General features: G+C 70.3%; 50 protein-coding genes (1 of these 50 running past the window's edge). 15 read left to right on the top strand and 35 right to left on the bottom strand.

What is annotated here, in order from left to right; all coding sequences use genetic code 11:
* The 5 genes from ALI22I_RS10570 to ALI22I_RS10550 form a co-directional block, all read right to left on the bottom strand.
* Positions 1 to 325, bottom strand: the 5' portion of a protein-coding gene (locus tag ALI22I_RS10570; RefSeq protein ID WP_083751620.1) for a hypothetical protein. 206 nt of this gene lie to the left of the window's left edge; the window shows 325 of its 531 coding nt (coding positions 1-325); the start codon lies at positions 323 to 325; the stop codon falls past the left edge of the window.
* A gap of 174 nt (positions 326 to 499) precedes the next feature.
* Positions 500 to 1,741 carry a TniQ family protein gene (locus ALI22I_RS10565; protein WP_179118179.1) on the bottom strand — a complete coding sequence of 414 codons (1,242 nt, stop codon included), beginning with the start codon at positions 1,739 to 1,741 and terminating at the stop codon, positions 500 to 502.
* 11 nt (positions 1,742 to 1,752) lie between these two features.
* Positions 1,753 to 2,826, bottom strand: a complete 1,074-nt coding sequence (locus tag ALI22I_RS10560) for a TniB family NTP-binding protein (RefSeq protein ID WP_077005274.1) — start codon at positions 2,824 to 2,826, stop codon at positions 1,753 to 1,755.
* Positions 2,823 to 4,859, bottom strand: coding sequence for a Mu transposase C-terminal domain-containing protein (locus ALI22I_RS10555; protein ID WP_077005273.1), 2,037 nt, complete (start codon positions 4,857 to 4,859; stop codon positions 2,823 to 2,825). The genes ALI22I_RS10560 and ALI22I_RS10555 overlap by 4 nt, the downstream gene beginning before the upstream one ends.
* Entirely contained in the window at positions 4,856 to 5,605 is a 750-nt protein-coding gene (locus tag ALI22I_RS10550; RefSeq protein ID WP_077005272.1) for a TnsA-like heteromeric transposase endonuclease subunit, read from the bottom strand. The genes ALI22I_RS10555 and ALI22I_RS10550 overlap by 4 nt, the downstream gene beginning before the upstream one ends.
* 238 nt (positions 5,606 to 5,843) lie before the next feature.
* Between ALI22I_RS10550 and ALI22I_RS10545 the strand changes: the two genes are divergently transcribed.
* Positions 5,844 to 6,359, top strand: coding sequence for a lytic polysaccharide monooxygenase auxiliary activity family 9 protein (locus ALI22I_RS10545; protein WP_077005271.1), 516 nt, complete (start codon positions 5,844 to 5,846; stop codon positions 6,357 to 6,359).
* 199 nt (positions 6,360 to 6,558) lie between these two features.
* Here the strand turns inward: ALI22I_RS10545 and ALI22I_RS10540 are convergent, their stop codons facing one another.
* The 9 genes from ALI22I_RS10540 to ALI22I_RS10500 form a co-directional block, all read right to left on the bottom strand.
* The gene (locus tag ALI22I_RS10540; protein WP_077005270.1) at positions 6,559 to 7,287 is read right to left on the bottom strand and encodes an SDR family NAD(P)-dependent oxidoreductase; all 729 of its coding nucleotides are present in this window, start codon (positions 7,285 to 7,287) and stop codon (positions 6,559 to 6,561) included.
* Positions 7,288 to 7,628: 341 nt separating this feature from the next.
* On the bottom strand, positions 7,629 to 8,261 hold the full coding sequence (locus ALI22I_RS10535; protein ID WP_077005269.1) for a UdgX family uracil-DNA binding protein: 633 nt from the start codon (positions 8,259 to 8,261) through the stop codon (positions 7,629 to 7,631).
* Positions 8,245 to 8,427, bottom strand: a complete 183-nt coding sequence (locus ALI22I_RS10530; protein ID WP_077005268.1) for a CsbD family protein — start codon at positions 8,425 to 8,427, stop codon at positions 8,245 to 8,247. Before ALI22I_RS10530 ends, ALI22I_RS10535 begins: the two co-directional genes overlap by 17 nt.
* 179 nt (positions 8,428 to 8,606) lie before the next feature.
* On the bottom strand, positions 8,607 to 10,382 hold the full coding sequence (gene treZ / locus ALI22I_RS10525; RefSeq protein WP_083751619.1) for a malto-oligosyltrehalose trehalohydrolase: 1,776 nt from the start codon (positions 10,380 to 10,382) through the stop codon (positions 8,607 to 8,609).
* Positions 10,379 to 12,556: a malto-oligosyltrehalose synthase gene (gene treY, locus ALI22I_RS10520; protein ID WP_077005364.1), complete on the bottom strand. Its 2,178-nt coding sequence runs from the start codon at positions 12,554 to 12,556 to the stop codon at positions 10,379 to 10,381. The genes treZ and treY overlap by 4 nt, the downstream gene beginning before the upstream one ends.
* A gap of 152 nt (positions 12,557 to 12,708) precedes the next feature.
* Positions 12,709 to 14,832: a glycogen debranching protein GlgX gene (gene glgX / locus ALI22I_RS10515; RefSeq protein ID WP_077005267.1), complete on the bottom strand. Its 2,124-nt coding sequence runs from the start codon at positions 14,830 to 14,832 to the stop codon at positions 12,709 to 12,711.
* Between the two features lie 48 nt (positions 14,833 to 14,880).
* On the bottom strand, positions 14,881 to 15,219 hold the full coding sequence (locus tag ALI22I_RS10510) for a hypothetical protein (protein WP_077005266.1): 339 nt from the start codon (positions 15,217 to 15,219) through the stop codon (positions 14,881 to 14,883).
* A gap of 88 nt (positions 15,220 to 15,307) precedes the next feature.
* Positions 15,308 to 17,197 (bottom strand): 4-alpha-glucanotransferase, encoded by a 1,890-nt coding sequence (gene malQ / locus ALI22I_RS10505; protein WP_077005265.1) that lies wholly within the window; start codon positions 17,195 to 17,197, stop codon positions 15,308 to 15,310.
* A gap of 104 nt (positions 17,198 to 17,301) precedes the next feature.
* A complete protein-coding gene (locus ALI22I_RS10500; RefSeq protein WP_077005264.1) occupies positions 17,302 to 18,252 on the bottom strand; it encodes a LacI family DNA-binding transcriptional regulator in 951 nt (316 codons plus the stop codon).
* A gap of 109 nt (positions 18,253 to 18,361) precedes the next feature.
* Here ALI22I_RS10500 and ALI22I_RS10495 point away from each other — a divergent pair, with 109 nt between their 5' ends.
* The 5 genes from ALI22I_RS10495 (at position 18,362) to ALI22I_RS10475 (ending at position 23,776) form a co-directional block, all read left to right on the top strand.
* Positions 18,362 to 18,820: a peroxiredoxin gene (locus ALI22I_RS10495; protein WP_077005263.1), complete on the top strand. Its 459-nt coding sequence runs from the start codon at positions 18,362 to 18,364 to the stop codon at positions 18,818 to 18,820.
* Between the two features lie 212 nt (positions 18,821 to 19,032).
* Entirely contained in the window at positions 19,033 to 20,454 is a 1,422-nt protein-coding gene (locus ALI22I_RS10490) for a family 2B encapsulin nanocompartment shell protein (protein WP_077005262.1), read from the top strand.
* A 116-nt stretch (positions 20,455 to 20,570) separates the two neighbouring features.
* Positions 20,571 to 21,785 carry a family 2 encapsulin nanocompartment cargo protein terpene cyclase gene (locus ALI22I_RS10485; RefSeq protein ID WP_077005261.1) on the top strand — a complete coding sequence of 405 codons (1,215 nt, stop codon included), beginning with the start codon at positions 20,571 to 20,573 and terminating at the stop codon, positions 21,783 to 21,785.
* A gap of 26 nt (positions 21,786 to 21,811) precedes the next feature.
* A complete protein-coding gene (locus tag ALI22I_RS10480; protein ID WP_077005260.1) occupies positions 21,812 to 22,675 on the top strand; it encodes a geranyl diphosphate 2-C-methyltransferase in 864 nt (287 codons plus the stop codon).
* Positions 22,676 to 22,735: 60 nt separating this feature from the next.
* Positions 22,736 to 23,776 carry a family 2 encapsulin nanocompartment cargo protein polyprenyl transferase gene (locus ALI22I_RS10475; protein ID WP_077005259.1) on the top strand — a complete coding sequence of 347 codons (1,041 nt, stop codon included), beginning with the start codon at positions 22,736 to 22,738 and terminating at the stop codon, positions 23,774 to 23,776.
* Positions 23,777 to 23,820: 44 nt separating this feature from the next.
* Here the strand turns inward: ALI22I_RS10475 and ALI22I_RS10470 are convergent, their stop codons facing one another.
* The 6 genes from ALI22I_RS10470 to shbA all read right to left on the bottom strand — a co-directional run bounded on the left by ALI22I_RS10470 (position 23,821) and on the right by shbA (position 31,835).
* Positions 23,821 to 24,366, bottom strand: coding sequence for a TetR/AcrR family transcriptional regulator (locus ALI22I_RS10470; protein ID WP_238598290.1), 546 nt, complete (start codon positions 24,364 to 24,366; stop codon positions 23,821 to 23,823).
* 86 nt (positions 24,367 to 24,452) lie between these two features.
* Positions 24,453 to 25,403: an LLM class F420-dependent oxidoreductase gene (locus ALI22I_RS10465; protein ID WP_077005258.1), complete on the bottom strand. Its 951-nt coding sequence runs from the start codon at positions 25,401 to 25,403 to the stop codon at positions 24,453 to 24,455.
* A gap of 897 nt (positions 25,404 to 26,300) precedes the next feature.
* Positions 26,301 to 27,179, bottom strand: coding sequence for a M23 family metallopeptidase (locus ALI22I_RS10460; RefSeq protein WP_238598287.1), 879 nt, complete (start codon positions 27,177 to 27,179; stop codon positions 26,301 to 26,303).
* 307 nt (positions 27,180 to 27,486) lie between these two features.
* On the bottom strand, positions 27,487 to 29,604 hold the full coding sequence (locus ALI22I_RS10455) for a transglycosylase domain-containing protein (protein ID WP_238598286.1): 2,118 nt from the start codon (positions 29,602 to 29,604) through the stop codon (positions 27,487 to 27,489).
* A 418-nt stretch (positions 29,605 to 30,022) separates the two neighbouring features.
* The gene (locus ALI22I_RS10450; protein WP_083751617.1) at positions 30,023 to 31,114 is read right to left on the bottom strand and encodes a PfkB family carbohydrate kinase; all 1,092 of its coding nucleotides are present in this window, start codon (positions 31,112 to 31,114) and stop codon (positions 30,023 to 30,025) included.
* Between the two features lie 22 nt (positions 31,115 to 31,136).
* The gene (gene shbA, locus ALI22I_RS10445; protein ID WP_083751616.1) at positions 31,137 to 31,835 is read right to left on the bottom strand and encodes an RNA polymerase sigma factor ShbA; all 699 of its coding nucleotides are present in this window, start codon (positions 31,833 to 31,835) and stop codon (positions 31,137 to 31,139) included.
* A gap of 307 nt (positions 31,836 to 32,142) precedes the next feature.
* Here shbA and ALI22I_RS10440 point away from each other — a divergent pair, with 307 nt between their 5' ends.
* From ALI22I_RS10440 to ALI22I_RS10430, 3 genes are read left to right on the top strand one after another with little or no spacing between them, the layout of a single operon-like run.
* Entirely contained in the window at positions 32,143 to 32,988 is an 846-nt protein-coding gene (locus ALI22I_RS10440; RefSeq protein WP_443216922.1) for an alpha/beta fold hydrolase, read from the top strand.
* 36 nt (positions 32,989 to 33,024) lie between these two features.
* Positions 33,025 to 33,210, top strand: coding sequence for a helix-turn-helix domain-containing protein (locus ALI22I_RS10435; protein ID WP_077005256.1), 186 nt, complete (start codon positions 33,025 to 33,027; stop codon positions 33,208 to 33,210).
* A 4-nt stretch (positions 33,211 to 33,214) separates the two neighbouring features.
* A complete protein-coding gene (locus ALI22I_RS10430; RefSeq protein ID WP_077005255.1) occupies positions 33,215 to 33,838 on the top strand; it encodes a nucleotidyltransferase family protein in 624 nt (207 codons plus the stop codon).
* A gap of 3 nt (positions 33,839 to 33,841) precedes the next feature.
* Here the strand turns inward: ALI22I_RS10430 and ALI22I_RS10425 are convergent, their stop codons facing one another.
* Together ALI22I_RS10425 and ALI22I_RS10420 are read right to left on the bottom strand one after the other, a co-directional pair.
* Positions 33,842 to 34,486 carry a DivIVA domain-containing protein gene (locus tag ALI22I_RS10425; RefSeq protein ID WP_077005254.1) on the bottom strand — a complete coding sequence of 215 codons (645 nt, stop codon included), beginning with the start codon at positions 34,484 to 34,486 and terminating at the stop codon, positions 33,842 to 33,844.
* Between the two features lie 22 nt (positions 34,487 to 34,508).
* Positions 34,509 to 35,336: a lysozyme gene (locus ALI22I_RS10420; protein WP_083751615.1), complete on the bottom strand. Its 828-nt coding sequence runs from the start codon at positions 35,334 to 35,336 to the stop codon at positions 34,509 to 34,511.
* Between the two features lie 283 nt (positions 35,337 to 35,619).
* Between ALI22I_RS10420 and ALI22I_RS10415 the strand changes: the two genes are divergently transcribed.
* Positions 35,620 to 36,033: a hypothetical protein gene (locus ALI22I_RS10415; RefSeq protein ID WP_143532118.1), complete on the top strand. Its 414-nt coding sequence runs from the start codon at positions 35,620 to 35,622 to the stop codon at positions 36,031 to 36,033.
* Between the two features lie 120 nt (positions 36,034 to 36,153).
* On the top strand, positions 36,154 to 38,280 hold the full coding sequence (locus ALI22I_RS10410; RefSeq protein WP_077005252.1) for a transglycosylase domain-containing protein: 2,127 nt from the start codon (positions 36,154 to 36,156) through the stop codon (positions 38,278 to 38,280).
* A gap of 1 nt (position 38,281) precedes the next feature.
* On the opposite strand, the gene ALI22I_RS10405 is transcribed toward ALI22I_RS10410, so the two are convergent.
* Positions 38,282 to 39,442: an MFS transporter gene (locus tag ALI22I_RS10405; protein ID WP_143532117.1), complete on the bottom strand. Its 1,161-nt coding sequence runs from the start codon at positions 39,440 to 39,442 to the stop codon at positions 38,282 to 38,284.
* The gene (locus tag ALI22I_RS10400) at positions 39,435 to 40,199 is read right to left on the bottom strand and encodes a DeoR/GlpR family DNA-binding transcription regulator (RefSeq protein ID WP_143532116.1); all 765 of its coding nucleotides are present in this window, start codon (positions 40,197 to 40,199) and stop codon (positions 39,435 to 39,437) included. The genes ALI22I_RS10405 and ALI22I_RS10400 overlap by 8 nt, the downstream gene beginning before the upstream one ends.
* A 100-nt stretch (positions 40,200 to 40,299) precedes the next feature.
* Here ALI22I_RS10400 and ALI22I_RS10395 point away from each other — a divergent pair, with 100 nt between their 5' ends.
* A complete protein-coding gene (locus tag ALI22I_RS10395) occupies positions 40,300 to 41,040 on the top strand; it encodes an SIS domain-containing protein (protein WP_083751613.1) in 741 nt (246 codons plus the stop codon).
* Positions 41,041 to 41,115: 75 nt separating this feature from the next.
* Complete coding sequence (locus ALI22I_RS10390; RefSeq protein WP_143532115.1) at positions 41,116 to 42,684, top strand: penicillin-binding transpeptidase domain-containing protein; 1,569 nt, start codon at positions 41,116 to 41,118, stop codon at positions 42,682 to 42,684.
* Between the two features lie 13 nt (positions 42,685 to 42,697).
* Here the strand turns inward: ALI22I_RS10390 and ALI22I_RS10385 are convergent, their stop codons facing one another.
* The 4 genes from ALI22I_RS10385 to ALI22I_RS10370 form a co-directional block, all read right to left on the bottom strand.
* Positions 42,698 to 44,575, bottom strand: coding sequence for an ABC transporter ATP-binding protein (locus ALI22I_RS10385; RefSeq protein WP_077005250.1), 1,878 nt, complete (start codon positions 44,573 to 44,575; stop codon positions 42,698 to 42,700).
* 398 nt (positions 44,576 to 44,973) lie between these two features.
* Positions 44,974 to 45,789, bottom strand: coding sequence for an enoyl-CoA hydratase/isomerase family protein (locus tag ALI22I_RS10380; RefSeq protein ID WP_077005249.1), 816 nt, complete (start codon positions 45,787 to 45,789; stop codon positions 44,974 to 44,976).
* Between the two features lie 66 nt (positions 45,790 to 45,855).
* On the bottom strand, positions 45,856 to 46,065 hold the full coding sequence (locus ALI22I_RS10375; RefSeq protein WP_015103570.1) for a helix-turn-helix domain-containing protein: 210 nt from the start codon (positions 46,063 to 46,065) through the stop codon (positions 45,856 to 45,858).
* Positions 46,066 to 46,241: 176 nt separating this feature from the next.
* A complete protein-coding gene (locus ALI22I_RS10370; RefSeq protein WP_077005248.1) occupies positions 46,242 to 47,870 on the bottom strand; it encodes an ABC-F family ATP-binding cassette domain-containing protein in 1,629 nt (542 codons plus the stop codon).
* A gap of 142 nt (positions 47,871 to 48,012) precedes the next feature.
* Between ALI22I_RS10370 and ALI22I_RS10365 the strand changes: the two genes are divergently transcribed.
* On the top strand, positions 48,013 to 48,786 hold the full coding sequence (locus ALI22I_RS10365) for an SDR family oxidoreductase (RefSeq protein ID WP_077005247.1): 774 nt from the start codon (positions 48,013 to 48,015) through the stop codon (positions 48,784 to 48,786).
* Between the two features lie 12 nt (positions 48,787 to 48,798).
* Here ALI22I_RS10365 and ALI22I_RS49005 read toward each other — a convergent pair whose 3' ends face one another.
* The 5 genes from ALI22I_RS49005 to ALI22I_RS10340 form a co-directional block, all read right to left on the bottom strand.
* On the bottom strand, positions 48,799 to 49,290 hold the full coding sequence (locus ALI22I_RS49005) for a hypothetical protein (protein WP_143532114.1): 492 nt from the start codon (positions 49,288 to 49,290) through the stop codon (positions 48,799 to 48,801).
* Positions 49,283 to 49,798 carry a SigE family RNA polymerase sigma factor gene (locus ALI22I_RS10355; RefSeq protein WP_077005245.1) on the bottom strand — a complete coding sequence of 172 codons (516 nt, stop codon included), beginning with the start codon at positions 49,796 to 49,798 and terminating at the stop codon, positions 49,283 to 49,285. The genes ALI22I_RS49005 and ALI22I_RS10355 overlap by 8 nt, the downstream gene beginning before the upstream one ends.
* 4 nt (positions 49,799 to 49,802) lie before the next feature.
* A complete protein-coding gene (locus ALI22I_RS10350; RefSeq protein ID WP_077005244.1) occupies positions 49,803 to 50,222 on the bottom strand; it encodes a hypothetical protein in 420 nt (139 codons plus the stop codon).
* Between the two features lie 82 nt (positions 50,223 to 50,304).
* Positions 50,305 to 50,988 (bottom strand): acVLRF1 family peptidyl-tRNA hydrolase, encoded by a 684-nt coding sequence (locus tag ALI22I_RS10345; protein ID WP_077005243.1) that lies wholly within the window; start codon positions 50,986 to 50,988, stop codon positions 50,305 to 50,307.
* Between the two features lie 90 nt (positions 50,989 to 51,078).
* The gene (locus ALI22I_RS10340) at positions 51,079 to 51,654 is read right to left on the bottom strand and encodes a hypothetical protein (protein ID WP_238598282.1); all 576 of its coding nucleotides are present in this window, start codon (positions 51,652 to 51,654) and stop codon (positions 51,079 to 51,081) included.
* A 304-nt stretch (positions 51,655 to 51,958) separates the two neighbouring features.
* Here ALI22I_RS10340 and ALI22I_RS10335 point away from each other — a divergent pair, with 304 nt between their 5' ends.
* A complete protein-coding gene (locus ALI22I_RS10335; protein ID WP_077005242.1) occupies positions 51,959 to 52,936 on the top strand; it encodes a helix-turn-helix domain-containing protein in 978 nt (325 codons plus the stop codon).
* 64 nt (positions 52,937 to 53,000) lie between these two features.
* Here the strand turns inward: ALI22I_RS10335 and ALI22I_RS10330 are convergent, their stop codons facing one another.
* Positions 53,001 to 55,790, bottom strand: a complete 2,790-nt coding sequence (locus ALI22I_RS10330; protein ID WP_077005241.1) for a S8 family serine peptidase — start codon at positions 55,788 to 55,790, stop codon at positions 53,001 to 53,003.
* A gap of 145 nt (positions 55,791 to 55,935) precedes the next feature.
* Positions 55,936 to 57,504, bottom strand: a complete 1,569-nt coding sequence (locus ALI22I_RS10325; protein WP_077005240.1) for a deoxyguanosinetriphosphate triphosphohydrolase family protein — start codon at positions 57,502 to 57,504, stop codon at positions 55,936 to 55,938.
* Positions 57,505 to 57,671: the final 167 nt, after the last annotated feature.

Here is a 57,671-nt window from a genome sequence, read left to right as displayed (position 1 = left end):
TGTCGCCAGCTTCCACACCCGCTTGCAGTAGGAAGAACTGGTTGCGGTACCCCGCGGGGGTACGGCGCATGATTGCCAAGCCGTATGCCTCAAGATGAGCGAAAGCGTCGTCGAGTGGTTCGTAGGCGCCGAAGAGCCACCGGGGCATCGGGTAGTGCCGCAGCGTCGGCTCTGGGTCGGTCAACAGCCTGGACGCCACTTCGAGATACGACGGGTCGAGCTGGCCCGTCTCCACTTCGGTTACCAGTTCGTCGGCCAGGTAGTCGGGGTTGCGCAGCCAGAAGTCCAGCGCCTGTAGCCGTAGTTCGCTGCGTACGGCAAGCACTGCTCCTGGTGGATCTCCAGGTGTCCCGACGTCTTCTCCAGCCTGCCGGAGAAGAGCCAGCAGCCGAATCGCATGCTGCACGCGACTAGCGGAACCCGGCACTCGCGCCCTCCTATCTGTCTGGGACACCGCGGTAGTGGTCTAACCAGTAGTCGGTGCAAGTGGGCTGAAAGGTTACTTGCGAGGGGACGGCTGCCCGCCAGTCGACGGGCGCGGTCCGGTCCGTCGCTGCCAGTCGAGAGGTTCGGTGGCGGTGTTCAGCCATGTCGACGAGATCGGATCAGGCCTAACCCAGTCGGTGGTCGCTAGTGCGGTGAGGTCCTTGACGGTTCGGTGTCTGCGTGGGTCCACGTAGGTGTGCGCGGTCCGTTCCACCGCGACGTTGAAGACTTCGGTCTTGTGTGACCAGTCTCGGACGACGACTGGGTTGAGAGTGCGGTGGCGCAGGATGGCATCACCGCCGCGGCGGTGGCGACTGAACCAGAGGGCGCTCTCGCGGCGTTTGGTGTCGCTGTCCTGGCTGGGTTTACGGAAGGTGGGTCCGCCGAAGGTTCTGAGGCTGCGGTAGTCGGTGTTGGGTGGGCTGGGTGGTCGCCAGCAGTCCTGTTCCATCCAGTGGGCGACGGCGTCTTTGATCACGGCCGGGCGGTAGTCCTGCACGCCAAGGCGACGACCGATCTCGATGGCGAACGCACGCTGGCCGTCGGGACCGGCCGCAACGAGACGTCGCCAAGGCAGCGAGCCGATCAGTTCGGCGAGGGCGACTGCTTCGGGGTAGGTGCAGGCGAACAGTCGTGAGGTGCTGAAGGTGTCGCTTTCGGTGCCGGGTGGGATGAGTAGTTCGGCGCGGCGGCGCCATTCGATCCAGGCGTCGCCGGGGAAGGCGAGGTCGGCGAAGTTCCAGCGGTGCGCGCAGATGAGAAAGCCGGTGAGCACCGCGTCGAAGGTCGCGGCGAAGCCGAGGCGGCGGATCAGCCGTAGGTGTCGGTGCTGGGCTGTGACAATCTCGGGCAACGTGTGCAGGTCAGGTTGGCGGTGGTCTTCCTGGTCGGGTGGGCCGATCCAGGCCCTGTGACGGGTGCACACCCAGCGATGGTGCGGCAGCAGTTGCAGGACCGGGCCGCCGGGATGACGGGCGGTGCAGCGGCGGCAGCCGCGCTGGGGTTCGTGTCGGAAGGCAAGCCAGTCCGGTTCCGGGTCACGCAGTTCGACGACCGTGCGGGCCAGTTGGGCGCGGGATTGGTCGGCGACAGTGGCCAGCAGGTCGCCATCCAGGCGACGGGTGGGGCTGCCTTTGCTGCGTGGCCTGCTGACCTGTGCCCAGAGTTCGTCGAAGGGCATGTCGTGCAGGGTGGCGAGCCTGGCGAGGTAGGACACGGCGATCTCATCGCTGGCGGGCGGAACGTTGATCGGCAACCGAGAGACCATCAGGCACCAGCCTGCGTCGTGGGCGCGGGCCGGGTGCGCTTGCGGCGTTGCGGACGGGACAGGACTGCAGCGTGGTCGACCGGGACACGGTCCAGCAGGTCGCGGGTGATGTACTCGCCGCCGTCGTCAATGGCCAGGACCGCGCTACCGCGGACGAGTTGGGAGAGGCTGCCGATCATGCCGCCAGTGCGCTCGAACAGGTAGTCGGCCAGGCCGACCAGCGTGCCGGGCTTGTGGTGGTGCAGCCGCAGCGTGGATTCCAGGGTTCCAATGAGCGCCTTCCAGGCGGTGCGCTGCTGGTCGGTGCCGTAGTCAAACGGCGTGGAGCGGATCAGGCTGAACCGTCCGGCGATCTGGCGCCCGCGGGCTCCGGCGAACATGCCGCGTTCCTCGACCTCGATCCCGGCGTAGGCGAAGGTCGCGGGCAGCCGTTCGGCGAAGTATTTGAGTTGGTCGGAGACTTCCGCGCCGGAGCGGGTGGCCAGGTCGAGATTGTGGATCTCGTCGACCAGTACCAGTTCGACGTGGGTGCGGGCGGCGACAGCGCAGACGGTGTTGACGATCTCGGGCATGGTCGCCCGAGAGTTGAAGGCCAGGCCGTAGAAGCGTGCTAGTTCGACCGCCAGCATCTTTGGCGTCGCCGCGGTCGGTACGGTGACATAGACGACCGGGATCCGATGTTGCCCGGCCGGGCCGGGGTGACGGCGGCGGACGACGTGTTCGTGGGTGCGGCCGAACTGGGTCAGCGCGGTGGTCTTCCCAGTCCCCGAATCACCGGAGACGATCAGGCCGCGGCGGGCGGAGATCTGGCGGCGGTTGAGCTGGATCAGCAGCCGGCCGGTGGACAGTACCTGCCGGATGGTTGGGGTGTTGGCCAGCGGCAGATCCGAGTGGTAATCGCGGCGTGCTTGCTCCAACTCTGTCCGACCGCGCTCGGACAGAGTTGTCGAGTCCGGTTCGGCAGGTGGTTCGGTGCGGTGGTCGGTGAACCGACGCCAGCCTTCCTTAGTGGTCAGCGGCTCGTCCGGGACCAGCTCATCGTCGGAGTCGGGCGAGGTCGGCTGGCTGGTCATGTCCACCTTTCTGCTTCGGCTTCGGCGTCGAACACGCCAAACTCGATCACCTGCCCGCCCGCGAACTCGGCCGTCGACGGCGTGGGTTGTTCCGGGGTGGTAACCGGGTCGGGCAGTGTCGGCCGGTGGGATGTCCCTGCGGCGCGGGTGCGGGCGATGATCCGCGCGCCGGTCCGGTCCGGGCCATGTTCGGCGCGAGTGAGCAGCGCATCCAGTGCACGGGCGATCTCGGTCTCGGTGACGTCCCGCCCGGATTCAGCGGTCAAGCGGCGGGCGTGTCGCCAGGTGAAGTCGGCGAACGGCGCGGTGATCATCGACCGGTGTGTCCAGGGCGCGGTGATCCAGCCGCCGGGAGTGCGGATGAACACCTGTGACAGGTCGTAGGGGTCGTAGTGGACTTCCCAGAGGCCGCGCTTGCCGGTGAGGCCGGAGTGTTGGCGGCGGTAAGCGCCCAGTTCAGGGCTGTTGTAGGTGCGGTAGTCGATGCGGATGCCGTAGTCGTTGATCGCCCGCCACTTCACCGGTAGCAGCTCCAGGTAGTCGTTGCCGGTCAGCGTGATGGGCAAGTAACCGGCGATGGCGACCAGGGCGGCATAGCGCTCGTTGGGGGTGAGCATCCGGCGCGGGGCGTGTGGGTCGCGCAGCGCGTCATGCGGGCGGTGTTGCCAGCCGACGATCAGCCACTCGTCCAGCAGGTCTTGCAGCTCGTCGACGGTCCAGACGGCAGTGACGTCGCGTCCGCGTTGGGTGGTGTTCGCTCCCTTGAAGCCAGCGACGTGCTGGGCAAACAGTGTTTTGATCGCCTTGAACGTCGCCTCGACCACGGCCTTGTCGGTCGGGGTGTCCTTGCGCGCGGGCTGGATGGAAATGCCCAGGCGTTCGCAGGCACGGGTGAAGGTTTCGGAGACGAACACCCGTCCGTGGTCGATCACGACCTGGTCGGGGACGATGACCGGCCGTGCTGCGGCCTCGCGCATCCGTGCGTCGATGTCGAGCAGCCGCTGGAACGGCAGCCGGGATGCCGACATCCGCAGCGCGGCGGTCCAGCCGGGTCTCATCGGCTCCGGGACGAGCATCTTGGCCAGCAGCAGCGACGCGTCGACGGCCTTGGTGCCGACCGGGCGCAGCACCGCCGCGGCGATGGTGCGGGTGGCGACGTCGACCGCGATCGTCAGATCGGCGCGGACCGGGACGCCGTCGGCGGCCAGGACCATCACGTCGATCGGGGTGGAGTCGATCTGGACCTGCTCACCGGGGCGCGAGGCGTCCGTCGCGGTGAACGCGCCGGACGGCCGGTTCGCCGTCTGGCGTCGAGTAATCGCCGAGCCGAAGGTGTGCCGTCCAACGCTGAGCCGGTCGATCAGCGCGTAGAAGGAGGTCTTGCCCGGCAGCGGGATCGTCCCAGGCCCATGCAGCTCTTCCACTTGCTTGACCGCGCGGCGGATTAGGCGCGATCGGGTGCCGGTAGAGGCGTCGGTCTCCGCCGCGATCAACTCCCGCAACACCTCGACCAGCCGGGGATCGGCCTGCCCGGCGACGTCGAATGTGCGGGCCGCGCGTTGGTCGATCAACCCCCACAACCCTTGCGCGGTATAGCGGGCCCGCTTGAGTTCGATCGTGCGGAACCCGATTCCCAACTCGGCGGCCTTGGCCCGCTGTCGATCCGCCAGGCTGGTGGTCTGAGGGTCATAACCCGGGCGCGGCTGGGAGCCCGGAGCGGTGCCGGGTAGCAGGCCGGTCTCGACCTCGACCAGGTGGTCCCGCCAGCGCTCGGCTTCGACGACGACCTCTTCCGGGAGCGCCGCCAGTAGCCCGAATGGCTCAGCCACCGGCACGGCTACTGGTTCTCCGCCAGCGTTGAGGACCGCGAAGTCCGGTGCTGCCATCAGATGCCCAGCCAACATCACTTGCTGTGTGCCGGAGTCCGCGTGCAACCGCACCGATGTGCCCGCCAACCCGATGACGAGGTGCTCTTCACCGTCGAAGGCCACCCGGTCGCCCACCCTCAGTGCCGGTCGCGCCGTGCCTGTCACGGGATCACCACCGTCTCCGTGTGCAGCGGCACCGACAGTTCGACGTGCAACTCTTGGCGCCACAGCAGGTGGAACAGCACCGGCAGCACGGCTATCGGGTCACCGACCGTCTCCGCCCCTTCCAGTAGTGCACGCGGTTCGGCGAAGATCACGCGCAATGCTGCGGCAACTTCTGGCAGCAGGTGACGTGGATGCCGGTAACCGGCCAGCCAGCGCACGTTCCCGATCAGTGGCGGCGGTGGCGCGTCCACCACCCTGTAGCGCCAGCCCATCGTCGCGCACGCCGCCAAGGTGGCCTCGAAGGCCACTTGATCACGCGACCTGACTCGGTCGGCCGGGCGACAGTCCAGCACCAGTGCGGACCCGTCGGCCAGTCGGGCGAAGTAGTCCGGCACGTGTGAACGTCGCTTGCCCTCAGCGGCGGTGAAGAACAGCCAGAACGGCTGTGAGGCGATACCCACGACCTCGGGCGCGAAGTCCAACAGGATCAGCCGGTCCCGTTCCAACCACGACTCGTACCCCACCAACGAGCCCGTCGTGGCCGTCCACCAGCGGCCCACGTAGTGGCGCTGCCCCTTGTACGAGGGGAAGCCGCGTACTGGCAGACATGACTCGAACGGCACCGACCACGCACGAGACAGCTCCAAGCGCTGCTCAACGCCCTGGTCGGCGGGCACGAAGGCAACCTCGAACTCTCCGCCGGGAGCTGCGGCAGCGCCACCGGCGACCACACTCAGCTTCGCCACGCCCGCAAACTAGCCCCGAACCCCGCAACCACCCCCGCAAACTAGGTGTGAACCCCGCAAGGTTCACCCGAACAGGACAATTGGGGTCTTCCTGGTCGGGTGGACCGTTGTCACCGGGCGCTCACAGAGAGTATGGTCTAGACCTGCCGCCGCGTTGGGTGAACGCCTGTTTCCCCCACGCGCACTCGGGTTGGCGTTCGCCACAAGCGTTTCCGCCCATCCGACCAGAGGAGTCCCCATGCCACTCCGCCGAAGGATCGCCGCGGTGGCGGCAGGCGTTCTCGCCGCGCCGCTCGTGACGGTCGCCCTGCCATCGGCGCCCGCTTTCGCACACGGATACGTGTCGTCACCGCCGAGCCGTCAGGCGCAGTGCGCCCGCGGTCAGGTGTCCTGTGGCGACATCAAGTACGAGCCGCAGAGCGTCGAAGGCCCGAAGGGCCTGCGCAGCTGCAACGGCGGCGTCGCCCGGTTCGCCGAGCTGAACGACAACAACAAGGGCTGGAAGGTCACGAGCACCGGCCGGACCGTCACGTTCAACTGGACCTTCACCGCACGGCACCGCACCGCCAACTACGAGTACTACGTGGGCGGCCGGCGGGTCGGCTCCTTCGACGGCGGCAACCAGCAGCCCCCGGCCACCGTGTCGCACACGGTGAACCTGGGTGCCTCCGGCCGCCAGACCGTGCTCGCCATCTGGAACATCGGTGACACCTCCAACGCGTTCTACGCCTGCATCGACGTGAACGCGAGCTGACCAGGTGGGCGGGGCGCGCACACCCGGCACGCCCCGCCCACCCCCAACTCCCCGAGAGTCGAACCCCCAAGACGCGAGAGTCGAACCCCCCAAGTCCCGCGTGTCCTACGTTCAGAACGCGCGTGTCCAACGTTCAGAACCCCCGAGTTCAACGCTCAGGTGTTGAACTCGGGGGTCTTGGACGTTCGACTCTCGGGTTTCAGCTGGTGAAGCCGCCGTCTACGTGCAGCTGCGCGCCGGTCACGTACCGGGCTCCGTCAGAAGCCAGGAAAGCCACCGCCGCGGCGACCTCCTCGGGCTCGGCGTAACGCCCCACCGCCGTGAAGCCGCGGACCACGTCGGCGCCCGGCCCGTCCGCCGGGTTCGAGTCGGTGTCGGTCGCACCGGGGTGCACCAGGTTCACCGTGATCCCCCGCGGCCCCAACTCCCGCGCCAACGCCTTCGTCAACCCCACCAACGCGGCCTTGCTCGCGGCGTACAGCGAGAACCCGGGGAACACCGCGCGCTCGGCGACGTTGCTGCCGATCCCGATGATCCGCCCGCCGTCACCGAGGTGCGGCAACGCCGCCCGCACCGCCAAGAACGCACCCCGCACGTTCACGTCGAACGTCCGGCCGAACTCCGCCGCCCCCAGCTCCTCCACCGGCCCGACGATGAACGCCCCGGCGTTGTTCACCAGCACGTCCAACCGCCCCAACACCGCCACGGTCTCCTCGACCACCGCGACCACCGCGTCCGCGTCACCGCTGTCCGCCTGAACGGCGACCACCCGCCGCCCCAACCCCTTCACCCGGTCGACCACGTCCCCCGCACTGTTCTGGTACGTGACCGCCACATCCGCGCCCAACTCCGCCAACCGCACCGCGATCGCCGCACCGATACCCCTGCTGCCGCCCGTGACGAGGGCGACCTTGCCGTCGAAGTTCATGCCGGAGATCCTGCTGGCCCAACACATTCCAGTCCGGCGGGAAACAGACCTCACGTTCCCGCCGCACGTGTGACCAGGCTCCCCAGGACCGACGAATAATTCACGTTGCGAGGCACGCCCGGGCTCGCATAGCGTTCGCAGTACACGAGGAAGGAGGTGGTCCGAAGTTGAATAGCTATAGGACTCGTCGTGAGGTGGCTGTCCGCTAGGACCGACCTTTCCCAGGTGGTCTGGGCGAATCCCAGGCAGCCACCCGGCCCCCGTGACCCCGAGCCCAGTCCAGCTCGGCCCGCACCTGGTGTGGGAAGCGGTCAGGGGGCCGCTTCACGTTTCCGGGCAGTTCAACCGAGATGCGCCCGCACGACCCGGAGGTCGGCCAGGAAGCCCTGGTACGCCTCGTCCCGGTCCGGAGCGCGGAGCACCGCCGACGGGTGCACCGTGGCGATGACGTCGTAATCCTCGACGCGCTCCACCTGACCTCGGCGTTCGGTGACCTTGAAGGTGTTCCCCAGCACGGCCTTGGCCGCCGTCGCACCGAGGCACACCACCAGCGCGGGCCGCACCCGCGTCAACTCTGCGTGCAGCCACGGCAGGCAGGCCGCGACCTCGCCGCGTGACGGCGTCTTGTGGATGCGCCGCTTCCCGCGCTCGGCGGGCACGAACTTGAAGTGCTTGACCGCGTTGGTCAGGTAGACGCCCTCACGGGCCAGGTCGGCCTCGTCCAGCGCCTTGTCCAACAACCGACCGGCGGGCCCCACGAACGGCTCGCCCTGCCGGTCCTCCACGTCACCGGGCTGCTCGCCGACCAGCATCAGCCGGGCGTCCTCCGGTCCCGCGCCGAACACCGTCTGCGTGGCCGGTTTGTACAGCTCACAGCCACGGCACCCGGCAGCCGCACGGCGCAGCGCCGCCAGGTCCGCGCCTTCTGGCACGAACGAGGCGGCGCTGGAGGTGCGACTAGCGGTCGTCGCCACGGAAGGCGTCCTTGACCTTCTCCCCGGCCTGCTTCAGCGAGCCCTTGGCGCGCTCGGTGCGCCCCTCGGCCTGCCACTGCTCGTTGTCGGTGGCGTCACCGACCGCTTCCTTCGCCTTGCCCTTGAGTTCTTCAGCCTTGTTCCTGGCCTTGTCGTCGGTCCCCATGACCGTCCTCTCGTCGGACTTCCTTCCCCCGACGGATACCCGACGCCCGAACGGGGAAACTCCGACCACCCACCCGCACACCTCACCTCCACCCCCGCCAACCCCATCCGACCAGGTCAGCCCCCGAACCGAACCACCACGCGAGGTCGCGTCGGTCGTTCGCGCCTGATTTCCGACGATCACGCTTTTCGATCGTCGGAAATCAGGCGCGAACGACCGACTTCCAGGCGACCGAGCCCGCCGTCTCCGGAGGAGCGGCAATCAAGCACAGCGAAGCTGTCGGCGGGCAGGTGTACCGCCTGTCCGTCCACCTTCACCTCCGCCGACGCGAGCAGCACCTCGCCCGCCTCCACGTCCAGCCGCACCTCGGCGTCCTCACCCAGGTTGCACACCACCCGCAGCGCACCCCGGTGCAGCACCAGCACCGAACCCTCTTCCCGCACCACGAACCGGTCCAGCCGCGGATCGGACAGCTCCGGCCGTGACCGGCGCAGCGCGATCAGCGCCCGGTACACCTCGAACAGCTCCCGGTGGCCGGGCGCGGACACCTCGTCCCAGCGCAGCGTGGATCGCCGCACGGTCTCCGGGTCGATCGGGTCGGGCACCTCCGACTCGCCCCACCCGTGCCGGCCGAACTCGCGCCGCCGTCCGGTGCGCACGGCCTCGGCCAATTCCGGGTCCGGGAACGACGCGAAGAACTGCCACGGCGTGCTCGCCGCCCACTCCTCGCCCATGAAGATCATCGGCGTGTACGGCGTGCTGAACACGATCGCCGCGCCCACCGCCAGCCGCTGCCACGGCACGGTGGCCGACAGCCGGTCGCCGACCGCGCGGTTGCCGATCTGGTCGTGGTTCTGCAGGTAGGCGAGGAACCGGTAGCCGGGCAGCCGGTCGCGGTCCACCGGGCGGCCGTGGTGCCTGCCCCGGAACGACGACCACGTGCCCGCGTGGAAGAACACCTCGCGCAGGGTCTTGCCGAGCGCGCCCTCGAAGTCCGGGTAGTAGCCGAACGTCTCGCCGCTCAACGCCACGTGCAGCGCGTGGTGCAGGTCGTCGGACCACTGGGCGTGCAGGCCGTAGCCGCCGCCCTCACGCGCGGTCACCAGCCGGGCGTCGTTCAGGTCCGACTCGGCGATCAACGTCAGCGGACGCCTCACGGCGGCCGACAGCGCGTCCACCTCGACCGCCAGCTGCTCCAGCACGTGCAGCGCGCTGCGGTCCACGAGCGCGTGCACGGCGTCCAGCCGCAACCCGTCCACGTGGAAGTCCCGCAGCCAGCCCAACGCGTTGTCCACGACGTACCGGCGCACCTCGTCGGAATCCGCGCCGTCCAGGTTCAGGCCGGGGCCCCAGTCGTTGCTGCCCGCGAAGTACGGCCCGAACCGGTCCAGGTACGCGCCGGACGGCCCGAGGTGGTTGTAGACCACGTCCAGCAGCACGGCCAGCCCGCGCGCGTGACAGGCGTCCACGAACCGCTTGAACCCGTCCGGCCCGCCGTACGGCTCGTGCACCGCGCCCCACAGCACGCCGTCGTAACCCCAGCCCGCCGTGCCGTCGAACGAGTTGACCGGCATCACCTCGACGTGCGTGACACCCAGCTCCACCAGGTGGTCCAGCCGCTCCACCGCGCCGTCGAACGTGCCGGCCGACGTGAACGTGCCGATGTGCAGCTCGTAGACCACCGCCCCTGGCAGCCCACGCCCGGTCCACGCTTGATCGGTCCACGAGAACGCGGCGTGGTCGTACACCCGCGACGCCGCGTGCACCCCGTCCGGCTGCCACCGCGACCGCGGGTCGGGCAGTGCGTCACCGGACCCGTCGAGCACGAACGCGTAGTCCGTCCCCGAGACCTCCGAGTGCCACCACCCGCCGTCCCCTGCCGACATCTCGTGGTCCCGACCGTCGACCCGAACCTGGACGCGCTCGCACGACGGCGCCCACACCGAGAAACTCACTGATCTCCTCGCACCAACAGTGCCACCGGGTAGTGGTCCAACAGATCGGCCAGCCGCGAGGCCGCGGGACGGGAGGTGAGCACGTCGGTCCACTCCCCCGGCGGCAGCGGCAGCACCGCGTCGCCCCAGCCGCCCGCCTTCGCCAAGCCCACCGGAAGCCGGGTCGCCACCGCAACCAGACCGGTCCGCTCGAACGCGACTACGTGAGATCCGGTCGGACCGGACGCCGACAGCGGCCGGTAGCCGCGGAACAGCTCGGGCCGGTCCCGGCGCAACCGCAGCGCGCGCTGCACGACGAGCAGCTTGGCCGCGCCCGAGTCGTCCACGGAGGGCAGCCAACCGTCCTCGATCCGCTCCAGCAGCCGCCGCCGCACCTCGTAGTCCACCGGGCGGCGGTTGTCCGGGTCGACCAGCGACAGGTCCCACAGCTCGGTGCCCTGGTAGACGTCCGGCACACCGGGCGCGGTCAGCTGCACCAGCTTCTGCCCCAGCGCGTTGGACCAGCCCGGCGCCACGACCCGGTCGACGAACGACGCCACCTCGGCCGCCACCGGACCGGCCAGCACCTGCTCCGGCCACGCCGCCACGGCCGCCTCGAACTCCTCGTCGTGGTCGACCCACGTGGTGCGGACCTTCGACTCCTTGGCGGCCTTGTCCAGGTAGGCGCGCATCCGGTCGGCGGTGATCGGCCACGCGCCGACCAGCGACTGCCAGGCCAGCATGTTCAGCGACGGCTCGTCGATCGGGTGCGCGGCGGTCCACCGGCGCACCAGCCCGGCGAACTCGTCGGGCAGTTCGGCCAGCACCGCGAGCCGCGCCCGCACGTCCTCCGACCGCTTGGTGTCGTGCGTCGACAACGCCGTCATCGACGCGGGAGACCCCGCCTCGCGCGACGCCGCCCGCGCGTGGAACTCGGCGACCGGCACCCCGAACCGGTCCGGCGCGCCGCCGACCTCGTTGAGCGCCACGAACCGGGTGTACCGGTAGAACGCGGTGTCCTCGGTGCCCTTGGCCACGACCATGCCGGACGTCTGCTGGATGCGGGTGGCCAGTTCGCCGTGCGGCTCGGCCCGCACCTGCCGGTCCAGCGCCCGCGCCGCCGGGCACGTCGCCGCGCCGACCGCCGCCGTCCACGCGTCCAGCCCTTCGGGCAGGTAGGAGCGGTAGACCGGGAAGTGGACCATCACCTCGGCGACGGCCCGTTCGGCCAGTTCCCGGTCCGGGTGCCGGACCAGGGCCGCGATCCGGCGCACCTCGGCGCGCAGGATCGTGCGGGTCACCAGCTCACGGCACTCCTGCTCGACCGCGGCGAAGTCCGTGGGCACGCCGAACTCGTCGGCCAGCGCGGTGAAACCCGCCTCGCCGGCCGGGTCCACGAACAGCCCGCACACCTCGCGCAACGCGTCGTAGCCCGTGGTGCCGTCGACCGGCCAGCTCACCGGCAGCCGCTCGTCCGCGCCGAGGATCTTCTCCACCACCAGCCACACGCCCGCGCGTCGTTTGAGCCGCCGCGCGTACCCGTCGGGGTCGGCCAGGCCGTCCGGGTGGTCCACCCGCAGCCCGGTCACCTCGCCCGCCGCCACCCACCGCAGCACCTCGCCGTGGGTGGCCTCGAACACCTCCGGGTCCTCGACCCGCAGCGCGGCCAGCGTGGTGATGTCGAAGAACCGCCGGTAGTTCAGCTCGGTGTTGCCGCGCCGCCAGTAGACCAGCCGGTAGTGCTCGTGCTCCTCCTCCGACGCCTCGTCGGCGGCGAACGGCAGCAGCAGCGGCCCGGAGTCCCAGTCGATGTCGAAGTACTTCGCGTACGCCGAGTCCCGTCCGTGCTGGAGGACGTCCCACCACCACGCGTTGACGTCGTTGTGGTCGACCGCCATGTGGTTGGGCACGATGTCGAGCACGAACCCGAGGCCCGCCCGTTTGAGCGCCTTGTGCAGCGCGACCCGCCCCGACTCGCCGCCCAACTCCTCGCGGGCCCGCGTCGGGTCGACCACGTCGTAGCCGTGCGTGGAGCCGGGCACGGCCTCCAGCACCGGCGACGCGTACAGCGCGCCGACACCCAGCGCGTCCAGGTAGTCCACCACCGCCTCCGCGTGGGCGAAGGTGAAATCGGGGGTGAACTGGACGCGGTAGGTCGACGCGGGCGCGACCTCCCCCGCCGAACGGCTTCGCAGGCGTCCCCCCTGGGGGACCCCTGCTTTGATCTTACCGGCGGGGTCCGACAATTCCGTGGCCGATCCGCTGGCGCCCTCAGCCGATTCGCGGGCGTCCCCGGCCGATTCGGGGGCGTCTTCGCGGGCGCCCTCAGCCGATTCGCGGGCGCCCGTCATTCCTGGCCCGTCCGCTGCAGCACGACCAACGACCTCGCCACCAACGTGAGCTTGCTGCCCGCCGGCACCGGTTCGCCCTGGTCAGGAGCGGTCACCTCGCCGGTCGCGGTGTCGACCACCACCGTCCACTGCAGACCGTAGCCCTCCTCGGGCAGGGTGACCCGGATGTCACGGTTGTGGGCGTTGAACGCGAGCAGGAACGAGTCGTCCAGCACCCGCATACCGCGCTGGTCGAGGTCCGGGATGCCTTCGCCGTTGAGGAACACCACGACACAGCGGCCGAACTGGTCACCCCAGTTCTGCTCCGTCATTTCTTCACCCGTTGGTGTGAACCAGGCGATATCGCGGAGTTCGTCGCCCTTGCGGATCGGTTTGCCCTGGAAGAACCGGCGCCGCCGCAACACCGGGTGCTGCTTGCGGAACGCGGCCAGCGCGGCGGTGAACTCCACCAGGTCGCGGTTCTTCTCCGCCAGCGTCCAGTCCACCCAGGACAGCTCGTTGTCCTGGCAGTAGGCGTTGTTGTTGCCCTTCTGGGTGCGGCCCAGCTCGTCGCCGTGCAGCAGCATCGGCACGCCCTGCGACAGCAGCATGGTGGCCAGCAGGTTGCGCCGCTGCCTGGCCCGCAGCTCGTTGACCTCCGGGTCGTCGGTCGGGCCCTCGACGCCGCAGTTCCACGACCGGTTGTCGTTCGCGCCGTCCCGGCCGTCCTCACCGTTGGCGGCGTTGTGCTTGTGGTTGTACGACACCAGGTCGTTGAGCGTGAAACCGTCGTGCGCGGTGACGAAGTTGATCGACGCGTACGGGCGGCGGCCGTCGTCCTGGTAGAGGTCCGACGAGCCGGTGATGCGGGACGCGAACTCACCCAGCGTGGCCGGCTGGCCGCGCCAGAAGTCACGCACCGTGTCCCGGTACTTGCCGTTCCACTCGGTCCACAACGGCGGGAAGTTGCCCACCTGGTAGCCGCCCGGCCCGACGTCCCACGGTTCGGCGATCAGCTTGACCTGGCTCACCGTCGGGTCCTGCTGCACCAGGTCGAAGAACGTCGACAGCCGGTCCACGTCGTAGAACTCGCGGGCCAGGGTGGCGGCCAGGTCGAACCGGAACCCGTCCACCCGCATCTCGGTCACCCAGTACCGCAGCGAGTCCATGATCAGCTGGAGGGTGTGCGGGCTGCGCACGTTCAGCGAGTTCCCGGTGCCGGTGTAGTCGGTGTAGAACTTCGGCTCGTCGTCCTCCAGCCGGTAGTACGCCTGGTTGTCGATGCCGCGCATGGACAGCGTCGGGCCCAGGTGGTTGCCCTCGGCGGTGTGGTTGTAGACCACGTCGAGGATGACCTCGATGTCCGCCTCGTGCAGGGCCCGCACCATGCCCTTGAACTCCTGCACCTGGTTCGCCGACTCCGGTAGCGCCGCGTAGCCGGCGTGCGGCGCGAAGAACCCGATCGTGTTATAGCCCCAATAGTTGGACAGGCCCTTCTGCTTCAGGCCGTGATCGGAGATGAAGTGGTGCACCGGCATGAGCTCGATCGCCGTGACGCCGAGGGCCTTGAGGTGGTCGATCACCACCGGGTGCGCCAAGCCCGCGTACGTGCCGCGCAACCGCTGCGGCACCTCGGGGTGCAGCATGGTCAGGCCGCGCACGTGGGCCTCGTACACGAGCGACTCGTTGTAGGGCGTCTTCGGCGGGCGGTCGTTGGCCCAGTCGAAGAACGGGTTCACCACCACCGACAGCGGCACGTGGTCGGCCGAGTTCTGGTCGTTGCGGATGTCCGGGGCGCCGAACCGGTAGCCGAACAGGGACTCGTGCCAGTCGACGTCGCCGGTGATCGCCTTCGCGTACGGGTCGATCAGCAGCTTGTTCGGGTTGCACCGCAGCCCGCGGTCCGGGTCGTGCGGGCCGTGCACGCGGTAGCCGTACTTCTGGCCGGGGCCGATGCCCAGCAGGTAGCCGTGGTGGACGAAACCGTCCACCTCCGGCAGCCGCACGCGGGTCTCGATCCCGTCGTCGTCGAACAGGCACAGTTCGACGTAATCCGCGACTTCGGAGAACAGGGTGAAGTTGGTGCCGACGCCGTCGTAGGTGGCGCCGAGCGGGTAGGGCGTTCCGGGCCAGGGCCGCACTGGGATTCCTCCGACGAACTGGGACGATCCGACCCCTACCGTTCTAGATCATGTATGGCCGGCGTGCGACCTGACGAGCTGACCGCGCGCGGCGACCAGCAGCAGGCGCGCCTCCTGTAGCTCGAAGTAGCGCAGGTGTTCGCAGGCGGCCTCGACGCAGGCCACCGCCTGGACGAGGGCGTCGTCCGAGCCGACGTCCGTGCGCCGCAGCGCGTCGCGGAGGGATTCCTCGGCACGGCGCACGGTGGACAGCGGATCGGCGAGGTTCGACGGTCTGACGGCCACGAGGGCCCGCTCGACGGTCACTTCCAACACGTCGGCGGGAGTGCTCTGGGGAATGATCTGGTCGGGCATCAGCCCGGTGCGGGACACCAAGTCGGTGTTCACGGGTGAATGCCACCTCCAACCATGGCGCGGGTGACGGTTTGACGATACTCCGCGGCTGGGCCGCGTGCGGTGACGTGGATGTTTCGCTTCACGGTCCGCTCACCTCGCCTCCCGGCACACGACCCTCGGCCAGCACGGCGGCGACGCGCCGCACCCTCGGGTCGCCGAACAGGTCGGCGAGCGCGACGGGCAGCGGGATCCGCCAGTTCGGGTACTGGTCGGTGGTGCCGGGGAGGTTGGGTTGGCGGATCTCACCCAGCGCATCCTGTGGCGATGTCAGCACGAGCACGGAACCGGCCTTCGCGAGGAGGGCGTGGAACGCGGTAACCAGGTCATCGGCACGAACGCCCTCCTGCTTGAGCAGCTCGACCAATTCTCCGCGCTCGCGCTCGGCCGACTGGTATTCCGCCTCCACCGGCCCCGCGAACTGCCCCAATTCGGCTCGCACCCGAACGTGTTCGGCGCGCAGGAATCCGGCTACGGTCGGTAGGTCGTGGGTGGAGATGCTGGCCATCGCCGACGCGGTCCACTTCTCCGGCGGGATCAGCGGGTGGCCGGGCAGGTCGTACTCGCGCTGGAACCACAGCACCGCGGAGCTGAGCACGCCGTGCTCGTGCAACGCCCGGGTGACCTTCGGCTCGATCGTGCCCAGGTCCTCCCCCACCACGACCGCTCGGGCGCGGTGCGCCTCCAGGGTCAGCACCGCCAGCATCGCGTCCGGGTCGTAGTGCACGTAGGTGCCGCGCTTCGGCGGCTCGCCCGGCGGGATCCACCACAGCCGCCACAGGCCCGCGACGTGGTCGATGCGGATGCCGTCGGCGTGCCGCAGCACGCTGCGCACCACGGCCCGGAACGGCTCGTAGCCCTGCTCGGCGAGCCGGTCCGGCCGCCACGGCGGCAGGCCCCAGTCCTGGCCCAGCCTGCTGAACGCGTCCGGCGGCGCGCCGACCGTGACGTCCGCGGCGAACGCGTCGCGCACCGCCCACGTGTCCGCGCCGCCGGGGTGCACGCCCACCGGCAGGTCGTGCACCACGCCCACGGCCATGCCCGCGTCGTGCGCGGCTTGGCGTGCGGCGGCCAACTGCTGCTCGCACAGCTCCTGGAGCCACGCGTGGAACGCCACCCGTTCGGGATCGGCGGTGGCGGTGGCCGGGTCCTGTTGTCCGGCGGGCCACTCCCTCCAGTCCGGGCCGTGCACCTCGGCCAGCGCGCAGAACCGGGCGAAGTCCAGCAGCTCGCCCTCGGGCGCGCGGTGCTCCTCGTGCTGCCAGAGCAGTTCGAGCGCGCGTGCCTTGGCCGACCACACGGCGTCGTAGTCGATCAGTTCGGTGTCGTTCGGCGGGCGCAGCGCGTCGATCTCCGCGCGGGTGCGCGGGTCGGCGTTCGCGTAGGCCGGGATGTCGGCGATCCGCAGGTAGAGCGGGTTGGCGAAGCGGCGGCTCGACGGCGAGTACGGGGAGCGCTCGACCGGCGAGGTGGGGCTGATCGCCTGCACCGGGTTGACCAGCAGCACGCCCGCGTGCAGTTCGGCGGCACTGCGGCGGGCCAGGGTGGCCAGGTCGCCGTAGTCGCCCATGCCCCACGACTCGGCCGAGCGCATCGCGTAGAGCTGGAGCATCCAACCCCACGACCGGGGGACGGGCGCCAGCTTGCTCGGGGCGACGATGACGGTGCGTTCACCGAGCCGGTGGTAGCCGAGCGGGAGCGCGGCGGGCAGTTCGACCCGGCCGCCGTCCTCCAACTCCACCGTGCCGGCCTCGTCGAGGACCTCGCCCTCGCGCAGGACGAGCGTCCGGGGTGGTGCTTTGGGCGCGGCGAGGGCGCGGCGCACCGCCTCCGGTGTCGAGGCGTCCACGTCCAACTGCGCGAGCACCGCCACCACCACATCGGCATCGACATCCGCTCGGCGTTGTCCGGCGTCCTCGTAGTAGGTGGCCACGCCGTGGGCCTCGGCCAGTGCCGCGAGCTCGTCGTCCACGCTGGACAGCCTTGCCTTCCGCGTCGGTTCGAATCCAGACCGGTGACGTTTGGTCACCCGAAGGTTGCAGGAAGTTCTCCGTGGTCAATGCACCAGCCGAGTGATCAGATGCCGGGTGGTAACCGATCCGGTGCCCGTTCCGGTCTCGGCCCCGTCGAGTCACGGACCACGAGCTGCACCGACGGCGGCTCGGTCTCGTCCTGCTCGCCGCGCAGCCCGGCCAGCAACACCTCCACGGCGTGCTCGCCGCGTTCCCGCCACGCGCCCTCGACCGCGGTGATGCCCACCGCGCGGGCCAGGTCCGGGCCCTCCAGGCTGACGATCGACACGTCACCGGGCACGTCCCGCCCGTCCCGGCGCAGCCGCAGGAACACGCCCAGCGCCACCTCGCCGCTGGTGCTGACGATGGCGGTGGGCAGGCGTTCGCCGTCCAGCAGCGCGTCCACCACCTGCTCGCCGCCCGCCACCGTCGAGGACGACCACAGCGTCCACTCCGGACGGACCGACAGGCCCTCGGCGACCAGCAGCTCGTCGTAGGACTCGTCGATGTCCCCGGCCAGCACCAGCGCGACGTCCCGGTGCCCCAGCTCCATGAGGTGCCCGGCGGCCAGCCGCAACGCCTCGCGCAGGTCGTCGTCCCACACCGCGACCACCGGCACGTCCAGGCCCCGCAGCGCGGCGTCCTCGGTCTCGGTGAGGTTGACCGCCAGCGCCAGCACACCGTCCACGCGCCGGCCCAGCGGCAGCTCCTCGAAGAAACGCTTGCGCGCGTCGTCGTCCCGCAGCACGTAGAGCAGGACGTCGTACCCGGCCTGCCGCAACGCGCCCTCCGCGCCCGCCAGCAGATCACCCCGCCCCACGTCCGCGGTCAGCACGGCGATGGCGTACCGCCGGCCGCCCGCGAGGCTGGACGCGTCCCGCGCGATCGCGTACCGCATCCGCTTGGCCACCTCGGTGACGTACCGGCGGGTCGCCTCGGACACACCAGGCTCGCCGCGCAGCGCCCGCGACACCGTCGCGGCGGACACCCCGGCGGCCCGCGCGACGTCGGACATGCTCGTCAAGTCACACCTCCCGGCCTGGTACGAGCCTATCGAGAACCGTACGGTTGGCCCTTCGCCCACACCCTGCGACATGTGATCGACACCCTGCGGAAGGACCCCCATGAAGCCCGGCGACAAGGCACCCGACTTCACCCTGCCCGACCAGGACGGCAAGCCGCGCACCCTGTCCGACCTGCTCACCAACGGGCCCGTGGTGCTGTTCTTCTACCCGGCCGCGATGACCGCCGGGTGCACCGCGGAGAGCTGCCACTTCCGGGACTTGGCGGCGGAGTTCGCCGAGGTCGGCGCGCAGCGGGTGGGGATCAGCCCGGACTCGGTGGAGCGGCAGAACCAGTTCGCGACGACGAACGACTTCGACTACCCACTGCTGTCCGACGCTGACGGCGAGGTGGCCGCGCAGTTCGGCGTGAAGCGCCGGTTCGGGCCGCTGCCGGTGAAGCGGCACACGTTCGTGATCGACACCGACCGGACCGTGATCGAGGTGGTCAAGTCGGAGTTCGCCATGAACACCCACGCCGACAAAGCGCTGACCGTGCTGCGGCAGCGGGTTGACCCATAAGCCCCGACACCACCTGAATGTGTTCACCCGAACGGGATTTCCGTTTCCCTGCGTTGTGCACACATTCGAGTGACTATACACCGTCGAATTGTGGGTGCTAACGTCGGATCTGGCTTCCAAACCGGCAACTGAAATGCGCCGCCGCCATTTCCCACAAAACCATCCCACTCCCCTGGAACACATTGTTCCACACATGACGGGCGGTGTCATAGGTGACCCTGACTGATTCGGTGGAGTCGTATTCCGGAACGGAGGGCGGCCAGGCGCGCACGAGTCTCGCGACGGGCGCCGCGCGCAATCTGGCCACGACCACCAAGTCCGAGCCTCAGATGCAGGGCATCTCCTCGCGGTGGCTGTTGCGCGTGCTGCCGTGGGTCGAGACCAAGGGCGGCGTGTACCGGGTCAACCGCAGGCTGAGCTACGAGGTGGGCGACGGCCGGATCACCTTCACCAACACCGGGTCCGAGATCGACGTCGTCCCGCCCGAGCTGTGCGAACTGCCGCTGCTGCGCGGGTTCGACGACATCGACGTGCTCAGCGCCCTGGCCGACCGGTTCGAGCAGCGGGAGTACGAGGCGGGCGAGGTCATCGTCGAGTTCGGCCGGCCGTCGGACCAGGTGTTCCTGATCGCCCACGGCAAGGTGGACAAGATCGGCACCGGCGAGTACGGCGACCGGACCGTGCTCGGCGTGCTGGCCGACGGCGACCACTTCGGCGACGAGACGCTGGCCGACCCGACCAGCACCTGGGAGTTCACCGCCAAGGCGGCCACCCGGTGCACGGTGCTGGTGTTGCCGCAGCCCGCCTTCGACGCGGTGGTGGAGCAGTCCGAGGCGCTGCGCGCCCAGCTCGCACGCTTCCACGCGGGCCGGCTGCCGGCGCGCAACGCCTACGGCGAGGCCGAGATCGACCTGGCGTCGGGCCACGACGGCGAGCCCGACCTGCCCGCCACGTACGTGGACTACGAGCTCTCACCCCGCCAGTACGAGCTCAGCGTCGCCCAGACCGTGCTGCGCGTGCACACGAGGGTCGCGGACCTCTACAACGAGCCGATGGACCAGGTCGAGCAGCAGCTCCGGCTGACCATCGAGGCGCTGCGCGAACGCCAGGAACGCGAACTGGTCAACAACCCGCAGGTCGGGCTGCTGCACAACGCCGACCTGAAGCAGCGCATCCACACCCGCACCGGCCCGCCGACGCCCGACGACCTGGACCAGCTGCTCGCCCTGGTGTGGAAAGAGCCGACCTGCTTCCTGGCGCACCCGCGCGCGATCGCGGCCATCGGCCGCGAGTGGAACCGCCGGGGCATCACGCCGGATCCGATCCAGCTCAACGGCCACCAGGTGCCCGCCTGGCGGGGCGTGCCCATCCTGCCATGCGGCAAGATCCCGATCAGCGACACCAACACCAGCTCGATCATGCTCATGCGCACCGGGTTGGAGAACCAGGGCGTGATCGGGCTGCACCAGACCGGACTGCCCGACGAATACCGGCCGGGGCTGTCCGTGCGATTCATGGGCATCGACGAGAAGGCGATCATGTCCTATCTCGTCAGCGCGTACTACTCGGCGGCCGTCCTGGTGCCCGACGCGCTGGCCATCCTGGAACGGGTCGAAATCGGCCGGGAAGACTGAGCCCGCCCGCGCACCGTCGCGGAATTCCGACCGGGCAGCACGCCGAGTGGCGATCACGACCACCGGCGTCGATCGACCGCGTCGAGATCGACGCCGAGCACCCAAGGAGAACTAACGTGTCCGTCCTGTCGCGTGTGTTCGCACCGGCGGCCACCGACGGCCTGGCCGACGTCGCGGCCTCGCTCCTCGCCGACATGGCCAGAGCCCCGAAAGGCGACCTGGCCGAGTCCTTCCCGACACCGCCGCAACCGGACCCGGCCGCGCGCCGGATCCTCGGCGGCCCCACCGGCCTCGGCACGGCCGGCGCCAGGCTGCCGTCGCTGCTCGGGCACCGACCGGCCGACGTGCCCGCCGAACCCGTCGAGGACAGCCCGGAAGAGGGACTGTTCTGCCCCGGCGCGGTGCGCGACGACCCGGCGCTCGGCAAGCAGGTCAACGACGACCTGATCACGTGGGCCCAGCAGGTCGGGATCTACCCCGACCAGGTCGACAAACTGCACAAGGCCGACTTCGGGCGGCTCATGATGCTCACCCACCCCGGCACCGACAACCCCGACCGGCTGCTCGCGGCGGCCAAGTGCGTCCTCGCCGAATGGGCCACCGACGACCACTTCGTCGACGAGGAGTCCATGGGCGCCGACCCCGAACAGCTGGGGCGCAGGCTGGGCATCACCCACGCCGCGATGGACCCGGTCGACCTGCCGACCGGCTACGTGCCCGACCTGGAGAAGGCGCTCGACGCCGAACCCGTCGCGGTCGCGTACCGCTCGGCGTTCGAACACCTCGCCCAGTACGCGACACCGGCCCAGTGCCTCCGGCTGCGCCACCAGCTGTCGATCATGTTCATGGCCTACAACCACGAAGGCAACTGGCGCCGCACCGGACGCGTGCCGGCCGTCTGGGAGTACCTGACGCACCGCCACCAGAACAGCTTCCTGCCGCCGATGACCCTGGTCGACCCGATCGCCGGCTACGAGCTGTCCGCCCACGAGTTCGCCGACCCACGCGTGCGCCGCGTCTTCTCCCTGGCCGGCACCGCGAGTGTGATCCTCAACGACGTCTACTCCAAGGCCAAGGAATCCGACGACGACTTCGACCTGCCCAAGGTCATCGCCGCCGAGGAGAACTGCTCACCGCGCGAAGCGCTCGACCGCACCGTGCGGATCCACAACGAGCTGATGCACGCGTTCGTCGCCGAAGCCGCCGTCCTCAGCCACGTGGGCTCACCGCAACTGCGGCGCTTCCTCGTCGACCTGTGGGCCTGGCTGGGCGGCAACCGCGAATGGCACAGCACCACCGCCCGCTACCACGGAGACCAAGCCGCCCGCTGAGAACGACCCCCAAGGAGCAACACACCATGACCACTGTTGTCCCGCGTGTCCTGCGCACCGACTACCAAAAGTCCGTTGCGACGTACTGGAACCTGGAGCAGGACCCGGTCAACATCCGGCTCGGGGAGGTCGACGGCCTCTACCACCACCACTACGGCATCGGCGAGTACGACCGCTCGGTGCTGGAGGGCCCGGAGGAGACGCGTGACGCGCGGGTCATCGCCGAACTGCACCGGCTGGAGACCGCGCAGGCGGACGTGCTGCTCGACCAGCTCGGCGGGGTCACCCCGGACGACCGGTTGCTGGACGGCGGATCCGGCCGGGGCGGCACGAGCTTCATGGCCAACCGCCGGTTCGGGTGCCGAGTGGACGGCGTGACCATCTCCGAGAAGCAGGTCGCGTTCGCGAGTGAGCAGGCGCAGCGGTGGGGGGTCGCGGACAAGGTGCGGTTCCACTTCCGGAACATGCTGGACACCGGGTTCGAGACCGGGTCGTTCCGCGGTGTGTGGACCAACGAGACCACCATGTACGTCAACCTGTTCGACGTGTTCGGCGAGTTCTCCCGGCTGCTGGAGCACGGCGGCCGGTACGTGTGCGTCACCGGCTGCTACAACGACGTGACGGGCGGCCGGTCCAAGGCGGTCAGCCAGATCGACGAGCGGTACACGTGCAGCGTCCACCCGCGCAGCGAGTACTTCAAGGCGTTGGCGGCCAACAACCTCGTGCCGATCAACGTGATCGACCTGACCGCGCAGACCATCCCGTACTGGGAACTGCGGGCCAAGTCCTCGGTGGCGACCGGTGTCGAGGAGTCGTTCCTCACCGCCTACCGCGAGGGCAGTTTCCACTACCTGCTCATCGTCGCCGACCGGGTCGACAGCCGGCTCTGAGCCCTCTGTTCCGCGGCTGTCCGTTCGTGCTGGGTTCCGCGTTCTGCGTTGGGAGGACCGATGACCGGAATCGACGTGCCGACCACTCGTCGGACGGCGGGTGAGGTGCTGGCGTGGAGCCGCGTCGCCATCACGCCCGTGCTGCACGAGGCGGTCGACACCCTCCCGGCGTCGACGCGACTCGTGGTCGGCTACCACTTCGGCTGGTGGGACGCGGCCGGGCGGACAGCCCGCGGCGGCAGCGGCAAGGCCATCCGCCCGGCCTTCACGCTGCTCGCCGCCGAAGCCGTCGGCGGTGACGCGGCGCAGGCCGTGACCGCCGCGGCGGCGGTCGAGTTGGCGCACAACCACTCGCTGGTCCACGACGACGTGATGGACCGTGACGCCACCCGGCGGCACCGGCCGACCGCCTGGACCGTGTTCGGTGTCAACAACGCGATCCAGGCCGGTGACGCGTTGCTCGCCCTGGCGTTCGACGTCCTCGCGGGCAGCGGGCACCCGGCCGCCACGCGCGGATCACGGATGCTCACCGCCGCCGTGCTGGCGTTGGTGGACGGGCAGGCCGCGGACATGGCGTTCGAGCAGCGCACGGACGTCGACGTGGCCGAGTGCGTGCGGATGAGCACGACGAAGACCGGTGCGCTGATGGCGTGCGCTTGTGCGCTCGGTGCGGCGTTCGGAGGTGGGCGGCCCGCGCAGGTCAAGCACCTGCGGGCGTTCGGCGAGGACGTCGGGGTGGCGTTCCAGCACGTCGACGACCTGCTGGGGATCTGGGGCGACCCGGCCGTGACCGGCAAACCGATCCACTCAGACCTGCGCAACCGCAAGAAGTCGCTGCCGGTGCTGGCCGCGATGCGCTCCGGCACACCGGCCGGACGTGAGCTCGCGGCGCTCTACCACCGTGACGACGACCTGTCCGCCGCGGAACTGCGGCACGTGGCGGACCTGGTCACCGATGCGGGCGGGCGGGCGTGGAGCCAGGGCCAGGTGGACACCCTGCTCGCCCGTGCCCGCTACCACCTGCGCGCGGCCGGCCTCGTCGCCAGGGCCGCCGACGAACTGTTCGCCCTGGCCGAACTGGCCACCCACCGCGATCATTGAGCGGATTCGGTGTTCAGGGGCGGAGTCGTTCAGGCGCCGAGGGTTCAGGGGCGGAGTCCGGCCAGGATGAAGTCGGCGATCTCCGCACCGAGCTGGGTGGGCGACTTGGGCCCGTCCGGCCGGTACCAGGTGGGCAGCTGGTTGACCACGCCCAGCGCGATCAACACCGCGGTGTCGGCCGGCACCGCGGAGCTGAACTCCCCCGCCTCCTGCGCCTGCTCGACCACCGAGCGGAACGTCTCGTGGTAGCGCCGGCGTTCGGCCCGGAAGCTGGTCATCCGGTCGGCGTTCAGCCGGTGCATCTCGCGCACGAAGACGGCGGTCTCGTCCACGCTCTCGGCAGTCGTCTCGACCAGGCTGACCAGGATGCGCCGCACCGTGGTGGCCGCATCCAGCCGGGCCGCCACGATCCGGTCGAGATCGGCCATCTGCCGTCCGATCAGTGACCGGTAGATCTCGAACAGCAGGTCGTCCTTGGACCCGAAGTAGTGGTAGAGCGCGCCTTTGGTGACCGAGGCGGCATCCACCACCTCCTGCACCGTCGTCGCGTCGAACCCCTTGGCGGCGAACAACCGCACGGCCGCGCCCACGATCCGCTCCGGCGTGGCGCCGGCCCTTGCCCCGGCCCCAGCCCCAGCCGCGGCCCCGGCCCTTGCCTTTGTCCGCCGCGCCAACGTCAGGCTCCTGGCGCCAGTGCGCGCACCAGGTCGAGCTGGTCCGCCCCGGTGGGCAGCAGGGCGATGACGGGCGTGTCGACACCGTTGGACGCGTACTTCGCCACCCGGGCCCGGCACTCGTCCACGCTGCCGTGCACGATCAACGCGTCCACGACCTCGTCCGGGATGAGCGCCCCGGCGCCACGCCGATCACCGGCGGCCCACGCCTCGTGCATCGGACGCAACGCCTCACCACGCCCCAACCAGTCGTGGAACGCGGCGTAAGCGGGGACGGTGAGGTAGGTGCTGATCAACATCCGCCCCAACGCACGCGCGGCAGCGGCGTCCTCGGTCGGGCAGACAAAGATCCGCGCAGCGAGTTCACCCCCACCCATCTCAGCGCGCACCTTGGGCACGTCGTCGGCACCGAGCCAGTTGGTGATCGCACCGTCGGCTTCCCGGGCGGCCAACCGCAACATCCCAGGACGCAGGGCCGCGAGCATGATCGGCACCCGGTGCTCCGGCACCCGCTCCAAGCGGAACCCACGCACGGAGAACGTCTCGTACTCCTCGGACACCTTCTCACCGGCAAGCGCGGCCTTCAAAAACCGCAACGTATCCCGCGTCCGCTTGAAGGGCTCGCTGAACGGCACCCCGTTCCACCGCTGCACGATCGCCGGGGACGACGACCCGATCCCCAACACGAACCGCCCACCGGACACCTCGGCCAACGTAGCCGCCGTCATCGCAAGCGTAGCCGGCCCACGCGTGTAGACGGGCGCAATAGCCGTCCCCAACCGAACCCGCTCGGACCACTGGGCAGCGAGAGCCAACGGCGTAAACGCATCCGTACCCGCCGTCTCGGCAGACCACACATCGGTGTAGCCAAGATCAGCCAACTCGGCGACCAACGCCCGATGATCAAGCACCGGCACGCCAGTCAACGGCAGCGTGATTCCCCAACGACCCACAATCGCCTCCCGAGGATGTCCAACCGCCACCGTACCCCAGGTACCGACCAGTCGGTATGCCCCTCAACCACCTCGCCCGCCCCCATGCACCCAACCCACACCCTCACAAACAAACCCAACACCCACCCGCCAGCCACCGCACCACCGGCCGCCGCACCAAGTCACGCACCACTCGCACACGCCGCTACCCGCGCCGTCCGTCCGCGCCGTCCGTCCGCGCCGTCCGTCCGCGCCGTCCGTCCGCGCCGTCCGTCCGCGCCGTCCGTCCGCGCCGTCCGTCCGCGTCCCGCCTGCATCCGAACGTCCGCGTTCGCACGCCTACTCGCGGGCCTGCGCGGCTCTGGCATGGCCTACCGATGAGGCTGCACCGCTTTGCGCCTCTGCCGCTCCCACTCCCGCCCGCCCTCGCGCTGAGGGGCCGCCTTCGCCGCCTTCTCGCTGTGCGGGCCGCACCACTGGGTCGCGGGCCGCAAGCGCGGGGGTGGCGCTGGGGTGCCGCTGGCCTCTGCTGGGTGCGGGCTCTGCTGGGTGCGGGCTCTGGTGGGTGTGGCTGGGCGGTGGGTGTGGCTGGGCGCTTGCACCGCTGTGGGTGTCGTGCGCGCCTGGTCGTGGCTGGGGTTGGGGCGCTGTTGTGGGCGCGGTGCGGGTGCTTGGGCCTGCGTGTCTTTCGCTGGGCCTTGTGCATCTCGTGTGCGCGCCTGCGCCTTTTGTGGGTCCGTGGGCTGCTTGCTTGGCCCGTGGGTCCGTGGTGTCTTGGGTGCCCTTCCGGGGTGTGCCGCCTCCTTCTTAACCCGGCAACGTCAATGGTGTGCTGAAAGTTGCCGGTTGACGCTTTGTTCGCTCGTCTGGGTGACCTTGAGGAGCGTGTGGCGGGGGTGGAGGTGAGGGGCTTGAGGGTTAGAGGGAGATGCCTCGCTCGCCCAGCCAGCCTACCGGGTTGATCTTCTGGGAGCCGTTGATCCACACCTCGAAGTGCAGGTGGGGGCCAGTGGACTGGCCTCGGTTGCCCATGGTGGCGATTTGCTGGCCGGCATGGACCTGCTGGCCCGCGGAGACGAGGGTCTCGTTGACGTGGCCGTAGATGGTGATCGTGCCGTCGTTGTGCCGGACGCGCACCCACAGGCCGAAACCGGACGCTGGGCCTGCCTCTACGACGACGCCGTCCATCACCGAAAGGATCGGGGTGCCGATGGGGTTCGCGATGTCGACGCCGTAGTGCGTCGTGCCCCATCGGCCACCGAAGCCGGATGTGAACGTGCCTTCGGCGGGCTTGACGACCTTCGGGCGCTTCGCGGCTTCCTCGGCGGCGATGCGGGCCTGTTCCTCGGCGACGCGGGCCTTCTCGGCATCCTCGGCGTCCTTCTGCCGCTTCAGCTCGGCCTGACGCGCGGTGTAGTCGTCGGAGGCGTACTTGATGGCCTCGTCGACGTGTTGCTTGGCCAGTAGGCCTTCGGAGCGCATGAGCTTCGCGGCTTCGAGGCCGGGATCAACGGCGTGGACGGTCTGGATCTCGGCCTGCCGGGGGGCGGCGGAGTGGGCCAGTGCCGCGGTCAGGTCGGCGCTGGCGCCTAGCGGGAGGAACTGGGTTTCGCCGCTGCCGAGGCCGCCGGTGGCGCCTACGCCGGTGGCCAGGGCACCTGCCGCGACGACGACGGCCGCGACGCGGCCGCTGACGGGCTTTCGGTCGCACTCCGCGCGGTGGGAGCGGCGGGTGCCGTTGGGATTGGGGGGCGCTGTGAACGCGCGTCGACCACTGGCCTTCGTGTGCCGTGCCAAGGTGCTGCCTTCCTGCATCGGGGAGCACGGCCCGGCCGCGGGAACGCCTGGCGGGGGATCCAGGTGGCACCGCTCCCAAGAAAGCGGCGTCGTGTCCCTTTGGTGACCGAACCGTGACATGCGGCCGGGACCGTAACCCGATGTGACGAGGAAGGGCAACCCTCAGCGGGGTTGCTGCGCCTTTTGGTGAGATAAACCACTGATCGTCACTCAGTGTGTTCAGATACTCATGCGTTCCAGATTAGGTCGTTATAAATCCCCTGGTCAGAGGTGACGTAAGGCGTGACGTAACGAGTAACGGGGGCGATTACCGGTAGCGCGGGTCCACCGCCGGCAGCCCCGCCGGAGGCAGGGCCCCGTGGATCACCTGCATGGCCTTGAACCACGTCGGCGCGGCCACCTGACCACCGAAAACACCGTTCGCGTCGTTCGTGCCGCACAGCCTCGGCGGGGTGCTGTTGCAGATCACCTGGGGCGATACGCCGTCGGTGAACGTCATGACCGCGCCGCCGAACTGCGGGGTGGCCCCCATGAACGCCACCGACCAGTGGTTCTCGGTGGTGCCGGTCTTGCCGATCATCGGCCGGGTCCAGCCCGCGTTCCTCGCCGCCTGCGCGGCCGTGCCGATCGTGGTGTCCGCGCCCATTCCGACGGCCAACGCGTTCGCCACCTCGGGCGCGACGGCCTGGTCGCACGGCGCTTCCTTCAGCTGCACGGGCTGCCCGTTGCGGTCCACGACCTTCTCCACCGGCGTCGGCGGGCACCACTTGCCGCCGCTCATGATCGTGGCGGAGACGTTCGCCAGCTCCAACACGCTGGTCGGGCCCGCGCCGAGGGTGAACGAGCCGCTGTTGTCCCGTTTGTACACGTCACCCTGGGACGGGCCGTTGGAGCCGTCGGCCTTGAGCGGGTTGCCCTCCCGGTCGACGCCCTGCATCGACTCGCGCAGCCCCAGCCGGTAGGCCATGTCGACCACGTTGTTCAGGCCGGCCTTCTCCTCCAGGATGACGAACCCGGTGTTGGGCGACTTCGCCAACGCTTCGGTCAACGTCATCTTGTCCGGGTAGATGCCCGCGTTCTTCACGGTGTACGGCTTGTTGCCGTCCTTGTAGACCCTCGACGCGTACTCCTTCGGCACGTCGATCTGCTTGTCGATACCCGTGACGCCGCGCTCCAGCGCCGACGCGGCGGTGAACACCTTGTAGATGGAGCCCGCGCCGAACTTGGTCACCTCGGCCGGGATCGAGTAGGCGCTCTGCCCGGCGTCGGCGTTGTTGCCGAAGTCGCGGTTGGCGGCCAGCGCCCGCACCCGGTGCTTGTCCGGACCCGGCTGCACCACGGCCATCGCGTTGGCGACACCCGGCTGGGTCTTGGGCACCTGCTCCTCGGCGGCGGTCTTCGCGGCCCGGGTGGCGACCGGGTCCATGGTGGTGGTGATCGTGTAGCCGCCGCGCAGCAGCTCGTCGATCGGGAGGCCGGACTTCTCCAGGTAGTCGAGCATGTAACGGCAGAAGAAGCCGTAGATCGGGCCGTCACCGGCGCCGACGCAGCCGTGCGGCAGCAGCTTGAGGTCGGGCACGACGCCGATGTCGGCGGCCTTGTACTCGTTGGCCTCCGCCTCGGCGATCTTCGCGTCCGGGCCGAACGCGCCGTTCTCGCGCATCCGGTCGATCACGGTGTTGCGGCGCTTGATCGCGGCGTCCACGTCGGAGCCCGGGTTGAGCCGGCTCGGCTCGTTGACCAGGCCGGCGAGCATCGCGGCCTGCGGCACGGTCAGCTTGTCCGGGGTGGTGTCGAAGTAGGTGCGGGCCGCCGCGCCGACGCCGAACGCGCCGTTGCCGAACGGGACGACGTTGAGGTACGCCGTGAGGATCTCGTCCTTGGTCATCTTCTGTTCGAGCTGCGTGGCGATGCGCGCCTCGCTGATCTTGCGGCCGATCGTGGCCTCGGTCGCCTTCTCGTACGCCTCGTCGGAGCCCTTGCCGACGACGAACGCGAGGTAGTTCTTCACGTACTGCTGGGTCAGCGTCGAGGCGCCCTGCGACGTCTCGCCGTCCACACCGGCCTTGGCGGCGGCACGGGCGATGCCCTGCCAGTCGACGCCCTTGTGCTCGAAGAACCGCTTGTCCTCGATCGCGATGATCGCGGCCTTCATGGTGTCGTTGATGCCCTCGGACGGCACCGGGATGCGGTACTGGTCGTAGAGGTAGGCGAACGGCTGGCCGTTCATGTCCAGCACGGTGGTCACGAGAGGCAGCTCGGCCTTGGTCAACTCACCGGAAGTCTGGTCCACGGTGTCCGCGGCCCGGTTGGAGGCCAGCCCGAGGCCGCCCACCGCGGGAAACATCACCGCCGCGACGAGCACCCCCGCCATCAGGCACAACCCCACCAACTTGACCAGACCTGTCGCGCGCGCGGCGAACACTGAACCAGCAACCCCTTCCAAGCAGCGCGGAAATCCCCCATTGCTTAAGTCGCACGACGACCACCGCGGGTTGCTCGGTGGCGAGCAGAAGTTTCCGGCGCGATCTGTCGACGACAGCCGTCGAAGTTACTCCTGCCCACCTGAAGCCGTGGTCAAACCCCGTTGGGCCGGACGGGGGAGCCCGCCAGGCACGCGAGAGTGATCAGCCTCACCCTGGCCGAAGGCGTGGCCATCCCCTCGCCGCGAAGGTTCGGTCGGTTCTGCGACACGTCAATGATCGAACAGGTGTTCGCCTGCCGGCAAGATCACGATCGAGTGATCTTGGTGAGGCGCCCGGCGTGTCGGCCCCAAGACAGCCCCAAGACAGCCCAGCCCCAAGCCCCCAAGACAGCCCCGCGCGATAACGCGCGATAAGAGGTCAGTCGGAAGCGCGCAGCCGGATCGTCGCGCTGGCCCGCCGCACCTCCACCCCCGCGTGGTGCGGCAGCACGTCCTCCAGGAACGCGTACTCCTTCAACTCGTCGTCCGGCCGCCGCGACACCGTCCGCCACCACGTCGCGATGTCCACCCACCCCGGCGCGGACAGCGACCCCCCGAAGTGCTGCACCGACAGCGCGGCGCACAGGTTCGCGAACCGCACCCGATGCGCCAACGGCCACCCGGCCAACGTCCCCAGCACGAACCCGGCCCCGAACACGTCACCGGCCCCGGTCGAGTCCAACGGCGCGACGTTCAGCCCCGGCACGTCCACCACCTCGCCGGTGCCGGAATCGACCGCCACCGCACCCCCACCGCCCCGCGTCACCACCACCACGGGCACGTGCTCGGCCAACGCCAATGCAGCGCGCTCGGGCGTCTCGGACCGCGTGTACCGCTGGGCCTCCGCGTCGTTGGGCAGGAAAACGTCGTACAGCTCCAGCCGTTTGAGCAGCTCAGGAGCCCACAGCTCGGTCCGGTCCCACCCGATGTCGGCGAACAGCAGCGCGCCCTGCTCCTTGGCCTGCGACACCCACCGCTCGTCCTCTGTGCCCACGTGCACGAAGCACGCCCGCGTCCGGGGCGGCGGGTTCAGCATCTCGTCGGCCGACACCGGCGGCCGGTGCCCGTGGGTCACCATCGAACGGTCGCGGTCCATCGCCATGGACACGGTCACCGGGGAGTGCCAGCCGTAGAACCGGCGGCAATAAGAGAGGTCGACACCCTCCTGCTCGGCCAGGACCTCCCAGCAGAAGTCGCCGTAGGCGTCCTCACCGAACGCGGCGGACAGCGCCGTCCGCAATTGCAGTCTGCTCAACGCCACCGCGAGGTTGGCGATACCGCCCGGGCACGAGCCCAGGCCCTCGGCCCACACCTCCGTGCCCGGCGCGGGCGGACGGGGCAGGCCGGTGAAGATGATGTCCAGGAACACCGTCCCGGACAGCAGCACGTCGAAAACAGGTGCAGCCGGCCCCGGTGACGACGGCACGAGCGGGGGCACTGGCGGAGGCACGAACGGAGGCGTGGCGGCCATGCCCCAACGATGCCAGGCCGGATCAGCCCTCGACAGCCGCGAACATCTCGCGCATACGGGCCAGTGCACGGTGCTGCGCGACGCGCACCGCCCCGGCCGTCGAACCCACCGCCGCCGCCGTCTCCTCGGCCGACAGACCCACCGCGACCCGCAGCACCAGGATCTCGCGCTGCCGTTCGGGCAGCTTCTGGAGCAGCTGGGTGATGTGCCCGATCATCTCCCCGGTCATGGCCCGCTGCTCCGGGCCGTCCTCCAGGGTCGGCGTGTCGGGCAGCTCGGGCACGACCTCGGACCGGCTGCGCACCGCCCGTCTTCGCGCGTCGGCGACCTTGTGCGCGGCGATCCCGTACACGAACGCCAGGAACGAGCCGGGCTCGTACCGGTACTTGCCCAGCGCCGACACCACGGCCAGGCAGACCTCCTGGGCGATGTCCTCGGCCGAGACCAGCGTGCGCTCCCGCGAGCCGACCCGCGCCCGGCAGTAGCGCAGCACCAGCGGCTGGATGCGCGCCAGCAGCTGCCCGATCGCGCGCGGCTCGCCCAGCAGCGCCCGGTCGACCAGTTCGGACAGGTCGGCCTCGGCCAGCCACCGGGTGGTCACCTGGTCCGGGGCACCGCCCACGACCAGCCTGACCTCGGGACGGCCGGGCACGCCCGCGTCGTCGCGAACCGCGCCGACCTCGATCTCGACGTCGGCCCGCACGGATGCGTGCTGCACCATCCGGCGACCTCCTCACGCTCGTCAACTCCCGGCCCATCCCGGCTCACTGATGAGGAGCACGCAACGGCGCTCCTGATACCGGATGGGTCAAAGCTGACCACGATCGGGGTCCGCATGGTGGGAACGGCACCCGGCCGGGACCCCGGATGAGCCGATCGGCCGAGTGCCGACCGGGGCTGCTTCACCCTGCCGAACCGCCTGACACCCGGGTAGCCCACTCCGAACCCCGTTTCGGAGTAAGGGAGTGAGCGGGACGTCGGCGCGCGGCTGCACGCGAGAATGCTCAAGCGCGTGGACCGGACGAGGGATGGGACTGAAGATCACCGTGATCGAACAGCTGAGCGTGCGGACGGACGAGGGCGATTTCGACGCCATCGCGGCGGGCCCGGAGGACGGACGGCCGGTGTTGCTGCTGCACGGCTTCCCCGAGGCGGCCGTCGAGTGGGAGCACCAGGTGGCGGTGCTGGGCCGTGAGGGCTACCGGGCGGTGGCGTTCGACCAGCGCGGCTACTCCCCCGGCGTGCGGCCGGAGCGTGCCGCCGACTACGGCGTGGACGCGCTGGTCGGCGACGTGCTCGCGGTGGCGGACTCGTTCGGCTGGTCGGTGTTCGACCTGGTCGGCCACGACTGGGGGGGCGCGGTGGCGTGGTGGACCGCGTGCGATCACCCGGAACGGCTGCGAAAGCTCGCGGTGGTGTCCACGCCGCACCCCGGCGCGTACGTCGAGGCGCTGCGCACCGACGAGGACCAGCACATGCGGTCCGGCTACATGACCGAGTGGCGCAACAGCAACACCGAGAAGCGGATGCTGGCCGACGACGGCGCGGCGTTGCGGCAGATGTTCGAGTGGCGGGTGCCGCCGAGCCGGGTGGACGAGTACGTGCGGCGGCTGTCCGAGCCGGGCGCGTTGACGGCGGCCCTGAACTGGTACCGGGCCGGCCGGCCGGGCGGGAAGGCCGAGAAGGTGTCCGTGCCGACGATGTACGTGTGGAGCACGGAGGACGTGGCGTTCGGCTCGACGGCGGCGCTGACCACCGGAGACTGGGTCAGCGGGCCGTACCGGTTCGAGATGCTGGAGGACGTCTCGCACTGGGTTCCGGAGGAGGCGCCGGAGGTGTTGACGTCACTCCTTTTGGAGCATCTCTCATCGTGATTGAACCGTTGCCGAGGTGCGGCACGTGTTCCCCGTATGACGGAGTTGACCTACTCGGAGCGCAGGGTCGCGACCCTCGCCGCGTGTGGCCACAGCAACCGCGCGATCGCGATGCGGCTGCACATCACCGTGAGCACGGTGGAACAACACCTCACCAGGGTCTACCGGAAGTTGGCGGTAGCCAGCCGGACGGAGTTGAAAGGCCACCAAGCCCTAGTGTGACCCCATGCGGGTCGCGGGGTTGCTGCTCGCCGCGGGCGCCGGGAGGCGGTTCGGCGGGCCCAAAGCGCTGGTGACGCACGGCGGCGTGCTGTGGGTCGACCGGGCCGCGGCGGTGCTGCGCGACGCCGGGTGCTCGCCGGTCGTCGTGGTGCTCGGCGCCTCGGCGTCCTCGGTGCGCGCACGGGCGGCGCTGGAGGGCTGCGTCGTGGTGGACAACCCCGACTGGGCCACCGGCATGGGGTCGTCCCTGCGTGCCGGACTCGGCGCGCTGACCGACGTGGACGCAGTCGACGTGGATGCGGCGATCGTGGACGCTGCCGGCGTGGACGCGGTGGTTGTGCTGCCGGTGGACACGCCGGGCGTCACCGTGGCGGCGGTGGAGCGGTTCCGTGCTCTGGCGTCACCCTCGGCGCTGGCGCGCGCCTCGTACGACGGCGCGCCCGGCCACCCGGTGCTGATCGGGTTCGAGCACTGGGCGGGCGTGTCCGCGTCGGCCGTCGGTGACGCCGGGGCACGGGACTACCTGCGTGCCCACGGCACGCTCGACGTGCCTTGCTCGGACGTGGCCGACGGCGCCGACGTGGACCACCCGCGGGACCTCACCACCCGGACGGCTCCCGACCGGTGAGGGTCAGGCCGTCGTCGGGCGTTGCTCCTCCGCGTCCGGTTGGGCCACGGGCAGCGGACCGGAGATGATCCGGGGCATCGGCACGTCCAGCTGCGGCTCGGTCTCGACGGTCCACCGGTCCGGCGTGTCCGCCTGGCCGGCCAGCAGGGCGCGGGCCTCCGCCGTCGCCTCCTGCACGATCTCGCGGGCGCGCTGCTCGGCCTCGGCGAGCCGGCGTTGCGTCTCCTGCTCGGTCTCGTCGAGCAGCACGGCCTGCTGTCGCGCCACCTCCTCGGCCCGCTTGAGCATCTGCTCGCTGCGTTCCCGCGCGTCGGTCTCGAAGGCGTCCGCCTTCTGCCGGGCCACGTGCATCAGGTAGCGGATGCACGCGGACACGGCGTTGTCCTTGGAATAGCCCGCGTGCAGCACCCGGTACTCGGCGATTTCGCTGCGCGCGTCCTCCAGCTCCCGGATCAGGTCCTCGGCGGTGGCCACCGCGGCGTCCCGGTCCACCCGGAGCACGTCCAGTTCCCGGCGCAGCGCGTCCAGTTCCCCCTGGAGCGCGTCGAGGTCCTGCCACAGGCGGTCCAGCTCCGCTTCCACCTCGCGCCGGTCGTAGCCGCGCCACCGCACGGTGAAGAAGTCGCCCTGGGAGTTGTTGTTGTGCATGGCTGCCGCCGTTCCGGACGACTCAGCCCCGGGCCAGCGCCACGAGGTCGTCCATGGTGCCGTTGAACAGGTCCTGGTCGATCGGGGTGGACGTGTGCTGCCAGATGGCGTGCGCCGCCCAGCGGTGCGGCAGCGGGCCGACGCTGTCGGCGTACCGCGCCACCCAGACCGGGTTCGTCACGGTGAAGTCGCCGCCGCGGCCGGTGCACTTGTCCCACCACAGGGTGGACGTGTAGATCATCGGCCAGCGACCGGTGCGAGCCCGGTAGGTATCGCTGAACTGGCGGATCCAGGCCACCATCGCCTCCGGCGTGAGGCCGTAGCACTTGTCGTCGCTGTACGGGTTGTACTCGATGTCGAGGGTGCCGGGCAAGGTCCGGCCGTCAGGGCTCCAGCCGCCGCCGTTGTCCACGAAGTAGTTCGCCTGCGCGGCGCCGTCGGAACGGTCGGGCAGCGCGAAGTGGTAGGCGCCGCGGACCATGCCGATCTGGTACGAGCCGTCGTACTGCTGGCCGAACTTGGGATTGCGGTAGCCGGTGCCCTCGGTGGCCTTGACGTAGGCGAACCGCTTGCCCTGGCCCCACCAGTGCGGCCAGTCCACATCGCCCTGGTGGCTGCTCACATCCATGCCGGGGACGGTGGGCCCGTTGACGACGAGATCCGCCGTGTCGACCGGGGCCGCGTCCTCGTGCATGGCGATCTGCGAACCCGCGGAGTGGTCGGCGGACCCCTCGGACGGGGCCGCGGTCGCCGGAGCAGCGGTCGCGGGGGTGTGCAGGGCCGCGAGGCAGGCCAGCACGACCGCGGAAGCGGTAGTGCGGGACACCCACCTGTGGGATCGCGCCGGCATTGGACATTCCTCCCCTTCTCCGCCCGGTCTTCCGCGGAGCCGTGCTTCATCGGGATGACTTCTGCCGAACGGCTACCACCGCGGAGACCCGGACAACCTGAGGATCTTTTTCCCACCTGAACGAATGACGCAAGGTGTCTTTTAAGGCACGCGACGTGACCGTTCGGCGCGGGCGCTCACGATCAATTCCCACCAGAAGGAAAAGCCGGCATGAACGGACTCTTCCTTGGGCACTCAGTGCTAGGCGCGACGTGATGAGCGCCAGGCACGGAAGGTGAGAACCATGACCTCGACCCAAGTGGATCGCCCGACGGGAGTGGACCGCCCGGCGGGGGTGGACTGGGAGCCGTTCATCGAGTCGCTGCACGAGGCGGCCGGCCTGTGGGACCGCGGCCTGGCGTGCCGGGCGAGCCGGCGCGACCTCGACGCGGAGGTCGACGCCGACCCGCCGCGGGTCGTGCCGATCACCGAAGCCGAGGCCGAACGGCTGATGAGGGCCGTGGCGTTCCTCGCGCGGCGGCTGAGCGTGGCCGCCGAGTGCGTCGTCTACATGACCGCCGAGTCGCGCCTGGAGCCTGCCGAGGGCGACTCCTCGGCCCAGGCCGACGCGCTGTCGCTGACCGCGCTGCACGCCGCCGCTATGCGGCACGCGGCCGATCTCGCCAGTGCCGCCTTCAACCGTTCTGACGCCGCGTAGAAATCATCCACGATCGGGTGAACAATGCCGGGTTAAACGTCCGGGCGCATTATCCGTACGTTACAGTGAACCCGGTTCTGTCGGCTTTTTCGGCCACCGATCCGAGCGTACGGTCATCCCATGCGAACTCCATTCGCTAAACTCGCCGGCCTCTGCCTGGTGGCCGGGTTGCTGCTCGCCGGGATCGCGCTCCCCGTGGTGGGTGCGGCCGGCATCGTCTCCAACCGGCTGAGCGACTACGTCGCCACGATGTCGGTCAACATGATCGACACGCCGCCGCCGTTGATGACGACCATCACGGACAAGGACGGCGTCCCGTTCGCCTACCTCTACGACCAGTACCGCGTGCTCACCCCGCCGGACCGGATCGCGCAGACCATGAAGGACGCGTTGATCTCCGCCGAGGACCGCCGGTTCTACGAGCACAACGGCGTCGACTGGCTGGCCACCGCCCGCGCCGCGATGCGGAACCAGTCCGAGGGCACCGTCTCCCAGGGCGCGTCGACGATCACGCAGCAGTACGTCAAGAACCACCTCGTGCACGTCGCGGCACGGAAGGACGTCGCCGGCCAGAAGGAGGCGCAGGAGCAGACGATCGCCCGCAAGCTGCGCGAGGCGCGCATCGCGATGCACGTGGAGACCCAGCTGACCAAGGAAGAGATCCTGGCGCGGTACCTGGACGTGGTGCCGTTCGGCGGCACGATCTTCGGCATCGCGGCGGCGTCGCAGGCGTACTTCGAGACCACGCCGGACAAGCTGACCGTGCCGCAGGCCGCGATGCTCGCCGGTCTGGTCAACAGCCCGACGTTCCTGGACCCGGAGGCCCGACCGGACAAGGCGATCGAGCGCCGGAACATGGTCATCGACCTCATGCTGGAGAACGCCAAGCTGTCCCCCGAAGACGCCGAGATGCACAAGCGCGCGCCGCTGGGCCTGAGCACGCCCGTGCGCCCGCTGCCGACCGGGTGCGTCGGGGCCGGGCCGGAGTTCGGGTTCTACTGCTCATACGTGGTGAACTACCTGACGAGCAACGGTTACACGTTGGAAGAGCTGAAGGTCGGCGGCTACACCATCCAGACCCCGTTGGACCGGAAGCTCACGATCCACGCGAAGCAGGCCGCCGAGACGCAGGTGCCGAAGTTGACGCCGGGTATCGCGAACACGGCGGCGGTGGTGAAGCCGGGCAAGCAGCGGCACGACGTGGTGGCGCTGGTGGCCAACCGCGACTACGGGCTCAAGAAGGAAGAGTTCCAGACGCAGTTCGACCTGCCCAGCGGCGTGGAGAACAAGTTCGGCGCCGGGTCGGTGTACAAGGTGTTCACCGCCGCGGCGGCGCTGGAGAAGGGGCACGGGATCGAGACCGTCGTCCAGTCGCCCACCTCGCACACGTCGAGCGTGTTCCGCGGTGGCGCGCCGAACTGCCCGCCTACCGGAGAGCCGTTCACGTACTGGTACTGCCTGCGCAACTACGACGACAGCTACCCGCCTCAGATGACGTTGAAGGAGGCGTTGGCGACCTCGCCCAACACCGCGTTCGTGATCCTGGAGGAGAAGGTCGGGCTGGACGCGGCGGTCGACATGGCGTCCCGACTCGGGATGCGGGAGACGATGGCGACGAACATCGCGGGCGTGCCGCCGGACCCGAAGGCGGAGCAGAAGGAACTGCGGGTGTCGCAGTCGGAGTTCTTCAAGGTGAACAAGAACGCGTCGTTCACGTTGAGTCCCGCGCCGACGAGCACGTTGGAGCTGGCGAACGTGGCGGCGACGATCATGTCCGGCGGTACGTGGTGCCGACCGTCGCCGATCAGCAAGATCCTCGACCGGCACGGCAAGCAGGTGGAGTTCGTCGAGCCGCCGTGCGAGCAGGCGGTGGAGGAGCCGTTGGCGAACGCGCTGGTGGCCGGGCTGAGCGCGGACTTCTCGGGCCGGGGCACGGCCGCGGCGGCGGCGAGCCAGTTCGGCTGGAAGCGCCCGGGGCTGGGCAAGACCGGGACGACGGAGGCGTACAAGTCGGCCGCGTTCCTCGGCGCCACGCCGGATTACGCGGGCGCCGTCCAGGTGTTCAACGACAGCACCTCGCCCAGCGGCATCTGCATCGGCGGCGGAGCGCCCACGTTGTGCGGGGAGGGCAACATCTTCGGCGGCACCCTGCCCGCACGGACGTGGTTCGACTTCATGACCAAGGCGCACGCCGGCCTGCCGGAGAAGCCCTTGCCACCGGTGGAGCCGCGCTACATCAGGCCCTGACTCAGGGGTGGGGCCGCCCGCCGAGGGACCTGGCGCCCAGCACCACGCCCAGGCACAGGACCGGGAGGATCGCCAACGCCCAGCTCTGCGAGCTCACGTGCGACAGCAGGCCGATCAGCGGCGGCCCGAGCAGGAAGCCCGCCCAGCCCGCCGTGGCCACGCCCGCGATCGCCTGCGCGGCGTGGGCATCGGACTGCGCCGCCGCCGCGGTGAACGCCACCGGCACGATGCACGCCAAGCCGAGGCCGAAGGCGCCGAAGCCGACCAGCGCCATCCAGAACTCGCCCACCACCAACGCCACCGCCATGCCGAGCGCGCCGACCGCGGCCAGGCCGCCGACGACCCTGGCCGCGCCGAAGCGCACCACCCACCGGTCGCCCATCACGCGCCCGAGGAACATCAGCGCGGCGAACACGGCGTAACCCCAGCCCGCGCGTTCCGCCGTCACCCCGACGGTCTCGCGCAGGTACAGCGCCGCCCAGTCGCCCACCGCGCCCTCGCACAGCAGGCCGGCGAACATGATCGCGCCCAGCAGCAGCACCCGCTTGTCGCGCCACGGCAAGCCGAGCTTGTGCTCGTCCACCGCGTGGTCGTCGCCGAGCATCGCCCTGGTCAGCGGCAACGCCAGCAGCAGCACCAGACCGGTCACGACGAACATCTGCGTGGTCAGGTCCAGCCCCACCGCGATCGCCACCGCGCCCAGCCCGACACCGAGGAACCCGCCGAAGCTCCACCACGCGTGGAAGCTGGACAGGATCGGCCGGCCGTACCCCGCCTCCACCGCGATGCCCTGCGAGTTCATCGCCACGTCCAGCGCGCCCTGGAACCCGCCCCACAGGGCCAGCCCCACGAACAGCGCCCACGGCTCCCACGCCAGCCCCAGTAACGGCGACGCCACCCCGTACGCGACGAACATCGCCAGCACGACCCGCCTGCTGCCCCACCGCGCCACCCACCCGCCGACGAGCAGCATCGCGATCACCGACCCGACCGGCGCGCCGAGCAGCGTCAGCCCCAGCGTGCCGTCGTTGAGCTCCAGCCGGTCCTTCACCGCCGGGATGTGGGGCGTCCAGGCGGCGAACACGGCGGCGTGCACGGCGAACACGATCGCCGTCGCCACCCGCGCGCGGCGGGGTGGCGGGTGCACCGTGACGTCAGACAAGGCGCACCTCCACGCCGGCCTCCCGCATCCGGGACACCTCGTCCTGCGGGGCGTCCGAGTCGGTGACCAGGACGTCGATCCGCTCCACCGGGCACACCCGGCCGAACGCGGTGCGGCCGAACTTCGAGCTGTCGATCGCCGCGACGACCCGCGCGGACGCCTCGACGGCCGCCTTCTTCACCGCGCCCTCGGCGAGGTCGTGCGCCGAAACGCCGTTGCGCGCGCTCAGCCCGCAGCTGCCGAGCACCATCGTGTCGAACCGCATCATTGTGAACGCGTGCTCGGTGAGCGGCCCGACGAACGCCAGCTCACCGGGCCGGATGTCGCCGCCCGGCAGCACGAGCCGCACGTGCTCCGCGCCGCGCAGCACGTCCGCCGAGTGCAGGGACAGCGGCAGCACGGTCAGCCGCCGGTCGGTCAGCTTGCGCGCCACCTCCACCGTGGTGCTGCCGCCGTCGAGCACGACCGTCTCGCCGTCGTCGAGCAGTTCGGCGACCGCGCCGCCGATGCGCCGCTTGGCCTCCAGCCGCTGCCGGGACCGCGCCGCGTACGGCGTCTCCTCCCCCGTCAGCATGCCGACCGCCGCACCGCGCACGCGCCGCAGCAGCCCCTCCCGCTCCAACGCGTCGAGATCGCGCCGCACCGTCATCTCCGAGGCGTCCACCAGCGCGGCCAGGGTGCCCACGGCCACCCGCTCGCCGCCCCGGAGTCGCTGGAGGATCTTCTCGTGTCGCCACGAAACATCCATGGTGTTCATTTGAACATCATACATGTTCGAACGTCAACACCCTGGCGGGTGATGGGACGATCCGGTAGGACTGGCGAGCACAGGTTGGTATAGACCACTGGAGGACCGCATGACGACCGACACCGTGACCGACTCCGACTACGGCGACGTCGTGCGCACCCACCTGACCAGGGTGGAGCAGCAGAACGCGGCCGCCCTGGACGACGTGGCCGAACTGGTGCTGGCCAGCGTGCGCGCCGACGGCATGGTGCTCACCGCGGGCGCCGGCCACTCGCTCGCCGCGGTCGCCGAGACCTTCTACCGCGCGGGCGGCCTGGCCTGCGTCCGCCCCGTCTACCACCCGGAACTGCTGCCGATGCACGGCGCGGTCAGCAGCACCGCCGCCGAACGCCGCTCCGGGCTGGCCGCCGAGGTGCTGCGCGAAGCCGGTCTGGCCGCGCACGACGTGCTGATCGTCTTCTCCACCTCGGGCGTGAACCCGTACCCGGTGGAACTGGCGATCCTCGCGGCGGACGCCGGCTGCCCGGTGGTCGCGGTCACGTCGGTCGCGGCCAGCGCGCTCGCCCCGCGCCGTGCGGGCACGACGCTCGCCGAGAACGCCACCGTCGTGCTGGACAACATGGTCCCGCCGGGTGACGCCACCTACCCGGCCGACAACCCGGTCACCGCCGCCGTGTCCACGCTCGCGACCACGTTCCTGTGGAACCTGCTGATGGTGCGGCTGTTCGACAAGGCCGCCGAGGCCGGCGTGCCGCTGCCGCTGTGGCGCAGCGCGAACGTCGAGGGCGGCGACGCGGCCAACGCGGAACTGCTGCGCAAGTACCAGACGCGGGTGCCCCAACTGGGATGAGTCCGGGGATGACTCGTTGTTCACGAATCCTCCACACGTCCGAGTTAATCTCCGATCTCATAAGGGGGATTACTCGTGAACAAGAGAACGAAGCGCTGGGTGCTGGCCGGTGGGGGCGTCGTCGCGGTCGCGGTGATCGTCGCGGGGGCGGTGGTGCTGTGGCCGGGGGAACCGGGGGCGGTGAGCAAGCCCGACCGGCCTGGGCCGGGTGTCGTGGCCCAGCAGTTCGCCACCGCGATGATGTCCGGCCAGGCGGGACAGGCCGCCGCGGTCACCGACGCGGTGGACGTGGCCGGTACCGCGATCTCCCGGACGCAGCAGGGCATGCCGGGCGCGTCGTACCGCGTCCAACTCGGCCCCAACCCGAAGCTGCCCGAGGGCGCCACCACGACCACGCTCGACGCGGACGTCACCTGGACGCTGCCCGGCGGTGAGCCGTTCAAGTACCAGACGAAGATCGAGCTGCGGCTGGCGGACGACCAGTGGCGGGTGCACTGGTCGCCGACCGTGCTGCACCCGCAGCTGGCCGAGGGACAGAACCTGGCCTACACCACGACGTCGGGTGACGGCGCGCTGCTCGACCGCACCGGCCAGCCGGTGCCGCCGGGCTTCGCGTCGGCGGTGATGAACTCGGTGCGGCAGAACGTCGGCACGCTGACCGGTACGCCCGGCTGGCAGGTCGCCACCGTGGACGCGGCCGGCAGGCCGGTCACCGTGCTGCAAGAGCTGAAGGCGCAGACCAAGCAGTCGATGACGGTGACGCTGGACCCGAAGACGCAGGCCGCCGCGCAGGCCGCGGTCGACCAGGTCGGGCAGGCGGCCGTGCTGGTGGCGATCCAGCCGTCGAACGGCGAGATCCTGGCGGTGGCGCAGAACGCGGTCGCCGACGGGCAGGGCCCGATCGCGCTGCAGAACTACTTCGAGCCGGGCTCGACGTTCAAGGTCGTCACCGCCACGGCGGCGTTGACCGGCGGCCTGGCCACGGCCGACACGCCGGTGGAGTGCCCGGGCAAGGCGACCATCGGCACCCGGCAGATCACCAACGAGAACTCGTTCGAGCTGGGCACCGTGCCGCTGCGCCGGGCGTTCGCGGCCTCGTGCAACACCAGCTTCAGCCAGTTGGCGGCGACACTGCCCGCCACGGCGTTGCCGGATGCCGCCGCGTACTTCGGGCTGGCGTCGGACTTCACCGTCGCGGGCATCACCACGAACACCGGCAAGATCCCGGCCGCCGAGTCGGTGCCGGCCCGGGTGGAGGCGGGCATCGGCCAGGGCCAGGTGCAGACCACGCCGTTCGGCATGGCGCTGGTCGCGGCCACGGTGGCGAACGGTCGCACGCCGATGCCGCAGCTCATCCGCGAGGTCCCCACCGAGGGCCAACTGCCGGCGCCGTTGCCCGGCGGGGTCGCGGGGGCGCTGCGGTCGATGATGGGCGAGGTCGTCACCGGTGGCACGGCGCGGGAGCTGGCCGGCTTCGGCGGGGTTCGCGGCAAGACCGGCACCGCCCAGTTCGGTGACGGCACGCAGTCGCACGGCTGGTTCATCGGGTACCGGGGCGACCTGGCGTTCTCGGTGCTGGTGGTGGGTGGCGGCTCGTCGAAGGTCGCGGTGGCCGCCACCGGCACGTTCCTCTCCGGGCTCTAGGCGACTCCGGGCTCTAGACGACGAGAGGTTCTGTGGCGGGCGCTTCGTCGAACTGCGTGTGGTACAGCTCGGCGTAGCGCCCGTCGGCGGCCAGCAGTTCGGTGTGCGTGCCGCGTTCCACCACACGGCCCTGCTCCACGACCAGGATCTGGTCGGCCGCGCGGACCGTGGACAGGCGGTGCGCGATCACCAGCGCGGTCCGGCCGCGCAGCGCCTCGGTCAACGCGACCTGGACCGCGGCCTCCGACTCGGAGTCGAGGTGGGCGGTGGCCTCGTCCAGGATCACCACGCGCGGCCGGGCCAGCAGCAGGCGGGCGATGGTCAGGCGCTGCCGTTCACCGCCGGAGAGCCGGTAGCCGCGCTCCCCCACCACCGTGTCCAGGCCGTCGGGCAGCGATTCGACCATGTGGTCCAGGCGTGCGCGGCGCAGCGCGTCCCACAGCTCTTCCTCGGTGGCCTCCGGGCGCGGGTAGCTCAGGTTGGCGCGGATCGTGTCGTGGAACAGGTGACCGTCCTGGGTGACGACGCCGACGGCGCCGCGCAGCGAGTCGAACGACAGGTCGCGCACGTCCACACCGGACAGTCGGACCGCGCCTTCATCCACGTCGTACAGTCGTGGGACGAGCGAGGCGATGGTCGACTTGCCCGCGCCGGACGACCCGACGAGCGCCACCAACTGGCCCGGTTCGGCGCGGAAGCTGATGCCGTGCAGGACTTCCTCGCCGCCGCGGGCGTCCAGGGTGGCCACTGATTCCAGTGAGGCCAGGGACACCTTGTCCGCGGACGGGTAGGCGAAGCGGACGTCGTCGAACTCGACCGACACCGGGCCGTCCGGCACTTCCCGGGGCTTGTCCGACTCGGCGATCATCGGCTTGAGGTCGAGCACCTCGAAGACCCGTTCGAACGACACCAGCGCGGTCATCACGTCGACGCGCGCGTTGGCCAGCGCGGTGAGCGGCGAGTACAGGCGGGTCAGGAGCAGGGCGAGGGAGACCACGGTGCCGGCGGCCAGGTGGCCGGTCAGCGCCAGGTAGCCGCCGAGCCCGTAGACCAGGGCTTGGGCGAGCGCCGACACCAGGGTCAGGCCGGTCATGAACCAGCGGGTGGCCATCGCGGTGCGGATGCCGATGTCGCGGACGCGCGCGGCGCGGTCGGTGAACTCGGCCGTCTCGGCTTCCGGCCGGCCGAACAGCTTCACCAACGTCGCGCCCGGCGCGGAGAACCGCTCGGTCATCTGGGTCGTCATGCCGGCGTTGAGGGTGGACGCCTCACGCTGGAGGTCGGCCATCCGGCTGCCCATCCGGCGCGCGGGCAGCACGAACACCGGCAGCAGCAGCAGGGCGAGCGCCGTCACCTGCCACGAAAGGGTGAACATCACGCCGAGGGAGAGGCCGAGCTGGATCACGTTGGTGACCACGCCGGACAGCGTCGAGGTGAACGCCCGCTGCGCGCCGATCACGTCGTTGTTCAGCCGGCTCACCAACGCGCCGGTGCGGGTGCGGGTGAAGAACGCGATGGGCATGCGCTGCACGTGCTCGTAGACCACCCGGCGCAGGTCGTGGATCAGCCCCTCCCCGATCCGCGACGACTGCCACCGCTCGACCAGCCCGAGCCCCGCGTCCACGACCGCGATCCCCGCGATCGCCACCGCCAGCCACACCACGACGGACACGTCCCGGCCACCGACGATGGTGTCCACCACCCGCCCCGCGAGTACCGGCGTGCTCACCGCCAGCACCGCCGAGACCACGGTCAGCAGCAGGAACACGACCAACTTCGCCCGGTGCGGGCGCGCGAAGCCGAGCACTCGGCGGAACGTGCCCCGCCGCACCCCGCTGGGCGCGTCGGACGCCTGCATCGCACTGCGCATCAAGCTCCAGGAACCGTCCACGACAGACAGCAACGCCGGCGGGGCTCGTGACGTTCCCGTTTCGCGCACGTGGCACGCGCTGTACCCCTGGGGCCACGCCGAACACCGCCGGGGAAGCGCTCCGCAGGGGTCCCCGCCCAGGGGATCCCTTGTTTTGATCTTACCGACGGGGTCCGACAATTCCGGGCTCGCGGGCGAGCGCGGCTTGGGCACCGCGGCCGGACTCGGCGGCCGGGCTCGGCGGGTCGGCATCGTGAGTGGTTCGGCGGGGTGGGATGGGTCGGCGGGGCGGGGCGGCGGGGCGGGGTGGTTCGGGGCTCGGTCATATCAACCGATGTACGGGAACAGTGTTTCCGTACATTTTTGCCCTGATCTCACCCGATCGTGGCCCGGTTCGGCGCAGCCCGAATTACCGCGGCTCAGTTCTGGACGCCGGCCAGGGCGGTCAGCTCGGCCAGTCGGCGCAGCTGGGCCTCACGTTCGACCCGCAGCTGCTCCGCTTCGGACGCGCCGTCCGCCGCCGACACCAGCAGGGCCAGCGTCTCGCGCACGGCACCCGGCATCGGGCGCAGCACTTGGGCGACCAGGTCGTCCACCGCCTCGTCCAGACCGTCCGCGGGCACGACGGAGTTCGCGAGGCCGATCCGCAGCGCCTCGTCGGCGCCCACCCGCCGTCCGGTCAGGCAGATCTCGGCCGCGCGCGAGTACCCGATCAGCCGCACCAAGGGCAGCGTGCCGCCCAGGTCGGGCACCAGGCCGAGGGAGGTCTCGGCCATGCTGAACTTGACGTCGTCGACGGCCACGCGGAAGTCGCACGCGAGGGCGAGCTGGAAGCCCGCGCCGATCGCGTGCCCGCGCACCGCGGCGATCGTCACCCGAGCCGGGTCGCGCAGCCAGCGGAAGCCCTCCTGGAACTCCGCGATCAGCGCGGCACCGCCTTCGGGTCCCCGTCGGATGATGTCCGGCAGACCCGGCTCACCCTCCACCGGGGCACCGGTGAACATCCTCCGGTCGAGGCCGGCGGAGAAGGCACGACCGGAACCCCGGACGACCACCACGCGGACGTCCGGGCCCAGCTGCTCGCCGATCGTCCGCAACGCCGCCCACATCGACGGCGTCTGTGCGTTGAGCACATCGGGACGATCAAGCGTGATCGTCGCGCGCGGTCCGTCCACGACGAGCCGCACGCCTCCGCGTTCCAGCAGGCCGGCGTCGATGGTGGTCGGTGCCGACATGCGCGAACCTCCGGGTTTCGTCAGGCGTCGTCTCTCCTCGACACCCTGTGGTTACCGGAGGGTAGCTTACTTCTTCTTCGTGCGGGTGGCGCCACCGCGACCGCGCAGCTGCACACCGGACTCGCTGAGAACCCGGTGCACGAAGCCGTAGGAGCGTCCGGTGGACTCGGCCAATGCCCGGATGCTCGCGCCCTTTTCGTACTTCTTCTTCAGGTCAGCGGCCAGCTTGTCCCGCGTGGCGCCGGTGATCCGGGCGCCCTTCTTCAGGTCAGCCACCTTGTCCCGCCTTCCGTAGACAGCAGGTCGGGCCTTGAAAGCCCCTGTCGGGGCAATGATCGAACACGGAGACCAAGAACGCCAGGTGATCAAGCGAAATGATCTGCGAGCGGTCGTTAGATCACCGAGAGTCGATCAGTGCTCACGTTACGGGATTGGCGGCGGAAACCCTTGGCTCAGGCCAACTGCACGAGTTCCAGGTACTCCTGCGACCAGTGGTCCTCGGTTCCGTCGGGCAGCAGGATCACCCGCTCGGGCTCAAGCGCCTCGACCGCTCCCGGGTCGTGGGTGACGAGCACGACGGCGCCCTCGTAGCGGCGCAGCGCGTCGAGCACCTGCTCGCGGCTGGCCGGGTCGAGGTTGTTGGTCGGCTCGTCCAGCAGCAGCACGTTCGCCGCGCTCGACACCAGGCCGGCAAGCGCCAACCGGGTCTTCTCGCCACCCGACAGGGTGCCCGCGGCCTGTTCCAGCTGCTCACCGCTGAACAGGAACGTGCCGAGCAGCGAACGCAGCTGCTGTTCCCCCACGTCCGGCGCGGCGTGGCGGATGTTCTGCCACACCGTGGCCTCGTGGTCCAGAGTCTCGTGCTCCTGGGCGAAGTAGCCGAGCTTGAGGCCGTGACCGGCGATCACCTCGCCGGCGTCCGGGCGTTCCATCGAGCCGATCAGCCGCAGCAGCGTGGTCTTGCCCGCGCCGTTCAGCCCGAGGATGACCACCCGCGAGCCGCGGTCGATGGCCAGGTCCACGCCGGTGAAGACCTCCAGCGAGCCGTACGACTTGCTCAGGCCCTCGGCGGTCAACGGCGTCTTGCCGCACGCGGCGGGCTGCGGGAAGCGGATCCGGGCGACCTTGTCGGCCTGGCGGGTGTCCTCCAGGTTCGACAGCAGCTTCTCGGCGCGGCGGGCCATGTTCTGCGCGGCGACGGCCTTGGTGGCCTTCGCGCGCATCTTGTCCGCCTGCGCCATGAGCGCGCCGGCCTTCTTCTCCGCGTTGGCGCGCTCTCGACGGCGGCGCTTCTCGTCCGCGGCGCGCGCTTCGAGGTACTTCTTCCAGCCCATGTTGTAGATGTCGACCTCGCCGCGCGTCGCGTCGAGGAACCACACCTTGTTGACCACGTCGTCGAGCAGCTCGACGTCGTGGCTGATCACGACCAGGCCGCCCTCGTGGGACTTGAGGAACCCGCGCAGCCACGCGATCGAGTCCGCGTCGAGGTGGTTGGTCGGCTCGTCGATCAGCAGGATCGTGCTGGACTTCGCGCCCACGCCGCCCTCGGAGGCGGCGAACAGGATGCGGGCCAGCTCGACGCGGCGGCGTTGACCACCGGACAGGGTGCGCAGCGGCTGGGCCAGCACGCGGTCGGCGAGGCCCAGGTTCGCGCAGATCCGGGCGGCTTCGCTCTCGGCCGCGTACCCGCCGAGGGCGGAGAACCGCTCCTCCAGCCGGCCGTACTTGCGCACGGCCTCCTGCAGCTCGGCGTCGTCCACCAGCTCGGCCATCGCGGACTGCATCTTCTCGATGTCGCGGAGCAGCTGGTCCAGGCCTCGGGCGGAGAGCACGCGGTCCTTGGCGATGACCGACAGGTCGCCTTCGCGCGGGTCCTGCGGCAGATAGCCCAGCTCACCGGTGCGACGCACCTCGCCCGCGTACGGCTGGCCCTCGCCCGCGAGGACGCGCAGGGAGGTCGTCTTGCCCGCGCCGTTGCGGCCGACCAGGCCGATGCGGTCGCCGGGCTGGACGCGCAGGGTGGCGTCGGACAGCAGGATGCGCGAACCCGCGCGCAACTCGATATCGGTTGCGGTGATCAAGTTTTACTCCGGGTGTGTGGTCGTGCGGGGTCAACGGCGCAGCTCGCGCGGGACCTACTCGATCAGGATGACCACGGACCCAGTCTACGGGGTGACCGCCAGTGGATTATCACGGTGTGTCCACCGGCATACATTGCCCGCTATGACTTCGGACTTCACGGGCAGGGCGGCCCTGGTCACGGGCGCCAGTCGGGGTATCGGGCACCGGATCGCGCTGGAGCTGCTGTCACGCGGTGCGTCGGTGACGATCACGGCGCGCAAGGCCGAGGCGGTCGCGGCGGCGGCCGAGTCGTTGGCGTCGACGGCCGGCGTGTCACCCGACCGGGTGTTGGCGGTGCCGGGGAACGCGGGCAGCGCCGACGACCGCGCGGAGGCGGTCGGGTTGACCGTGGAGCGGTTCGGGCGGCTGGACGTGCTCGTGAACAACGCCGGCATCAATCCCGTGTTCGGCGCTCTGGTGGATGCCGACCTGAACGCGGTGCGGAAGATCTTCGACGTGAACGTGGTGGCCGCGTTGGGGTTCGTGCAGCTGGCGTGGAAGGCGTGGCTGCAGGAGCACGGCGGGGCGGTGGTGAACATCGCCTCGGTGAGCGGGCTGCGGTCGACCGGGGTGATCGGGGCGTACGGGGCGAGCAAGGCCGCGCTGATCCGGTTGACGGAGGAGTTGGCGTGGCAGCTCGGGCCGAAGGTGCGGGTGAACGCCGTCGCGCCGGCGGTGGTGAAGACGCGTTTCGCGCAGGCGCTCTACTCGGGGCGTGAGGAGGAGGCGGCGGCCGAATACCCGATGAAGCGGTTGGGGACACCGGAGGATGTCGCCCGTTTGGTGGCGTTCCTGGCCTCGGACGCGGCGGAGTGGATCACCGGGGAGACCGTGCGCGTGGACGGCGGGCTGCTGGCCACCGGCACTCTGGGATAGGGCCGGGGGCGGTCAGTTGCCGGTGGTGGTCTGCGGGGGGCCTTGGCTCGATCGGGCTGTGGTCTGGAGGTCCGGGACGGTGGTGCGGATGCTTTCGATGGTGGTCCCGGTCCTGGTCGTGGTGGTCGTAGGTCTCGGGCTTGCCGTGTTGGTCTGCTGGAGTGAGGGGCGGGTCGTGGTCGACGGGGGTTGCACGGTCGGCGCGGGGGCGCCGTCCGGCTCGGTGACGGTGGAGGTGGGCTCTGCCGGGGTGCTGGTGGTGCTCTCCGGCGCCGGGGGCCCCGCCGGGCTGTTGTCCTTCTGGCTCGGCGACTGGTTCAGGGCGAAGGCGACGACCACGGCGACCATCACGGCTGTGCCGGTGCCCGTCGCGGCTACCGCGTAGGCACGGCGGCGGCGCCTGACGGCGGCGCCTCGGTGGACGATGTCCAGCGCACCGAACGTGCGTGGCGGCGGCTGGGTGTTCAGTTGTTCGAATGTCTTCTTCAGCTCATCCTCAAGCACCGCGCGACACCTCCTGCCACAACGCGCCGAACTCCGGTCCCAGTCTCTGCCGCAACGCCTTGAGGCCGCGGCTCGTGTTGCTCTTCACCGTGCCCACCGAGCAACCGAGCGCCGCGGCCGTCTCCTCCACCCCCAGGTCGTGCCAGTACCGCAGCACCAGCGTCGCCCGCTGCTTGGCGGGCACCGCCCCCAGCGCGTGCCACACGACCAGCTTGTCCTCGCTCAACGACTCCGCCGCCGGCATTTCCGGCAGCGAGTCGGTGAGCTTCTCCCGTTTCCAGCGCACCCGGCGGCGTTCGGCCAGGAACGTGCGCACCACGATCTGCCGGAGGTAGGCGTCCAGCCCCTCGCGCTGCGCCAGCTTCGGCCCCGCCAGGTAGAGCTTGAGGAACGCGGACTGCACCACGTCTTCGGCCTCGTGGTGGTTGCCGCACAACAAGAACGCGGTGAAGCGCATCGAGTCGGCGCACCGGTCGAAGTAGTGGGTGAATTCCGCGTCCCAGCTCACGACGTCAGCGCCTCGTGGTCTCCGCCGTCGTCGGCGCCGGCCTGGTCGTCTCGACGGTCGTCGTCGGCCGCGGCGTGACCTCGACCGGGTACGACGCCCCGGGGGACGTCGTGTACGTCGGGCTCGGCAGCGGCTGCGACACGGTCGGCTCCGGACGCGTGGTCCAGGTCGGCGTCGGCGCGTTGGTGGTCGGACGCGGCGTCGGCTCGATCGTGGGCGGACGGGATGACGTCGGTTCGATCGTGGTCGGACGCGGCGTCGACTCGATGGTGGTCGGCCGACTGGGCGCGGTGGTGGCAGGCGTGCTCGTGGCCGACGTGGGCTCCTCGTCACCACCGCCGGACGCCAGCGCGGTCCCCGCCACGGCCAGACCGCCGACCACGACGGCCCCCGCCGCGATCAGTGCGACTCGTTTGCGCAGCAAGACTGCTCCTCGGGCTTGTGAGGTCACCGCGGTTCGGTGCCCCCCTCACCCTTATGAATGCGGTCGGGGGCGGCGGGGGTTGTCATGAATTTCGGAGCGGCTGGTCCCGGACGACGATCTCCACCGCACGGGCCCGGACGGCGGCCTCGTCCAACACCGCCCGCCGAGGCTCCGGCACGTCCAACACCCGCGATGACGCCAGCGCGAACACCTCGTCCAGCCGGCGGTCACCCCGCAGGGCGTCCAACGCCTGACGGTCACCACCGAGCACCACGGCGTCCAGCTCACCCACCCGAGGCGCCAACACCCGCGCCGCGTCGTCCGCCGCGGCCTGGAGGGCGACCCGCGCCTGCCCCTCCCGACGCCGCGCGAACCGCTGCTGCGACCACCCACCGGCCTTGTTGCGCCCGTGGACCTGACGACTGTCGGTAGTCGACACGAGCACCACGCCGTCCTGCGCGATGCCGATGCTGTGCCCGCCGAGCCGCACCAGCAGCAGCCCGATCCGACGCGAAGCGAGCGCGTGAGCGAGCAACGCGTCGAGCACAAGACCGTCAGCCTCACCCGTTGGGGTGAATTCACCGAAGGCGGCCGAAGCGGAGGCCGTAGTCCCGTCCACCGCTGTGACCACACAGCGACCGGGCGTCACCGAGGTCGAGACGACCCCGCCGTGCCGGGCGCCGAACCGGGAGAACCACCCTTCCAGGCGTTCCGGCGGGACCTCCACCGCCCGTCCACCGCCGGCGACCGGGCGGACCCGACTCATGCACACGCCTCGCCGGGGCTCGGCGTGGCAAGAGCCCCGGACGCCGTGTTGAACGATTCGCTCGCGAGCTCGCTCATGCCGACACGACGCTCATGCCGGGGCTACCGCGACCCACACCGGCAGCGGGTGCCCGCACTCGGCGGGCGAGAGCCGCTGCACCGTGCCGAACCCGGCGTCGGTCAGCGAGGCGGAGATCTGCTCGGGCGACAGCACCCGGTGCCGGGTGGCCACGGTGTTCGCCACCTCCCACGTCTCCGCGCCGCGCACCAGCCGCACGACCTCCAGCGCGTAGGACTCGCCATCGGCCGCCCAGTCCCACAGCTGCACGGTCACCTGCCGCTCCGCACCGCGCCCGGTCACCTTCGGCGGCGGCGCGGTGGGCCGGAGCCGACCGAGTTTGTCCAGCTCGGGCACGGCGGCGACGAACAGCCCACCGGCCCGCAGCACCTGCCGGGCCATCAGCAGCGCCTGGTCCAACGCGTTCTCGTGGGCCAACCGGGGCAGCAGGTCGTCGCCCGCGCGGACCACGTCCACCGGCGGCCCGTCGTGGTGGCGCACGACGTCGAGCAGGTCGAGCACCACGTGGTGGCCGTCACCGAGCACCGCGGCGGCGACCTCCGTCAACGGGTCCTCCGGCAGGGGCACGAGGTCCTGGGCGGCGGTCACCGGGCACACAGTAGGGCCAACGGATCACCGACCGCCAACGGCCCGTAGGCCACCCGGACGATCACCGATACCCCTACCAGCCCGAAGGGGCCGCCGGCACGCTCCCGAAGTGCACGTTGCACAATGTTACCGACGGGTTTACAAAGGGCGGAGCGAAGTTGTTCACCACTTGACAGATCGATGCCCATCCCAGTGAACTCGTAACCCGTACGGCCCAATCAATGACTCCACCTGGTAGGCACCAACGCCGTGCGTTGGCGGGTAGGGTCACTGGGGCGTGATCTCATGACAGCGGGGAGTCACAATGACCAACGCTGCCGGTCGACCCAACCTGTCCGTCGACGAACTCGACTCGACGGGACACGGCAGTCTTGCGCAGCTTCTCACCACGGGACCGTTTCCCGAGGCGCTGAGAGCCGCGATCAAAGCCAGCAGGCTGAGTCTCGACCGCATCCAGCACCGGCTCGCGCTGCGCGGGGTCACCATCAGCGTCGCGACGCTGAGCTACTGGCAGTCCGGCCGACGCCGACCCGAGCGACCCGAGTCGCTGGAGGCGCTGCGCCACCTGGAGACCGTGCTCGGCGTGCCGCAGGCCGGTCTGTCGGCCCTGCTCGGCCCGCCGCGCCCGCGTGGCAGGCGGTCCCGGCCGACGACGATGATGCCGATCGACGCGCTGTGGGCGCGTCGTGAGCGGGTGGCGAACCTGCTCACGAAGGTGGACACGTCCTCGGACGTCAAGCTGGGTCGGATCAGCCAGCACGACCGGATCGAGATCGCCGCGGACGGCGGTCAGCGTTCGGTGTGGGTGCGCCAGATCCTGCGCGCCGAGCAGGACGGCCCGGACCGGTGGGCGCTGGTCTTCGAGACCGAGCAGGCCAACGTGCTGCCGCAGGTGGTGAACCTGCGCAACTGCCACCTGGGTCGGGTGGTCGAGGACACCGAGGCCAACATCATGGCCGCCGAGATGATGTTCGACCGACCCCTGACCAGGGGCGAGACGATCATCATGGAGTACGAGCTGCTGTTCGCCGAGGGCCACTACCCGGCGGGCAACAACACCTTCGCCCGGAAGTTCCGGCTGCCGGTGCGCGAGTACGTGATCGAGGTGCGGTTCGACCAGTCCAACCTGCCCGCCCGCTGCCAGCAGTTCAGCGTGCCCGCCGGTGACGACACCCCGTCCCGGCGCCGCAACCTGGCTCTGGACGCCGCGGGCGGCGTGCACGCCGTGGCGCTCGGCTTCGGGCCCGGCGTGTTCGGCATCCGGTGGGAGTGGCCGAAGTAACGTGTGCAATAAGAAGGGCTCCGGGAGCGTGCTCCCGGAGCCCTTCTTCACACCAATCGAACTGTTAGACGTAACCGTTGAGCTTCAGCGAGACCGCGCGGATCGAGCCGAGGTCGGATCCGGCCGTGTCCACGACCTTGAACGTCCACGTGCCGTCCACCGGCGCGGCGAGCAAAGCGCCCAGCGAGGTGGTGGGCCGCCACGTGCCGGTGAACGGCGCCTGCGCGCTGGTCACCGACGAGAACGGCTGCGCCGCGGAGTCGTCGAACACGACCTGGCACAGGTTGTTGCCGGTGCTGCCGTTGCGCTGGAACACCGTGGCCGTCGCGCCGGACGGTGAGGTCAGCGTGCCGACCAGGTCACCGACGAACGTGTGGTCGATGCCGACCGTCGTCGCACCCGTGTTCGCGTTGCACGTCTCGCCGTCGATCGTCAGCGAGATCTTCGACCCGCGGCCGATGCCGCTGACCGGGATCTGCACCGACGCACCGGTGGCGTCGTTGTCCGGGATGGCCACCGCCGGCCCGCCGTACGCGAACGTCTTCGCGTCGCGGGACGGCTCGCCGACGTTGAGCGCGAACACGCTCGTGGTCGGTGACGTCGAACCCGCGAACGTCACCCGCGCGTCCAACCGGATCGCCGTGCCGACCGGCGCCGTGGTGGGCACGGTCACCTTGAACGTGTTGGTCACCGTCTGGCCGACCTCGACGTTGCCGTAGTACTTCGACCGCGGCGCGATCGTCACGCCCGCGGTGGGCGAGGTGAGCACGAGGCTGGTCGACGCGGCGGTGCCGTCACCGGTGTTGACCACCGGCACGGTGATCGTGGCCGTGGTGCCCGGCTTGAGGAACTGGCTGCCGTCGCTGTCGTTGACCACGGACGGCTTGGCCGCCTTCGCCAGCGGCTGCGGCGAGGCGCCGGTGTAGGCCAGCACCAGGTCGGCGCGCACGATGCCGGCGCCGGTGCGGTTGTCCACGCCGGCCTCGACGATGTCCAGCGCGGTGGCGGTCATCGCCTCGCGCACCTCGGCCGGGGAGAGGCCGGGGTTGCCGGACAGCACCAGACCCGCGATGGCCGCGGCGTTCGGCGCGGACGCCGACGTGCCGAAGAACGGGTTGAAGCCGGGCACGCTGGTCTGCACGCCGTCCGCCGCGGTCAGATCGGGCTTCTGCCGGACCTCGGGGCTCGGCGTGCCGTCGGGCGCGAAGAACACCCGGCGCGGACCGTCCGAAGTGAACCGCTCGGGCTTCTGCGTGCTGTCGAAGGCGTTCGGGTACGGGCCCTTCGGGTTGGCCGGGTCACCCGGCTCCAGGTCGAACGGCAGGCCGTCCTTCGCCGGCGCCGCCGCGACGCTGATCGCGCCCTTGGCCGCGGAGTGGCCGCGGGTCACACCGGGCGTCGCGTACTTCTTGAGCCCGTCGGAGGAGTCCTTGAAGCGACCGTTCAGCGCGGACAGCGACAGGTACTTGTCCTCACCGCGGAACTTCACCACGGCCAGTCGCAGGCCGGAACCGCTCGCCGGCGTGTTCAGCCGCTCGTACGGGTCCTGGCTGCCGTCCTGCACGCTCTGGCTGAACGCCACCACGTTGCCCTGGGAGTTGGCCAGGTACAGGTCGTAGTCGTTGAACGACGAGGCCAGCGGGTCGGCCCAGAACAGCGTCACCGGGACGCCGGTGGAGCTCTCCGACAGCGGGTTGAACACCTGCTTGGCGTCGGGCGAGGGGTTGAAGTCGTGCGCGGTGCCGGCGAACTTGCCGATGCCGACACCGGAGTCGACGAACTGGCCTTCCCAGTGGCCGGACGTGCCGTCGGCGACGTTGCCCTGGTTGCCGGCGGAGGAGAAGAACATCGCGCCGTCGGCGGTGACCGCGTCCACGGCCCGGGCGATCACGCCGTCCTGGAACGGCGACTCGTTGAAGTACAGGACGTCGTCCACGATGACGTCGCAGCCCATCTGGAAGCGCAGGCCGCGGATGTTGTCGGCGAAGCTCGCGTCGCCGTTGAACGCGGTGGCGAAGCCGAGGGCGGCGTTGGGCGCGATGTCGTGCAGGATCTCCAGCATCGCGGTGCCCTCGTCGCCGCTGCCCTCCTGACCGGGCAGGACCTCGACGCCGGCGGGCAGTTCACCGGCGGCCTGCGACGCGGCGAGCGAGTCGACGCCGTCGGACAGCGCGCACAGCTTCACGCCCGTGCCGGTGACGCGGAAGTCGTCGCGGGCGGTGTCGGCGGCGTGCGCGCGGTCGCCCTCATTGGTCCGGACCGCCTGCGGCGCGATCAGCGCTTCCCGGGTGCGGGCCTCGATCTGCGCGGCCTTCTCCTCCTTGGAGAGGGCCGGCTCGGCCTTGCGGTCCTTCTTGTTGAACGTCATGGCCTCGACCGCGGTCTCCACGCGGCGCACATCGGCGCGTGCGGACAGCTTGGCGAGGGAGTTCAGGGGTAGCTGGGCGCGGACCGTCGCGCCCTCGGTGGAAACGGAACGGATGCCGCCGCCCGCCGCCTTCACGGCGTTCACCAGGTCGTCGGTGACCTTGACGGCACGGATGTCCACCACCACGGTGTTTCCGCTTTGGACCTTCACACCCGTCTGGAGCGCGGGGAGCTTGTTGAACGTGCCGGCGTTCGCGCGGCGGCGCTGCTCGACGACGAGCGCGCTGTCTACTTTGGACTCTGCGCCGGAAAGCGACTTCTTGATGTCCTGGAGCGCGGCGATCTGCGCGGCGGTCTTGTCCTCGACGCCCTTGGACGCCTTGGTCGGATCGGCGGAAGCGGGCGATGCGATGCCCGCGGTCAGAAGTAAGGCGGTACCCGCCGCCAGCAGGATGTCTCTTCGGAATCGACGTCTCGGTGAGCGCACAGGCGTCTCCCCCAGTTGGGCGTGCCCCCGACGCACGCGGCCCTCTTGATCGGATGTCACCGATCAGGGGCCAACGTATTGCGCACAGCTAAGTACCGTCTGCCACCGTTCGGCCTACTTCTCAGACGGTTTTTTCGATCACAATTCACAGTACGAACGCATCTGTCCACAGCTGACCGGTTCGTCCGGACAGTGCGTCGAGCAGCGCCGCGGCCTGGTTGTCGGTGAGCGAGGCGATGAAGTCGACCACCGCCCGGCCGCGGGCGAGCGCCCGAACGGCGTCCGGTCCGGACGGTGTCTCGCCCGTGGCCCCCACCAGCACCGACGGGTCCGTCCGGGCGAGTGCCGCGTACTCGGCGCCCGCCAGCTCGACCAGGTCGTGCAGCCGGCGCGGCAACCGGTTCGCCTCGTGCCGGTCGGTGACCCACTGCTCCAGCGCCTCCACCAACGCGGTCAGCATCCGGGCCTGGCCGCGCTGGTGCAGCGCGAGGTCGGGGCGCAGGAGCACGAACCGGCGGTGCACGAACTTCAGCACCTGCACCTCGTGCCACTGCGGCACGGCCAGCACCACGTGCCCCGAGCGGGTCGTCGGCTCCTCGATCACGCCGACCGCGTCGACCAACCGGCGCGTCCAGCGGGAGGAGAACCCGGCGACGGACTGCTCGGCCTCCACCGAGCCGTCGAACGGGACGGCCAGCAGACCGTCGACCAGCTCGGCACGCACCTTGGCCACGGCGTGCGCGAACGCGTCGTCGTCCACCGCCCACGAGTCCTTCGCGTGCAGCCGGCGGCGCAGGGATTCCAGCGAACGGCCGGGTCGGCGTTCCTGCGCGGCCAGGTCGGCGGCGCTCAGGCCCGCCAGGTCGACCGCGTGCTCCAGCCACGTGTTCAACTCGGTGGACACCGCGGCGTGCTGGAGCACACCTACGCGGTGGAAGTCCTCCAGGTCGTGGATGGCGTAGGCGATGTCGTCGGCGGTGTCCATCACCGACGCCTCGACCGTCTGCTGCCACGACTCCAGCCGGCCCGCGTAGAACGCGCGGGACTGCTCGACGTCTTCCAGTTCGGTGACGTAGGCGGAGAACTTGCCGGAGCCGGTGCCCGGCGCGTCGGCCGGTTCGGCGGCGCCTCGGGGCGGTGCGGCGAGGTCCTTGGGGTGCGGCCGCGGGTACGACAGGCGCGTCCACGGGTACTTCAGCATCGCCGCGCGCACCGCCACCGTGAGATCCAGCCCGACCGCCGCCGGGCCGCGCACGTCCGTGGTGGTGACGATGCGGAACGACTGGGCGTTGCCCTCGAACCCGTCCGACAGGCCGAACCGGTGCCGGGCCAGCCGGTCCAGGACCTCCTCACCGAGGTGCCCGAACGGCGGGTGGCCCAGGTCGTGGGCCAGCGAAGCGGCCTCCACCACGTCCGGGTCGCAGCCACCGAGCTTGTCGAGCAGGTTGGCCAACTCGGGCCGGGTGTTGAGGCGTTCGGCGATGGCCCGCGCCGCCTGGGCGACCTTCAGGCTGTGCGTGAGGCGGTTGTGCACCAGCAGACCGGAGCCGGTGGAGCTGACGACCTGCGTCACACCGCCGAGCCGCGCGAAGAACGGCGAGCTGGCGACACGGTCCCGGTCCACCCGGAACGGGCTCGTGGCGAGGTCGGCTTGAACGGAGGCGTTACCGCCCGAGCGGCGCTGCGTCCGGGGGTCGACGGGCTCGTGGCGCATAGTCGAAATCTAGTCACTGCCCAGTCCCGCAGCAGGTTGGGAGGCCGGTAACGCAAAAAGCCCTCAGGGGCACTCGACATGTCGAGTGCCCCTGAGGGAAGGAATGTTCGGCGGCGTCCTACTCTCCCACACCCTCACGAGTGCAGTACCATCGGCGCTGGAAGGCT

The sequence above is a fragment of the Saccharothrix sp. ALI-22-I genome (assembly GCF_001984175.1).
In the GTDB taxonomy this organism is placed as follows: Bacteria; Actinomycetota; Actinomycetes; order Mycobacteriales; family Pseudonocardiaceae; genus Actinosynnema.
Note: the sequence above shows the minus strand (reverse complement) of the source record. Positions and strands in the feature narration are given on the sequence as shown.

Coding starts and splice junctions, on each gene's coding strand:
- ALI22I_RS10560 (WP_077005274.1), bottom strand. CDS start 2,826: ATGACCAGCCAGCCGACCTCGCCCGACTCCGACGATGAGCTGGTCCCG.
- ALI22I_RS10545 (WP_077005271.1), top strand. CDS start 5,844: ATGCCACTCCGCCGAAGGATCGCCGCGGTGGCGGCAGGCGTTCTCGCC.
- ALI22I_RS10540 (WP_077005270.1), bottom strand. CDS start 7,287: ATGAACTTCGACGGCAAGGTCGCCCTCGTCACGGGCGGCAGCAGGGGT.
- ALI22I_RS10530 (WP_077005268.1), bottom strand. CDS start 8,427: ATGGGGACCGACGACAAGGCCAGGAACAAGGCTGAAGAACTCAAGGGC.
- ALI22I_RS10500 (WP_077005264.1), bottom strand. CDS start 18,252: ATGTCCGACGTCGCGCGGGCCGCCGGGGTGTCCGCCGCGACGGTGTCG.
- ALI22I_RS10495 (WP_077005263.1), top strand. CDS start 18,362: ATGAAGCCCGGCGACAAGGCACCCGACTTCACCCTGCCCGACCAGGAC.
- ALI22I_RS10480 (WP_077005260.1), top strand. CDS start 21,812: ATGACCACTGTTGTCCCGCGTGTCCTGCGCACCGACTACCAAAAGTCC.
- ALI22I_RS10475 (WP_077005259.1), top strand. CDS start 22,736: ATGACCGGAATCGACGTGCCGACCACTCGTCGGACGGCGGGTGAGGTG.
- ALI22I_RS10450 (WP_083751617.1), bottom strand. CDS start 31,114: ATGGCCGCCACGCCTCCGTTCGTGCCTCCGCCAGTGCCCCCGCTCGTG.
- shbA (WP_083751616.1), bottom strand. CDS start 31,835: ATGGTGCAGCACGCATCCGTGCGGGCCGACGTCGAGATCGAGGTCGGC.
- ALI22I_RS10440 (WP_443216922.1), top strand. CDS start 32,143: ATGGGACTGAAGATCACCGTGATCGAACAGCTGAGCGTGCGGACGGAC.
- ALI22I_RS10435 (WP_077005256.1), top strand. CDS start 33,025: ATGACGGAGTTGACCTACTCGGAGCGCAGGGTCGCGACCCTCGCCGCG.
- ALI22I_RS10430 (WP_077005255.1), top strand. CDS start 33,215: ATGCGGGTCGCGGGGTTGCTGCTCGCCGCGGGCGCCGGGAGGCGGTTC.
- ALI22I_RS10425 (WP_077005254.1), bottom strand. CDS start 34,486: ATGCACAACAACAACTCCCAGGGCGACTTCTTCACCGTGCGGTGGCGC.
- ALI22I_RS10420 (WP_083751615.1), bottom strand. CDS start 35,336: ATGCCGGCGCGATCCCACAGGTGGGTGTCCCGCACTACCGCTTCCGCG.
- ALI22I_RS10415 (WP_143532118.1), top strand. CDS start 35,620: ATGACCTCGACCCAAGTGGATCGCCCGACGGGAGTGGACCGCCCGGCG.
- ALI22I_RS10410 (WP_077005252.1), top strand. CDS start 36,154: ATGCGAACTCCATTCGCTAAACTCGCCGGCCTCTGCCTGGTGGCCGGG.
- ALI22I_RS10400 (WP_143532116.1), bottom strand. CDS start 40,199: ATGAACACCATGGATGTTTCGTGGCGACACGAGAAGATCCTCCAGCGA.
- ALI22I_RS10395 (WP_083751613.1), top strand. CDS start 40,300: ATGACGACCGACACCGTGACCGACTCCGACTACGGCGACGTCGTGCGC.
- ALI22I_RS10380 (WP_077005249.1), bottom strand. CDS start 45,789: ATGTCGGCACCGACCACCATCGACGCCGGCCTGCTGGAACGCGGAGGC.
- ALI22I_RS10365 (WP_077005247.1), top strand. CDS start 48,013: ATGACTTCGGACTTCACGGGCAGGGCGGCCCTGGTCACGGGCGCCAGT.
- ALI22I_RS10345 (WP_077005243.1), bottom strand. CDS start 50,988: ATGAGTCGGGTCCGCCCGGTCGCCGGCGGTGGACGGGCGGTGGAGGTC.
- ALI22I_RS10335 (WP_077005242.1), top strand. CDS start 51,959: ATGACCAACGCTGCCGGTCGACCCAACCTGTCCGTCGACGAACTCGAC.
- ALI22I_RS10325 (WP_077005240.1), bottom strand. CDS start 57,504: ATGCGCCACGAGCCCGTCGACCCCCGGACGCAGCGCCGCTCGGGCGGT.